This window comes from Corynebacterium sp. HMSC065D07, from assembly GCF_001810695.1.
Taxonomy (GTDB): domain Bacteria; phylum Actinomycetota; class Actinomycetes; order Mycobacteriales; family Mycobacteriaceae; genus Corynebacterium; species Corynebacterium hesseae.
In genome coordinates this window covers 1-57671 of record NZ_KV802448.1, presented here as the reverse complement: position 1 = coordinate 57671, position 57671 = coordinate 1, and the positions used below count along the sequence as shown (strand labels likewise).

54 protein-coding genes and 1 pseudogene (1 of these 55 running past the window's edge) are annotated in these 57671 nt (G+C 61.0%); 15 read left to right on the top strand and 40 right to left on the bottom strand.

What is annotated here, in order from left to right:
• Positions 1-959: the 3' portion of an HNH endonuclease signature motif containing protein gene (locus HMPREF2760_RS05965; RefSeq protein WP_070519880.1), read on the top strand. It extends 115 nt beyond the left edge of the window; only the last 959 of its 1074 coding nucleotides appear in the window; its start codon lies off the left edge, out of view; it ends in the stop codon at positions 957-959.
• A 62-nt stretch (positions 960-1021) separates the two neighbouring features.
• Here HMPREF2760_RS05965 and HMPREF2760_RS12860 read toward each other — a convergent pair whose 3' ends face one another.
• From HMPREF2760_RS12860 to mraZ, 19 genes are all read right to left on the bottom strand, one after another.
• Positions 1022-1192, bottom strand: a complete 171-nt coding sequence (locus HMPREF2760_RS12860) for a hypothetical protein (RefSeq protein ID WP_168162406.1) — start codon at positions 1190-1192, stop codon at positions 1022-1024.
• Positions 1193-1299: 107 nt separating this feature from the next.
• Positions 1300-2430, bottom strand: coding sequence for a DivIVA domain-containing protein (locus tag HMPREF2760_RS05960; protein ID WP_070519878.1), 1131 nt, complete (start codon positions 2428-2430; stop codon positions 1300-1302).
• A 168-nt stretch (positions 2431-2598) separates the two neighbouring features.
• Entirely contained in the window at positions 2599-2910 is a 312-nt protein-coding gene (locus HMPREF2760_RS05955; RefSeq protein ID WP_070596844.1) for a YggT family protein, read from the bottom strand.
• A gap of 212 nt (positions 2911-3122) precedes the next feature.
• On the bottom strand, positions 3123-3545 hold the full coding sequence (locus HMPREF2760_RS05950; protein WP_070519876.1) for a cell division protein SepF: 423 nt from the start codon (positions 3543-3545) through the stop codon (positions 3123-3125).
• A gap of 69 nt (positions 3546-3614) precedes the next feature.
• Positions 3615-4328: a YggS family pyridoxal phosphate-dependent enzyme gene (locus HMPREF2760_RS05945; protein ID WP_070596843.1), complete on the bottom strand. Its 714-nt coding sequence runs from the start codon at positions 4326-4328 to the stop codon at positions 3615-3617.
• Positions 4329-5069 carry a peptidoglycan editing factor PgeF gene (gene pgeF, locus HMPREF2760_RS05940; RefSeq protein ID WP_070519871.1) on the bottom strand — a complete coding sequence of 247 codons (741 nt, stop codon included), beginning with the start codon at positions 5067-5069 and terminating at the stop codon, positions 4329-4331. It abuts the gene before it with no gap.
• Positions 5070-5093: 24 nt separating this feature from the next.
• On the bottom strand, positions 5094-6458 hold the full coding sequence (gene ftsZ, locus HMPREF2760_RS05935; protein WP_070596842.1) for a cell division protein FtsZ: 1365 nt from the start codon (positions 6456-6458) through the stop codon (positions 5094-5096).
• 206 nt (positions 6459-6664) lie between these two features.
• Positions 6665-7324, bottom strand: a complete 660-nt coding sequence (locus HMPREF2760_RS05930; RefSeq protein ID WP_070533311.1) for a cell division protein FtsQ/DivIB — start codon at positions 7322-7324, stop codon at positions 6665-6667.
• On the bottom strand, positions 7317-8807 hold the full coding sequence (murC, locus tag HMPREF2760_RS05925) for a UDP-N-acetylmuramate--L-alanine ligase (RefSeq protein ID WP_070596841.1): 1491 nt from the start codon (positions 8805-8807) through the stop codon (positions 7317-7319). The genes HMPREF2760_RS05930 and murC overlap by 8 nt, the downstream gene beginning before the upstream one ends.
• Before the next feature lie 39 nt (positions 8808-8846).
• Positions 8847-9932 carry an undecaprenyldiphospho-muramoylpentapeptide beta-N-acetylglucosaminyltransferase gene (gene murG, locus HMPREF2760_RS05920; RefSeq protein ID WP_070596840.1) on the bottom strand — a complete coding sequence of 362 codons (1086 nt, stop codon included), beginning with the start codon at positions 9930-9932 and terminating at the stop codon, positions 8847-8849.
• Positions 9933-9961: 29 nt separating this feature from the next.
• Positions 9962-11443 carry an FtsW/RodA/SpoVE family cell cycle protein gene (locus tag HMPREF2760_RS05915; protein ID WP_070596839.1) on the bottom strand — a complete coding sequence of 494 codons (1482 nt, stop codon included), beginning with the start codon at positions 11441-11443 and terminating at the stop codon, positions 9962-9964.
• Between the two features lie 19 nt (positions 11444-11462).
• The gene (gene murD / locus HMPREF2760_RS05910) at positions 11463-12854 is read right to left on the bottom strand and encodes a UDP-N-acetylmuramoyl-L-alanine--D-glutamate ligase (RefSeq protein WP_070596838.1); all 1392 of its coding nucleotides are present in this window, start codon (positions 12852-12854) and stop codon (positions 11463-11465) included.
• A complete protein-coding gene (mraY, locus tag HMPREF2760_RS05905; protein ID WP_070519857.1) occupies positions 12851-13963 on the bottom strand; it encodes a phospho-N-acetylmuramoyl-pentapeptide-transferase in 1113 nt (370 codons plus the stop codon). Before mraY ends, murD begins: the two co-directional genes overlap by 4 nt.
• Positions 13964-13986: 23 nt before the next feature.
• Complete coding sequence (murF, locus tag HMPREF2760_RS05900) at positions 13987-15522, bottom strand: UDP-N-acetylmuramoyl-tripeptide--D-alanyl-D-alanine ligase (RefSeq protein ID WP_070596837.1); 1536 nt, start codon at positions 15520-15522, stop codon at positions 13987-13989.
• Positions 15519-17072, bottom strand: a complete 1554-nt coding sequence (locus tag HMPREF2760_RS05895) for a UDP-N-acetylmuramoyl-L-alanyl-D-glutamate--2,6-diaminopimelate ligase (protein WP_070596836.1) — start codon at positions 17070-17072, stop codon at positions 15519-15521. The genes murF and HMPREF2760_RS05895 overlap by 4 nt, the downstream gene beginning before the upstream one ends.
• 58 nt (positions 17073-17130) lie before the next feature.
• The gene (locus tag HMPREF2760_RS05890; protein WP_070561912.1) at positions 17131-18999 is read right to left on the bottom strand and encodes a peptidoglycan D,D-transpeptidase FtsI family protein; all 1869 of its coding nucleotides are present in this window, start codon (positions 18997-18999) and stop codon (positions 17131-17133) included.
• 325 nt (positions 19000-19324) lie between these two features.
• Positions 19325-20161: a cell division protein FtsL gene (locus HMPREF2760_RS05885; RefSeq protein WP_070596835.1), complete on the bottom strand. Its 837-nt coding sequence runs from the start codon at positions 20159-20161 to the stop codon at positions 19325-19327.
• On the bottom strand, positions 20158-21201 hold the full coding sequence (gene rsmH / locus HMPREF2760_RS05880; protein WP_070596834.1) for a 16S rRNA (cytosine(1402)-N(4))-methyltransferase RsmH: 1044 nt from the start codon (positions 21199-21201) through the stop codon (positions 20158-20160). Before rsmH ends, HMPREF2760_RS05885 begins: the two co-directional genes overlap by 4 nt.
• A 174-nt stretch (positions 21202-21375) precedes the next feature.
• A complete protein-coding gene (mraZ, locus tag HMPREF2760_RS05875; protein ID WP_010190539.1) occupies positions 21376-21810 on the bottom strand; it encodes a division/cell wall cluster transcriptional repressor MraZ in 435 nt (144 codons plus the stop codon).
• A gap of 523 nt (positions 21811-22333) precedes the next feature.
• Here mraZ and HMPREF2760_RS05870 point away from each other — a divergent pair.
• Genes HMPREF2760_RS05870 through HMPREF2760_RS05860 form a run of 3 tightly spaced genes read left to right on the top strand, consistent with a single transcriptional unit; the run spans position 22334 to position 24770 of the window.
• On the top strand, positions 22334-23482 hold the full coding sequence (locus HMPREF2760_RS05870; RefSeq protein WP_070596833.1) for an ABC transporter permease: 1149 nt from the start codon (positions 22334-22336) through the stop codon (positions 23480-23482).
• Positions 23479-24168 (top strand): ABC transporter ATP-binding protein, encoded by a 690-nt coding sequence (locus HMPREF2760_RS05865; protein ID WP_070565448.1) that lies wholly within the window; start codon positions 23479-23481, stop codon positions 24166-24168. The genes HMPREF2760_RS05870 and HMPREF2760_RS05865 overlap by 4 nt, the downstream gene beginning before the upstream one ends.
• A 35-nt stretch (positions 24169-24203) precedes the next feature.
• The gene (locus tag HMPREF2760_RS05860; protein WP_070596832.1) at positions 24204-24770 is read left to right on the top strand and encodes a TetR/AcrR family transcriptional regulator; all 567 of its coding nucleotides are present in this window, start codon (positions 24204-24206) and stop codon (positions 24768-24770) included.
• 78 nt (positions 24771-24848) lie between these two features.
• Here the strand turns inward: HMPREF2760_RS05860 and HMPREF2760_RS05855 are convergent, their stop codons facing one another.
• Positions 24849-25256: a DUF3040 domain-containing protein gene (locus tag HMPREF2760_RS05855; RefSeq protein ID WP_070596831.1), complete on the bottom strand. Its 408-nt coding sequence runs from the start codon at positions 25254-25256 to the stop codon at positions 24849-24851.
• A 152-nt stretch (positions 25257-25408) separates the two neighbouring features.
• Complete coding sequence (locus HMPREF2760_RS05850; protein WP_070565446.1) at positions 25409-25852, bottom strand: SAV_6107 family HEPN domain-containing protein; 444 nt, start codon at positions 25850-25852, stop codon at positions 25409-25411.
• A 253-nt stretch (positions 25853-26105) separates the two neighbouring features.
• Here HMPREF2760_RS05850 and HMPREF2760_RS05845 point away from each other — a divergent pair, with 253 nt between their 5' ends.
• From HMPREF2760_RS05845 to HMPREF2760_RS05835, 3 genes are read left to right on the top strand one after another with little or no spacing between them, the layout of a single operon-like run.
• Entirely contained in the window at positions 26106-26678 is a 573-nt protein-coding gene (locus HMPREF2760_RS05845; RefSeq protein ID WP_070533340.1) for a GNAT family N-acetyltransferase, read from the top strand.
• Between the two features lie 43 nt (positions 26679-26721).
• Positions 26722-27813, top strand: a complete 1092-nt coding sequence (locus HMPREF2760_RS05840) for a polyprenyl synthetase family protein (RefSeq protein WP_070533343.1) — start codon at positions 26722-26724, stop codon at positions 27811-27813.
• Between the two features lies 1 nt (position 27814).
• Positions 27815-29353, top strand: coding sequence for an alpha-(1->6)-mannopyranosyltransferase A (locus HMPREF2760_RS05835; RefSeq protein ID WP_070596830.1), 1539 nt, complete (start codon positions 27815-27817; stop codon positions 29351-29353).
• Here the strand turns inward: HMPREF2760_RS05835 and HMPREF2760_RS05830 are convergent.
• Positions 29322-29720: an Rv2175c family DNA-binding protein gene (locus HMPREF2760_RS05830; RefSeq protein WP_070519830.1), complete on the bottom strand. Its 399-nt coding sequence runs from the start codon at positions 29718-29720 to the stop codon at positions 29322-29324. The genes HMPREF2760_RS05835 and HMPREF2760_RS05830 overlap by 32 nt on opposite strands.
• A 50-nt stretch (positions 29721-29770) precedes the next feature.
• Between HMPREF2760_RS05830 and HMPREF2760_RS05825 the strand changes: the two genes are divergently transcribed.
• Positions 29771-31021: a protein kinase domain-containing protein gene (locus HMPREF2760_RS05825; protein WP_070533345.1), complete on the top strand. Its 1251-nt coding sequence runs from the start codon at positions 29771-29773 to the stop codon at positions 31019-31021.
• A gap of 12 nt (positions 31022-31033) precedes the next feature.
• Here HMPREF2760_RS05825 and HMPREF2760_RS05820 read toward each other — a convergent pair whose 3' ends face one another.
• Together HMPREF2760_RS05820 and HMPREF2760_RS05815 are read right to left on the bottom strand one after the other, a co-directional pair.
• A complete protein-coding gene (locus tag HMPREF2760_RS05820; protein WP_070565440.1) occupies positions 31034-32422 on the bottom strand; it encodes a class II 3-deoxy-7-phosphoheptulonate synthase in 1389 nt (462 codons plus the stop codon).
• 66 nt (positions 32423-32488) lie between these two features.
• Positions 32489-33001, bottom strand: coding sequence for a polyadenylate-specific 3'-exoribonuclease AS (locus tag HMPREF2760_RS05815; RefSeq protein WP_070519824.1), 513 nt, complete (start codon positions 32999-33001; stop codon positions 32489-32491).
• Positions 33002-33061: 60 nt separating this feature from the next.
• On the opposite strand from HMPREF2760_RS05815, the gene HMPREF2760_RS13215 reads away from it, so the two are divergent.
• Positions 33062-34324, top strand: coding sequence for a glycosyltransferase 87 family protein (locus tag HMPREF2760_RS13215; protein WP_371440622.1), 1263 nt, complete (start codon positions 33062-33064; stop codon positions 34322-34324).
• 35 nt (positions 34325-34359) lie between these two features.
• Here the strand turns inward: HMPREF2760_RS13215 and HMPREF2760_RS05810 are convergent.
• From HMPREF2760_RS05810 to HMPREF2760_RS05755, 12 genes and pseudogenes are all read right to left on the bottom strand, one after another.
• A pseudogene (locus HMPREF2760_RS05810) lies at positions 34360-35274 on the bottom strand (hypothetical protein); the annotation flags it as partial.
• A gap of 72 nt (positions 35275-35346) precedes the next feature.
• On the bottom strand, positions 35347-36093 hold the full coding sequence (locus HMPREF2760_RS05805; RefSeq protein WP_070561939.1) for a lysophospholipid acyltransferase family protein: 747 nt from the start codon (positions 36091-36093) through the stop codon (positions 35347-35349).
• Positions 36094-36159: 66 nt separating this feature from the next.
• Positions 36160-37116 carry an ROK family protein gene (locus HMPREF2760_RS05800; protein ID WP_070596828.1) on the bottom strand — a complete coding sequence of 319 codons (957 nt, stop codon included), beginning with the start codon at positions 37114-37116 and terminating at the stop codon, positions 36160-36162.
• Positions 37109-38272 carry a glycosyltransferase family 4 protein gene (locus HMPREF2760_RS05795; RefSeq protein ID WP_070596827.1) on the bottom strand — a complete coding sequence of 388 codons (1164 nt, stop codon included), beginning with the start codon at positions 38270-38272 and terminating at the stop codon, positions 37109-37111. Before HMPREF2760_RS05795 ends, HMPREF2760_RS05800 begins: the two co-directional genes overlap by 8 nt.
• A 3-nt stretch (positions 38273-38275) precedes the next feature.
• Complete coding sequence (locus tag HMPREF2760_RS05790) at positions 38276-39352, bottom strand: C40 family peptidase (RefSeq protein WP_070596826.1); 1077 nt, start codon at positions 39350-39352, stop codon at positions 38276-38278.
• A 158-nt stretch (positions 39353-39510) separates the two neighbouring features.
• Entirely contained in the window at positions 39511-40140 is a 630-nt protein-coding gene (locus HMPREF2760_RS05785) for a C40 family peptidase (RefSeq protein ID WP_070533388.1), read from the bottom strand.
• Positions 40141-41027: 887 nt separating this feature from the next.
• Complete coding sequence (locus tag HMPREF2760_RS05780; protein WP_070596825.1) at positions 41028-42650, bottom strand: cytochrome bc1 complex cytochrome b subunit; 1623 nt, start codon at positions 42648-42650, stop codon at positions 41028-41030.
• Positions 42650-43870, bottom strand: coding sequence for a cytochrome bc1 complex Rieske iron-sulfur subunit (locus tag HMPREF2760_RS05775; protein ID WP_070596824.1), 1221 nt, complete (start codon positions 43868-43870; stop codon positions 42650-42652). The genes HMPREF2760_RS05780 and HMPREF2760_RS05775 overlap by 1 nt, the downstream gene beginning before the upstream one ends.
• On the bottom strand, positions 43867-44754 hold the full coding sequence (locus tag HMPREF2760_RS05770; RefSeq protein ID WP_070519807.1) for a cytochrome bc1 complex diheme cytochrome c subunit: 888 nt from the start codon (positions 44752-44754) through the stop codon (positions 43867-43869). Before HMPREF2760_RS05770 ends, HMPREF2760_RS05775 begins: the two co-directional genes overlap by 4 nt.
• Before the next feature lie 67 nt (positions 44755-44821).
• Positions 44822-45433: an aa3-type cytochrome oxidase subunit III gene (locus tag HMPREF2760_RS05765; RefSeq protein WP_369815732.1), complete on the bottom strand. Its 612-nt coding sequence runs from the start codon at positions 45431-45433 to the stop codon at positions 44822-44824.
• Positions 45434-45989: 556 nt separating this feature from the next.
• Positions 45990-46421 (bottom strand): aa3-type cytochrome oxidase subunit IV, encoded by a 432-nt coding sequence (locus HMPREF2760_RS05760; RefSeq protein WP_070561953.1) that lies wholly within the window; start codon positions 46419-46421, stop codon positions 45990-45992.
• Between the two features lie 19 nt (positions 46422-46440).
• Positions 46441-47520: an aa3-type cytochrome oxidase subunit II gene (locus HMPREF2760_RS05755; protein WP_070596823.1), complete on the bottom strand. Its 1080-nt coding sequence runs from the start codon at positions 47518-47520 to the stop codon at positions 46441-46443.
• A gap of 354 nt (positions 47521-47874) precedes the next feature.
• On the opposite strand from HMPREF2760_RS05755, the gene asnB reads away from it, so the two are divergent.
• On the top strand, positions 47875-49797 hold the full coding sequence (gene asnB / locus HMPREF2760_RS05750; RefSeq protein ID WP_070596822.1) for an asparagine synthase (glutamine-hydrolyzing): 1923 nt from the start codon (positions 47875-47877) through the stop codon (positions 49795-49797).
• A 133-nt stretch (positions 49798-49930) separates the two neighbouring features.
• Here asnB and HMPREF2760_RS05745 read toward each other — a convergent pair whose 3' ends face one another.
• On the bottom strand, positions 49931-50275 hold the full coding sequence (locus HMPREF2760_RS05745; RefSeq protein WP_070512402.1) for a HesB/IscA family protein: 345 nt from the start codon (positions 50273-50275) through the stop codon (positions 49931-49933).
• Positions 50276-50442: 167 nt separating this feature from the next.
• On the opposite strand from HMPREF2760_RS05745, the gene HMPREF2760_RS05740 reads away from it, so the two are divergent.
• A complete protein-coding gene (locus HMPREF2760_RS05740) occupies positions 50443-51135 on the top strand; it encodes a DUF3043 domain-containing protein (RefSeq protein ID WP_070533389.1) in 693 nt (230 codons plus the stop codon).
• 12 nt (positions 51136-51147) lie between these two features.
• Positions 51148-52065 (top strand): nicotinate-nucleotide--dimethylbenzimidazole phosphoribosyltransferase, encoded by a 918-nt coding sequence (locus HMPREF2760_RS05735; protein ID WP_070596821.1) that lies wholly within the window; start codon positions 51148-51150, stop codon positions 52063-52065.
• Positions 52066-52077: 12 nt separating this feature from the next.
• Here HMPREF2760_RS05735 and HMPREF2760_RS05730 read toward each other — a convergent pair whose 3' ends face one another.
• The gene (locus tag HMPREF2760_RS05730) at positions 52078-53178 is read right to left on the bottom strand and encodes a branched-chain amino acid aminotransferase (protein ID WP_070596820.1); all 1101 of its coding nucleotides are present in this window, start codon (positions 53176-53178) and stop codon (positions 52078-52080) included.
• A 155-nt stretch (positions 53179-53333) separates the two neighbouring features.
• Here HMPREF2760_RS05730 and HMPREF2760_RS05725 point away from each other — a divergent pair, with 155 nt between their 5' ends.
• A complete protein-coding gene (locus HMPREF2760_RS05725; protein ID WP_070596819.1) occupies positions 53334-54833 on the top strand; it encodes a leucyl aminopeptidase in 1500 nt (499 codons plus the stop codon).
• Between the two features lie 52 nt (positions 54834-54885).
• On the opposite strand, the gene HMPREF2760_RS05720 is transcribed toward HMPREF2760_RS05725, so the two are convergent.
• On the bottom strand, positions 54886-56160 hold the full coding sequence (locus HMPREF2760_RS05720; protein WP_070596818.1) for a glutaminase: 1275 nt from the start codon (positions 56158-56160) through the stop codon (positions 54886-54888).
• Between the two features lie 28 nt (positions 56161-56188).
• On the opposite strand from HMPREF2760_RS05720, the gene HMPREF2760_RS05715 reads away from it, so the two are divergent.
• Positions 56189-56731 carry an isochorismatase family protein gene (locus HMPREF2760_RS05715; RefSeq protein WP_070596817.1) on the top strand — a complete coding sequence of 181 codons (543 nt, stop codon included), beginning with the start codon at positions 56189-56191 and terminating at the stop codon, positions 56729-56731.
• On the opposite strand, the gene HMPREF2760_RS05710 is transcribed toward HMPREF2760_RS05715, so the two are convergent.
• Positions 56728-57126, bottom strand: coding sequence for an oxidoreductase (locus tag HMPREF2760_RS05710; RefSeq protein ID WP_070596816.1), 399 nt, complete (start codon positions 57124-57126; stop codon positions 56728-56730). The genes HMPREF2760_RS05715 and HMPREF2760_RS05710 overlap by 4 nt on opposite strands.
• 148 nt (positions 57127-57274) lie before the next feature.
• Here HMPREF2760_RS05710 and HMPREF2760_RS05705 point away from each other — a divergent pair.
• On the top strand, positions 57275-57671 hold a 397-nt coding region (locus HMPREF2760_RS05705; protein ID WP_305764413.1), incomplete at its 3' end, for a biotin/lipoyl-containing protein.

Here is a 57671-nt window from a genome sequence, read left to right as displayed (position 1 = left end):
CCGCGCAGTTGGTGCGGCTGCACACGAGCTTCTTTGGCAAGACCGCCATGACCAAGATGCAACGTGATGCAGTGAAGGCTGCGCGCCAGCGCGGCCACTCATTGCCCACCCTGGAAGTCATTGACCGCTATGCCCGCAAAGCCAAGACGCAGGCATTGGGCTGGAAGTTACGCCTGGAGCTGTGCCGGACCAGCGCCGATACCCTCGCGATGGAAACACTGGCGAAGAAGAAGCTCAAGGAGCACTCGGCCCCGCCCGCACCGAAGGAGGGCGTGACCATCTACCGTCGCCGCAATGCACCGTGGACGATGGCAATCACAGGCCCCGCGCAAATGATTGCAAAGCTTGGCGACGCCGTCGACCGCGAACGTCCCCTCGAATCCATCCGCGAAGCTTTCTTCAAAGGCGCCGCCCCGCGCCGCGGTTTGCAAACCAATATCTTGGTCCCGCTGGATGCAATGACGAAGATTCTCAACGGCGACGGCGAGGAAATCACGCTGCAGATGACCAACGGCGCAACGATGACCGGCGCGGAATACCTCAACAAGGTCCTAGCCGAAGAGATCGACCTCGATGGCGCGCTCGCGACTCTCTTCCACCCCTATCACGGGCCGGTCAATCTCTACTATGAGGAGCGCTCCGCCAGCATCAAGCAACGCATCATGGCCATGGCCGAGTTCCCGGTCTGTGCTTGGGGCTCCTGCATGAAGCCCGCCGATGAATGCCAAGTTCACCATCTCATCGCGTGGAAGAACGGCGGGTATACCAACCAGGAAAACCTGGTGATGCTGTGCCCGTATCACAATGGCGTGAACCAGGACGATCCGAACGCGCCACCGGGACGCGGCCGCATGGCCCGGGTCAACGGAACGGCCATGAGGACGTACGGTCCCCTCCCGCCGCCCACGCCTCTGCAAGCGCCTCCCGGGCTATTCGACGCCCTGGAAAGAGACGACTAGGAGCGACACAACTAGGAGTCTTCGCAAAAGCCCTCCACCCAGAATTACTGCTGGGGCGAGGGCTACTCGTCGTGCTTGCGGCGCAGTTTAATCACGGTATCTGCGATAAACAGAACAATGCCTACCCCGGCAGAAGCAAAGAGCAGGTACAGAGACCACTCAGCGGCGGAGAGGATGTAATTCACGAACGCCAAGAAAGCCACAAAGGCCAAAAGCAATGCACCAATAAGCATGCGCGCTCTCCTTCCCCGTCACTGCCTGAAAAATCAATACCTACTGAGAATACATACCCACAGAAAAGAATAACGGCGCCCCCGCAGGGACGCCGCTGATTCAGTGATTAATTGTTGGACTTGCCGGCTTCACCGTTGGGAGCAGCGGTGCCGCGGGACTCCAGCTCCTCAAGCTGAGACTGCAGCAGCGTCTTGAGGCGAGTACGGTACTCGCGCTCGAAGGTGCGCAGCTCGGAGATGCGAGCCTCCAGAGCGGTCTGCTGCTGCTTGACCGTGTTCATGACCTCGGTGTGCTTCTTCTCGGCATCGGCCTGCAGCGCAGCTGCCTTCTCCTCTGCCTGGCGAATCTGCGCCTCGGCGCGGGACGTAGCGTCGGACTCAGTCTGCTTTGCCTTGTTCTCAGCGTCCGCCACCAGCTTCTTGGAGCGGGTATCGGCCTCCTGCAGCTGAGCTTCGTAGCGCTTCTGGGCGTCCGCGAGCTGGGCCTTGGAGTGGGAGTCAGCGTCGGCAAGCTGCTTCTCTGCCGCCGTGCGGGCCTCAGCCAGCATGGACTCGGAATCAGCCTTGGCCTCGCTGGTGAGACGGTCCGCCATCTCCTGAGCCAAGCCCAGCACGCGGGCTGCCTGCATGTGGGTATCCGGGGTAGCCAGGCCCTGTGCATTGGACTGGGCGGCGCCCGCACCAGCCACGGCAGCGGCGGAAGAGGCGGTGGTGGAGGCTGCGGAGTTCTTCTTTGCGGACTCCAGCTCCTTCTTCGTGTTCGCCAGTTCCTTCTTGGAAGCCTCGAGCTCGCGCTTGGCGGCGGCAGCTTCCTCGCGAGCTGCCTTGAGCTCGGCGGAGTTGTCCTTTACCTGAGCAGCCGGCGCCTGGGAAGACTGTGCCTGAGCAGCCTTTGCCTGCTCCTGCGCACGCTTCGTCTCTTCCTTGGCCTTGGCAATCTCATTCTTGGAGTCAGCCAGCTTTGCCTCGTACTCGGCGCGAAGCTTGGATTCAACTTCCTTGCGCACAGCGGCCTCGTCGACCTTAGCGGCAGTAGCGCCGCCAGCGGCGCCGGCCGAAGTCTGAGACTTCAGTTCCTCAACCTGGGCGTGGAGATCATCGTTCTCGTCCTGCAGCTGAGCAAGAGCATCCTCAACGAGATCGAGGAACTGATCTACCTCGTCCTCGTTGTAGCCACGCTTGCCAATTGGCGGCTTGCTGAAAGCGACGTTGTGTACATCAGCGGGTGACAGTGGCATTGACTTCTCTTCCCCTTACGAATCGGTCAAACCTCTAGAGGTTCCAGAGGCCGGGTACATATGCGGTTAATAATACGGATTTTGCTAACTCATTGTATCCGAATCAACACATTATCTAACGCTGGCACGAGTCTCAACGTTAACAGGAGGGTTTAATACACCCGTTAGTTACACAGCAAGTCCGGTGGGGCCGAAAAACAGCCACGAAATAAGTTGCGAAAGAATGGACAAAAGCAAGAACAAAACAATGATGGAAACGTCGAGCGCAACGCCGCCCAACTGCAGCGGAGGAATCACCTTTCGCAGCGCTTTGACCGGCGGGTCAGTGACCACGAAAAGCACCTCTGCAACCATCATGAACCAGCGGGGTGGATTGAATTGGCGCGAAAAAGATTGAATCATTTCGATGACGATTCGCGCTAACAAAATCCACGAGTAAAGACTCACGGCAACGAGGAGAATTGAACCTAAAGCATTCACAGTGCCCGAGCCTATCCGAACCACCCCCGCTAACGGTATTCCCCTGCCCTCCGGTTCGCGCTCGGCGAACATGAACGGCTAATCGTCGGCTGAACTATCCCCGTACTCACTACGCCGCCGGTTTCATCAATGCGAAACCGCCCCACCACTTTCCCCTCCCCTTAGCCAACACGGGAGAAAAGAAATCGATGGGGCGGTAGAACGCGACGTACTTAGCGCAGGTGAGCTGCGCGCTCCAGCTCAACAGTGGAGATATCGGCGCCCTTCGGCACGATGGCAAAAACCTTACGGCTGGTGTCCACGCCCTTGGTCAGGTTCTTCATGCGGCCTTCCAGCGCAAAGCAGAGGCCAGCGGCAAAGTCAACGAAGCGCTTTGCGGAGCCACGGTCAGCGTCAGTGAGCTCGAAGACCACTGCGTCACCGTCACGGAAAGGGCCACCGACCTTCGCTGCATCGTCAAAGGAGACGAGCGACAGCGCCACGATAGTCGGGACAAATTCCTCTTCCGGCTTCTCGTAGGAAGGTGCGTATGCCGGAGCGCTGTAGCTGCGCTCGTCAGCGTAGTAAGCATCGTCGGTGTCCATGTCCATCGGGCCCAGCCCGAAGAACTCTTTAGTCCTATCAATCAGTGACATTCTGGGTCTCCCTCTGACCTAGTGTGTGCTGTTCATTTGCTGTCTTGTAATGCACTTTTGCAATGTCAATTAACCTAGCGGGCGCGCTCCCATGATTCCGGTTCCGACACGCACGATATCCGTTCCAGATGCAATCGCCGCTTCCAAATCTGCGCTCATCCCGGCAGACATTTTTAAAGCCCGTCCGAGCTTGGCCGCGACCTCGTCGGTCAGCGCCCTTACCCGAGCGAATACCTCCGCAGGCTCGCTCTCCAGCGGAGGAACCACCATGAATCCCTGCAGCTGCACATTCTCCAGCTCTTCAACGACATCCACCAGAGCGGGGACGCCCTCCAACGGACATCCGCCGCGTGCGGTATCGCCATCGGCGGAAACCTGAATAAATGCCGGAAGGGTGTCCTCGCGTTGCCCGCGTTCTTGTGCAAGCGCCACTCCTCGGTCCAGCGCCCGGGCAAGCTTCTCTGAGTCAAGGGAGTGCACGCTGTGCGCCCAGCGGGCGACGTGGTTCGCCTTTTTGGTTTGAATCTGGCCGATCATGTGGAAGCGAATCTCGGGCAGCGCCTCTGCTTTGGCGCGCGCCTCCTGCTCACGGTTTTCTGCTACATCCGTAATACCCAGCTCCCCCAGCAGCGCTATGTCCTCTGTCGGGTGAAATTTCGTCACCGGCAGCAGCTGTGGCACGGGACGGTCATACGTGGCGGCGAAGCCTCGAATCTCAGCGCGGGTGCGCTCCAAACCGGCCCGTAGTTCTTCGCGACGCTCAGCGGGGTCCTTGCTAGTCATTTAATCCTCCAACCAAATCACACCGGATTGACGCCCGGTGACGCCCTCGCGGCGATAAGAAAAGAATTCAGTGTCTTCGATCGTGCAGCGCGGATCCGACTCAATGGCCGTAACTCCCATCCCCATCAGCTGGCGAATCAGGCCGGCGCGCACGTCAACTCCCCACGTACCAGACGAGGTGCGAGTCTTGGAGCCGGGCAGGTGCTTCTCGACGTCTTCCGCCATCTCCTCCGGCACCTCATAGTTGCGTCCAGAAGCAGCAGGCCCCATAAGTACCTGGATCGACGCGGGAGTCGCCCCCAGCTCAACCATTGCGTTCACGGTGTTCCGGACGATTCCGTTGCGCGCGCCTAGGCGTCCGGCGTGGGCGGCGGCGATGACGCCCGCGGAGACGTCGACAAGCAGCACCGGTGTGCAATCAGCAACGAGCACGCCTAGCCCCAAGCGCTTTTCGGTGGTTACTACGGCATCGGTGGCGGGGACGGGTTCGCGGACACCGCGGCGTTCGGCCCCCACCACCGTGACCGTGTTGGTGTGGAGCTGTTCCATCCACACGATGTCCTCTAGACCCGTGGCGCGGAGAAGCCGCTCACGGTTGGCGGTCACGGCCTCGGGCTCATCACCAACGTGATCGCCCAAGTTGAAAGAGTTATAAGGGGACGACGACGCCCCGCCGGCACGGCTGGTGAAAACCATGCGGACGGGGCGTTGTGCTACGTGTGCTTCCTCGTTTACTGGCATGCACTCCAGAGTAGCGGGCTGGGACTAACGCATGAAGGACGGCACGTCGAGATCGTCGTCGCCATCATCATCGAAGTCGCGGCCACGGCGCTCAGCGGGGCGCGAGAGGCGGTACTCGTCATCGGCGCCGCGGCGGTACTCCTCACCGCGGAAGCGATCCGAGGTAGTAAACAGTCCGCTGGACGGGGCCGGCTCGGCCGGCTGCTCGCGCTCGTAGGAGTGGCGCGGGGTGTACTCTTCGCGCTCGATACGCTGGGCGTCGACACGCTGCGGCTCGGCGCGGGTGTAGTCCTCACGCGGGGCCTCGGCGCGGGATGCGGCGGGGCTTTCCGCCTGTGCCTCGGCGCGGTTCTCAAAGAGGGAACCCGGGCGGGCAGCCGGGGTGGCCTGCTGGCTCTGCGGTGCAGCCTGACCGGGCTGCGCCGGCTGCGTAGTCATGTTGGCCTGTGCGTCGAAGCCGGTGGCGATGATAGTGACGCGAACCTCATCACCGAGGTTATCATCGATGATGGTGCCGAAGATGATGTTGGCGTCTTCGTCGGCGCGCTCCTCCACCATGGAGGCGGCTGCGTTGACCTCGTGGAGGCCCAGGTCGGAGCCACCAGCGATGGACAGTAGAACGCCCTTGGCGCCTTCCATGGTCGACTCCAACAGCGGGGAGTTGATGGCCTGCTCGGCGGCGTTGAGCGCGCGGTTGTCCCCACGAGCGAAGCCGATACCCATGAGGGCGGAGCCGGCATCGGACATAACGGAGCGAACGTCCGCAAAGTCGACGTTGATCATGCCAGGAATGGTGATGAGGTTGGTAATACCCTGAACACCATTGTGCAGAACTTCATCGGCGGCGCGGAAGGCCTCGACGATGGACAGCTCCTCGCCGCCCAGCTGCATGAGGCGGTCATTCGGAATAACGATGAGGGTATCGCAGACCTCGCGCAGCTCTTCGATGCCAGCCATGGCCTGACGGGTACGGCGCGCGCCCTCAAACTTGAATGGGCGGGTAACGACGCCAACGGTCAGCGCACCCATCTTCTTCGCGATGGACGCCACGACGGGGGCCGCGCCGGTGCCGGTTCCGCCGCCCTCGCCGGCCGTCACGAAGACCATATCGGAGCCTTGGAGGGCGTCTTCGATTTCGGTCTTGTGATCCTCCGCGGAGGTCTTGCCCACCTCCGGGTTGGCGCCGGCGCCGAGGCCGCGGGTGGCCTCGCGGCCGATGTCGAGCTTGGTGTCCGCATCGGAGAAAATCAGCGCCTGGGAATCGGTGTTGATGGCGACGAACTGGACTCCCTTGAGCCCTTCTTCGATCATGCGGTTGACAGCGTTGACACCGCCGCCGCCGACGCCGACGACCTTGATGTCCGCGAGGTTGTTGCTAGATGAGATCATACGAGGGTCTCTTGCCTTTCGAATAAGCTTTTAATGTAAACGAGGAGGCGCCTCTTTTCGCGAGAGGCGGTTACATCCATCTTTAACGACAACGGGGTAATTTCGGCGCACATTTTGCCGCGTGTCGGTACCCTCAACCTCTACTTTAGGGTTGCTGACATGCGGTTTTCTTAACAAGCGCCACACCCGTCCCACTCGCGACGGACCTAGCGGCGAGTCACCAGCGTCGGGTTGGAAATGTTCCAGGAATCACCCTCGAGTTTGAGCACATCCTCGAAAGCGATCGCCTTGTTCTTGTTGTCCTCCGAGGCACCCCAAAAGATGGTCTTGTTGTCCTTGGTTCGGAACGTCAGCGAGTACCTATCCTTGACCTCGAGGGCCGATACCTTTTCCCGGATTGGAGCGGGAAGGGCCGCTACGGCATCGACGGCCGCTTGCATTTCCGGGGAACCGGAGTCGGTGTGCCCGGTGACTTCCACGGCTTCGGGCGGCGCCTCGGCTTCCACGAATTCCTTGCCGTGGTTATCCACTAGAACGGTGCTGTCACCGTCGCGCACGAAAGCCACTGCCTCATGCTCGACGATTTCAATGTGCACCGTCGAGGGAAAAGCCCGCGACACCGTTGCGCTTTCCACCCAGGGGATCTCCGCCACGCCCTGCGCGGCCTCGCGAGCGTCCAGGCGCGCAAGGTTCGCGCCCTTAGGCACGCCACTGGCCTGTTCCACATCCTCAGCCGTGACATGGTCATTTCCCGCTACCTCGAAGGACTTCACCGTGAGGATCGGGAAAAGCCACACCGCTGCGGCAGCGATCACCGCTACGAGAAGGACCGCGCCCACCACGAGCGCCCCAGCCTTTTTAGACATTCGGTTCCTTCGGCTCCTCCGCCTCGTCCTTATTCCCCAGCTCGGACAGAATCTCGCCAGCCACGTAGGTAATCGTGCCCGCGCCGATGGTCAGGACGATATCGCCGGGCTGTGCCAAGGAGATGACGTCGCTGGCGGCTTCGGAGAAATCGGGCTCGAAGATAACCGGCATGTCTTCCGGCATCTTGTCGGTGATGATGCGGGAAGTAATGCCCTCAACCGGTTGCTCGCGAGCGCCGTAGATGTCGAGGACGACGGCGGCGTCGGCAAGCGCCAGCGCCTGGGCAAATTCGGCGTCGAACTTCATGGTCCGGGAGTACAGGTGTGGCTGGAAGCAGGCGATGACGCGCGCGCCCTCGCCCTCCGCATCCGCCTTTGCGCGGGCCGCACCGAGAACTGCGGAAACCTCCGTGGGGTGGTGCGCATAATCGTCGAAGACGCGGATGCCGCGCTCGCTTCCGCGGTACTCAAAGCGCCGACGCACGCCCGTAAAGTCGGTCAAGCCCGCGGCGAGCTCCGCTGGATCCCCGCCAGCGAGCGCACCGGCCAACAGGGCAGCAGCCGAATTGAGCACCATGTGGTGGCCGGGAACATGCAGGTCATAGCTCAGCTCCTGCGGTGCCTGGCCCGGCAGGGTCAGGCGAACGCGGACGTGCGCGCCGACGGCAGAGACTGTCTCCTCCAGAACCTCAGCCGCGAGGGGCAGAGAAGAAGCAGCGTCTACCTCACCCCGCGCGCCATAGCCCAGCACCTGAATACCGCGCTCAGCGGCACGCTCGCCGGTGGCGGCCGCCTGCGCATCCTCGAGGCAGACGACAAGGTAGCCGCCGTCGACGACGCGGTCGGCGAAGTCATCGAAGACCTGGTAGTAGCTCTCCGCGGTGCCGAAATAATCGAGGTGATCGGGCTCGATGTTCGTAATCACGGCCACGGATGGGCTGTAGCGCAAGAGCGAAGCATCGGACTCATCGGCCTCCGCCACGAAGGCATCGCCCGTACCGCCGTGTGCGTTCGTACCAGCACGGTTCAGCTGTCCACCGATAGCGAAGGAAGGATCCAGCCCCGCCTGTTGGAGCGCGGATACCGCCATGGACGTGGTCGAGGTCTTTCCATGGGTTCCGGCAAGCAGCACCTGGCGGTGGCCTTCCATCAACTCGGCCAATAGATCGGAACGGCGAATAACCGGAATACCGGCGGCGCGCGCGGCAGCGAGCTCAGGATTATCCTGCGGGATGGCGGCGAAGGAAGTCACGACAACCGTCGGCTTATCGCCGGCCATTTCAAGGTTCTCGGCCGCATGCCCAATGGCAATGTGCGCGCCCATTGTGCGGAGGACGTCAACAGCCGTCGATTTCTTAACGTCCGAGCCGGTGACGACCGCACCCCGGCTGACCAGGATGCGCGCGAGACCGGACATGCCGGAGCCTCCGATACCGACAAAGTGAACGCGGGACAGGTCCGTGGTGGAGGGGGTGTCAGTCATAGTGAAAAAATCCTTCTTTAATAAACCTGTACTGTGCGCCTAATCGCGGACGCCGGCGGCGACGCGTTGCGCGATGCGGTCAGCGATGACAGCCGCAACGTCGCCGGCCTCGCTGGCATCGGCAGCGGCACGCATGGCTGCCAGGGCCTCGGGGTGGTCAAGAATAGCGCGAACTTCTCTGATAAGGCGCTCCGAGGTCAACTCGGCGTCCGGAATCTGGACCGCGGCCCCCGCCTCCACCAATGCCCGCGAGTTCAGCGCTTGCTCGCCATTGCCGTGCGGCAGCGGCACGTAGAGCGCGGGTAGACCGGCGGCGGAAACCTCGGCCACGGTCATTGCACCGGAGCGGCACACCATGAGGTCAGCAACCGCGAGCGCGCCAGCCATGTCATCGATATAAGGCACCGCCGTGTAGTGTTCGCGCCCAGCCTGCGCCTCGTTCTTCTTGCCATAAGCATGCAGCACTTGAAAATCCCGGCACAGGTCTTCGAGTGCGCCGGCCACGGCAGTGTTGATGCTCACCGCGCCCTGCGAACCGCCGGTCACCACGATGGTCGGGCGATGTGCGTCCAGGTTCCAGTTCTGGCGAGCAGCTGCCGCCTTTGCGCCGTCGGGGTCCTCCCCCATGCCCGGCCGCACGGGGATGCCCAAGACATCCCCGGGCATCCCGGAACCTTGTTGCGCGTTAATGCCCGTGCCGCCCAAACGCACGCCCAACTTGTTTGCCATGCCGGCCAGGGCATTGGTTTCGAGAACGAAGAACGGGATGCCTAAGGACTTGGCCGCCAAATAGGCCGGGGCGGCGACATAGCCGCCGGTTCCAAACACAACGTTGGCCCCAACGTCTTTGAGTACCGCGCGGGTTTCGCGCACGGACGTGAGGATGCGCCAAGGCAGCTTCACAGCGTCAGCGTTGATCTTGCGCGGGACCGGGACGGGGGTAATCATGCGCAAATCGACTCCGCGCGCCGGCACAATATCGCGCTCCAATCCGCGTGGGGTTCCCAATGCGGTCACCCGCGCGCCGTGGCGTAAGCGCAGCTCCTCCCCCACCGCGAGCGCGGGTTCAATGTGACCGGCAGTGCCGCCACCTGCGATAACGACGGAAATCGGCGTGTCATTCATGCTCTACACGCTACCAGCGCGGCCCCGCCCTACCGACGCTCGCCGCGCCGACGCTCTCGGCGGTACTCCCGCCGCTGCTCCTCACGCGGTGCCTGCGCACGCGGCGGGCGCCCCGTCACAGCGCGTCCAAACCTTTCCTCGCGGCTGCGCTCCACCTGTCGTTGGGAGTGCTCGCGGCGCATGCGCTGAGGGTGCCTGCCCTCCGCGCGTTCGCGCGGGGCTCGGTGGGCTCCGCCGCGGCGCTCATTGGGCGGCGTCGGCTCGGGGATGAAGAAGATGCGGTCGAAGAGCGGGCGGCCGAAGTTCTGCATCGCGGACACTTGGAGCGGCTCATGGCGCGCCACGTTGCACAGCAGACCCATCGAACCGATCGTAATCACCGCAGCCGTACCGCCCGCGGAAATCATCGGCAGCTGAATACCCGTCACCGGCAGCACGCCGATGACGTAGCCAATGTTGATGAATGCCTGCACGACAACACCGACCGCCAACGTGGCGGCCAGCAGGGACTGGAACTGATCCTGCGCGCGGGTTGCGGTACGCAACCCAAAATAGCCCAGCACGGCAAAAAGCCCGATGACCATGGCACCGCCCCATAGACCTAGTTCCTCGCCAATGATGGCGAAGACGAAGTCATTCTTCGCTTCTGGGAGGTAGAACCACTTAGCGCGCGATTGGCCGAGGCCCACGCCCCAAAAGCCGCCGTCGGCAAGCGAAAGGAAGCCCTGGTAAGCCTGGAAACCTGTACCTTGCGTGTCCTCAATGTTTCCGCGCAAGGCATCGAAGTAGGTGTGGAAGCGGTGCGAGCGGAAGCCACCGGCTAGGAAAACGGTGATCATGCCGATAGCGCCGAAGACGCCGACGACGGTAGGAACGCGCCAATCCACGCCTGCGAAAACCAGGGTAAAGACAACGATGAGGGCAAAGGATACGCCCATGCCCAAGTCACCCTGAGCAACGATAAGCACGAACATGATGCCGGCGATGATGGAGTACATCATGAATGGATCCGTCAGGCGCATCGAGCGATGCGTCTTATCCGCCAGCGCCGAGGCACCGTACATGCCCACAGCCACACGTGCGAACTCTGAAGGCTGGAAGGCCACGCCCCCCGGCAGCATGATCCATGACTGCGAACCGACCTCCGCGCGGCCAGTACCGATCCCGGGAACGAGGACGAGGATGAGAAGCAGGATGGACAGCCCCAAGAACCAGGGCACGAGCGCCCGCAGCGTGCGTGGTGACATGCGCAGGCCAATCCAGAACACAATGAGGCCGGCGACGACGAGCACGCACTGGCGCAGGGCGGCTGACCACGGGCTATCGCTTTCTGAAAGGGACGTCGCCATCGACGAGGAAAAGGCCATGAGCACGCCAATGCCAATGAGTGAAAAGATGGCAATACGCAGCACCAAGTAATCGAGCCCGGGATAAGCGCGCAGGCGCTCACGGAGATCACGCAGGTGGTGTCCCAGCGTGCGTGGTGGCTTCTGGGTGCTGGTGGCAGTCACGGCTTCTGGGTGCTCCTAGCTAGCGGGCGAGACGGCGGGCAGCGGCGGCAAAGATGTCGCCGCGCTGGCTCATTCCGGTGTACATGTCCAACGATGCCGCAGCGGGCGCCAAAAGTACGGTATCGCCGGCCTCGGCGTGTTGCACGGCGGCGGCAACTGCCTGCTCCATTGCTGCTTCTGGGTCGTGGCTATCCACGATCACGACGGGGACGTGCGGCGCTTCCTTTGCTAGGGCTTGCGCAAGCACATGCTTGTCGACGCCCACCAGAACCGCCGCCTTCAACCGCGCCGCGTGGGTGCGCAGTAGGTCCGAAACGTCGGCGCCTTTGAGCTGACCGCCGGCGACCCACACCACGGAGTCGAGACCACGCATGGCTACCTCCGCGGCGTGCGGGTTCGTGGCCTTTGAATTATCGATATAGGTCACGCCAGAGTGGCGGTGAACGACCTCTCCGCGGTGCCCCGCCACCACATAGGAGGCGAGGCCTTCGGCGATGGACTCGGGGCGCGCGCCGGCGAGAGCGGCAACTGCAGACGCAGCGGCAGCGTCCAGCACCCCGGCTAAGCCGGCGGGCTGGATGGTGGTGACGTCCTCGACAACGGCGGCCTTCATCCCAGCGACCTCATTCACCACGAGGCCGCCGGCGCTAACTCCCACCTCACCCGCAGCGGGCTCGGCGTGGCTAAAGGCAGTCGCTGCCGGAATCGAGGAGGCGAGAGCTATAACGTGCTCGTCATCTTTGCCGTAAACGGCATGCTGGCCGCGCAGGATCTTGGCTTTGTCGGCGGCGTAGGCATCGAAGGAACCATGCCAATCCAGGTGATCATCGGCGAGGTTGAGCAGCGCTCCCACCTCCGGGCGCAGCTGGGAGGACCAGTGCAGTTGGAAAGAGGACAGCTCCGCCACGAGGATGTCCACGCGGGGATCGGCGGCCAGGGCATCAAAGGACGAGACGCCGATATTGCCTACCGCTTGTGCGCGCTGGCCGGAGCGTTGCTCGTCGGCAGCCATGATGGCGGCGAGCATGCCGGTCGTCGTGGTCTTGCCATTCGTACCGGTTATCGCGAGCCAGCGGCGAGGGGCGCCGAAGACTTCTGCGCGGTCGAGGCGGTAAGCCAGCTCAACATCACCGATGACCTCAAGTCCTTGGGAAGCGGCCGCGACGAGCAACGGCGAGTCGGGGCGCCATCCTGGTGAGGTCACGACAAGCGAGTACTCCGAAAGGTCGGCCGCAGCCGTGTCTACGGCAGCGACGCCCAGCTCGGAGGCGATGCGGTTGCGGGATTCCGCATTGCCGTCAGCCACCGTGAGGTCCACGCCTAAGCTGGCCAAGACCGCCGCGCAACCGCGACCAGATACGCCTGCGCCGGCGATAAGGACACGGCCGGAAAGGAATTCTGGACGCGTCATGCTCCAACTCCAATGCCCGCAGCAGTCAGCCAATCACCGTAGAAGATGGCGACGCCGGCCATCGCCGCCATGGCGGCCAGCAACCAGAAGCGGACGACGACGGCCGTTTCCGCCCAGCCACCGTTCTCGAAGTGGTGGTGGATCGGAGCCATACGGAAGAAACGCTTGCCGGTGGAGTGGAAGACCACGATTTGGATGACAACGGACACCGTCTCGATGACGAAGAGCGCGCCGATGATGATCATAAGCAGCTCGGTGCGGCTGGTGACGGAGATGCCGGCGACCAGACCACCCAGCGCCAGGGAGCCAGTGTCTCCCATGAAGATCTTTGCCGGAGCGGCGTTCCACCACAGGAACCCGAGGCAGCCGCCCAAGCCCGCAGCCGCGAGCACGGCCAGATCGAGGGGATCGCGCACTTGATAGCAGCCGGCGGCGAAGTTGGTGGCGCAGGAGTACCGGAATTGCCAGAAAGTCATCAGCGAGTAGGAGCCCATGACGATGGCCGTGACACCGGCCGCAAGCCCGTCGAGCCCATCGGTAAGGTTGACGGCATTCGACCACGCCGCGATAAGGATGTACATGAAGATCAAGAACACGATGGTTCCGATCACGGTGCCGCCGACGGCGAGGTCAAAAGTCTTCAGGTCACGGATAAAGGACAGCTTCGTGGAGCCGGGGGTCAGGCCATCATCATTGGGGAAGCGCAGAACAAAGAAGCCGAAGAGCAGCGCCAGCACGAGCTGGCTGACGAGCTTTGCGGTCTTGTTGAGGCCGAGATTGCGGTGCCGGAAGAGCTTGATGAAGTCATCCGCAAACCCCACTGCACCAAGTCCCAGCGTCAATCCGAGGACAAGCAGACCCGACGCCGTGAAGCCCTCATGCCCCGTCAGGAGCCCGTAGATGCTGGCAACGAGATAGGCCACAAGAATGCCGGCCAGGATGGCTAGTCCACCCATCGTCGGCGTACCACGCTTGCGCAGGTGGGACTTGGGACCGTCTTCGCGGATCTCCTGTCCGCGGCCAGTGTCGGAAAAGTACCGGATAAGAACCGGGGTGGTAAAGATCGCCACGAGGAAGCTAACCGCACCAGCGATGATGATCTGAGTCACGAGCTTGAAGTCCTTTCTAGCGGCTAGCTGTTGTTCAGCTGTTCCGCGACCAACCAAAGACGTTGGGCATTGGAGGCCTTAATCAAGACCACGTCCTTAACGCTACGGCTAGCCCAATCATCGACCCCTGCCGGGGCCACGCGCAGAATGCCGTCGACAGCCTTTGCAGCCGCCGCGGCATCGGCGCACACCACTGTATTTATACCCTGCTGCATGGCAGCCTTAGCCATTGCCCGGCAGTTGGGATTCTCCCCTACTGCTACTAAGTGCTCCACGTGGTACTTGGCCAAAATCTCACCGAGCTGGCGGTGCGATTTTTCCGCATCGCCGCCGAGTTCTCCCATCTCTCCCAGCACCGCGATGGCACGAGCATCGGGGCGCGCGGCGGCGGTATAGGCCAAGGCGGCGATCGCCGCGCGCATCGAATCCGGGTTAGCGTTATAGGAGTCATCGATGACAGTGACGCCGTCGCGGCGTGTGCGCACGTCCATGCGGTGCTCGGAGGCGAGACGATGCCCAGACAGGGCAGCAGCCACGGTGGCAGCCGATACCCCGAGCTCGATCGCTGCGGCCGCGGCAGCAAGCGCGTTGGATACCTGGTGGGAGCCAAAGACCTGCAGCTTCACGGCAACGGGCTCCGCATCCGGGCTATGCAAGGTAAAGGAGGGACGGGCGACGTCATCGAGTTCGATATCGGTGGCGTAATACTGCGCTGCCGGTGCGCCTCCGCGGCGGTTTTCCGTGGAGTAGTACACCACCTTGGCCGCCGTGCGGGGAGCCATCGCAGCGACGAAAGGATCATCAGCGTTGAGGACGGCCACGCCGCCGTCGACAGCCTTCGGCAGTGCTTCTACGAGTTCTCCTTTGGCCTTCGCGATGTTTTCACGCGACCCAAACTCACCAAGGTGTGCTGTGCCGACGTTGAGAACAACGCCGACGCGCGGCGCGGTGATGTTGGTCAGGTGCCGGATGTGTCCAATGCCGCGGGCCGACATCTCCGCCACAAGGTAGCGCGTGTGCTCATCGCAGCGCAGGGCCGTATAGGGCAACCCAATTTCATTGTTAAAGGAGCCTGGCGGGGCAACGGTCTCCCCCACCTCACGGAAGATAGTGGCTATGAGGTCTTTGGTGGACGTCTTTCCCGCCGAACCAGTAACGCCCACAATGGTGAGCTCCTGTTCGGCTGCAAGCCGCTGGGTTACTGCTCGGGCGAGCGCGGAGAGTGCTTCAACGACGGCCGCGGCGGAGCCATCGGCATCATTGGCATAGATGTCCGCATTGGCACCGTCGCCTTCGATGCGCCCGTGCGGCTCGACGACGATGGCCGGAACGCCCACCGGGCGCGCCGCCAAAACAGCCGCGGCCCCTTTGTCAATCGCGGTATTGGCAAAGTCGTGCCCATCTACCCGAGCGCCGGGCAGCGCCACAAAGAGACCGCCCGGGGTGACCTTACGAGAATCGAATTCGACGAACCCAGTCACTCGGGTATCTGGATCGTTGACATTATCCAGGCGGCCGCCCGTGATCTGAGCGATCTCAGCGAGGCTTAACGCAATCATGCTTGCTCCTTGGATTCTTCGTTACTCAGGGTAGTCGCAGTGGCCATGGCATCAAGGGCGCGAGCCATCTCCTCGCGGTCATCGAAGTGATGAACGGTATCGCCAATCAACTGTCCTACCTCATGGCCCTTGCCGACGACGATGACAGCATCACCCGGCTGCGCCCACGTCACGACCTCATCGATGGCCTCGGCGCGGGAGCCAACTTCTCGAATATCGGCCGACGGGTTCGCCTCGCGGGCTCCCGCCAGCACGGCAGCGCGGATGGCGGCCGGGTCTTCGGTTCGGGGATTGTCGTCGGTGACGACAACAAGGTCGGCGCCATTCGCGGCCGCCGCGCCCATAAGCGGGCGCTTGGAAGAGTCACGGTCGCCACCTGCGCCAACGACGATGCCGATGCGGCCCGCGCTGCCGTCCAACTGCGTACGCAGGGTGTCCAGCACAGCCGCGATTGCAGCCGGCTTGTGTGCGTAGTCAACCACGGCGACAAAGTCTTGGCCGCGGTCGATGCGCTCCATGCGGCCTGGGACCGCCACCTTTTCGACTCCTTCGAGGAAAACTCGTGGCTCGACTCCCACAGCGGCGGCCATTCCCGTCGCGAGTGCCGCATTGGCAATGTTGAAGGTGCCCGGCATGGGCAGGCGGAATTCATAAGTACCGGCCTGCTCACCAGAGGCGACCTTGAGTTCCACCTGCTGTGCACCGGTGACCTCGGTGCGCAGCTGGCGGCCAGTGATATCAGCCTCGCGAGCCTCCGAACCCGTCGACACCTGAATCACCGGGCGTGCAGCTGCCCGCTGCGCCATGCGACGCCCCCATTCGTCATCGATGCAAATCACTGAACGGTCGGCGGCTTGGGGGCCGTCGAAAAGCATGGCCTTGGCCTCGAAATAGTCCTCCATTGTCGGGTGGAAGTCCAGGTGGTCCTGGCTCAGGTTGGTAAATCCGCCCACGTTGAAGTGTGTGCCTTGAACTCGCCCCAAGGAAAGCGCGTGGGAGGACACCTCCATCACGACGTGCGTGACACCCTCGGAAACCATTCGCGCAAAAAGCTCTTGCAAGGTCGGCGCCTCCGGAGTGGTCAGGGAGGTCGGGACCGGCTCGCGGTTGATGCGAGTGCCCGTCGTGCCGATGAGGCCGACCGAATAGCCCGCATGCAACAGCCCCGCCTCAAGGAGGTAACTCGTCGTAGTTTTACCGGAGGTGCCTGTCACGCCGAGGATGGTGAGCTTCTGCGTGGGATGACCATAAATCTCGGCAGAGACGGTACCGAGGATGGCGCGGATATCCTCCACCACGAGAATCGGCCGCGACTCCCCTGCTTCGACGAGAATGCGCTGGCCTTCGGCATCCGTAAGAATGGCAGCCGCCGCGGTATCTGCGGCAAACTTCGCGCCATGGACGCGTGTTCCAGGAAGCGCCGCGAACAGGCCGCCGGGCGGCAGCGTCGCAGAATTCAATCCACAGGCCCCCACGGTGATCGAGGCATCCCCGATCACCGTGCCCCCAGAAAACTCTGCTAAACGCTCAAGGCTGGTGCTGCTTGTCACGATGCTTCCTCTTCTCTGTTCTTCTGTGCTCTAGGTGTATTTATCGGCGCTGTTGCTCTTACTCAGCGCGCAAGGTCAGTTTCGGTGCTGGCGGGGAGGGCGGGATATTGTCGCGGTCTAGCAACCAGGATGCAATATCGCTGAATACGGGGGCCGCAGATTGACCGCCGGAACCGTCGTCGTTAACGCCGGATTCTGGTTCATCAAGCATGACGGCGACGACGAAGCGGGGGTCGTCGGCAGGCGCAACGCCCGCGAACGTGATCCAGTACTTGGAGTTGGAATAAGCCCCAGTTTCCTCATCAACTTTCTGCGCGGTACCGGTCTTGCCGGAGAGCTGATAGCCCTCAATGTTTGCGTTACCGGCGGTACCGTTGTTAATGCCCTGCGGGTCATCCTGGAAAACGGCTCGGAACATATCCACGACTGTGCGCGCGGTTTCGGCGCTGACCACGCGGGTGGTCTCGGGCTCGTCCAGTTCTTCCTTCGTCCCGTCCGGCGCTGTAATCGAGTCAATGATGCGCGGCTCGATGCGCTCACCATCATTGGCCAGGGCCTGGTAAATAGATGCCAATTGCAGGGCGGTCCATGATTGGCCTTGGCCGATGGGCAGGTTAGCGAACGTTCCGCCCGACCACTGCGAGCGATCGGGAACAAGTCCCGGAGACTCGTTGGGCAGCTCGATGCCGGTCGTCTGGCCGAGGCCGAACTTCTTCAGGTAGTCGGCATACTTATCTTGGCCGAGTCGATCCGCCAACATCAGCGTTCCCACGTTCGATGACTTACCGAAGACGCCGGTCGTGGTGTAGGGCTCGACGCCGTGCGGCCAGGCATCGTTCACAGTCACGCCGGCCATGTCGATGGAACCGGGCACCTGCAGAACCTCATTAGGGTCAGTAAGCCCCTCTTCAATGGCTGCTGCGGCGGTGATGATCTTTGCCACCGAGCCCGGCTCGAAGGGGTGCGAGACAGCAAGGTTATCGAAGGTCTTATTCTTGTCCAGCTGCTTTTCGATGTCCTTGTTCGGATCAACCGTTCCAGTATTTGCCATCGCCAAAACCTGGCCGGTAGCTGCGTCCAAGACGACTGCCTCGGCGCTCTTCGCCTTCGAGTTGGCCTTCGCCTTCTCCAGCTTCTGCTGCACGTAAGTCTGCAAGTCGAGGTCCAGCGTCAGCGTCACGTTCTTGCCGTCGGTGGTGGGCACCTGATCGCGGAGAGTACCTGGGATGACCTGGCCGCTGGCGGAAACGTCCTCCGTCGAGCTGCCATCGATTCCCGTGAGGGTGGTGTCTCCGGAAGCTTCGAAACCGAATTGGCCTTGGCCATCCATGGATACCTTGCCAATGACGTTCTCAGCGATCGATCCGTTGGGGTACTGGCGGATTTGCTGTTCATCGGCAGCCAGGCCGTGGTATTCCTCAGCGATGGCTACCGCGACATCCGGGTCGACGTTTCGCACGAGAACCTCGTACTGGGTATCGGCGCGGAGCTTATCCATGATCTGCTCCGAATCCACGTCCCCGGCGTCGATGCCCGCTTCCTTCAGCTTGTCCGGGATTCCCTTCGACATGTCGGTGAGCCTCTCAGTCACCTTGTCGTCGAGGTAGGTCTTCTTTGCGTCGGGCGCTAGGGACGCAAACTCGGCCTCGTCGGAGGCCTTCTGCTCTTCCTGTTCACGAAGCTCATCACGCAGGCGGGTCGGTGACACAGTCAAAGACCGAGCGCGCATGGTGTAGGCCAAACGCTGGCCATCGCGAGCAAGAATCTCGCCACGCCCAGCGGTATCCACATAAACACGAGTTCGCTGTTCTGCGGCCTTCGCTGCCAAGTCTGGGCCCCACACGATCTGCACCCATGCGAGGCGCCCCATCCACGCCAGCATGACGACGAGCAGTACCGCTGCAATGACATGAACGCGATGGTGCATCGTCTTTTGCTGGCTCATAAACGGCTTGCCGGTACGCGGGTTTCGGGAACGGGTCGCGGGAACGACGCGGTCGGCGTCGTAACGCTGCCGTGGTTGGTGAGAGGTACCGCGCGGTTGGGCGGCACGGGCGGCGGAAACGCGCCTCGGGCGCCGGCCACCTGAGTGTGGTGGGGTCACACGTCACCTTTCTATCTGCAGCGAGGATGGGTATTTGAACAGCTAAGCATCGTGCCCCCACTGGTGCGGGGTGGAGATGAACTCATCCCGAATTGTGCCCTATGATCGCCCCCCGTCCACGCAGGCACGCGCGGAGCGGGAAGGGAATCTATCCCCGAGCGGCGTAAGGAGCCTGGGCCGGGATATCCGGCAGCTCTACGTTTCCTTCACCCGACTGACCTCCCTCGGAGTTGTCTCCCGAACGCGAATCATTCGGGGCAGAGCTCTCACGCTCGCCCTGCCTTCCGTTGAGATTCGGGCGGGCGTTCAGGTTGTCGGACATGTTGGCGGTCGCGTTCGGGTCACTGGAAGCCTGCCCCGGGCGGACCGGCTCGCCGTTGACATCGATGACCGATTCCATATCCGGAGTTGCCTCACGCTTTTGTTCCACGTTGCCGTCCGGACCGACTTCCACAACGCCTGGCTGGACCGGGATACCCATCTTGGCTTCGTGGGCACGGCGGGCAACATCGGAGGCGGAGCGAACATTCTCCAAGTCTCGGTTGAGAGTTTCTAGCTGGTTATCCAGCGTGGATTCCTGGGCGGTAAGCTCCTGAATCTTGAAAGTCTGGGACGTCGACAAGCCCGAAAGCCACATGGCCACAGCCACACCAGCGATAAGTAGGCCGATGGCAATGAAGGACAGGCGGGCGAAAAGACCAGTGACCCGAGTGGGCTGCACAACACGGCGCCCACGATTGCTCACTACCTGCTTCGACCCAAGGCGGTTTCCCCGCAGACTGGTTGCGCCCCGTCGTGAGGGCACTGTGCCGCGATGCGGAGTACGGCTGGGCAGCGGCGTGGTACGGCGACCTCGCTCAAGCAGTGCGGTCCCCTGCCCCGAGACGTCGGCTCCAGTAGTGAAATCGCGGCTAGCGCCCATGGTGTGGGTCCTCTCGTGGTCGCGGCGGTCGGTTGCCTGTGCAGTGCGGTCTCTCAACGTCATGGCCTACCTCCCGGTTCATGAAAAGACGGGGTCCCTTCAAGACGCTCGAGAGCGCGCACCCGGACGGATGCCGCCCGCGGGTTCTCCGCAATCTCTTCCTTGCTCGCCTTCTCGGCCCCACGCGTCACAATGGAGTAGTGCGCCGCGGTGCCCGGGAGATCCATGGGCAGGCCCGCCGGTGTGGTCGAGGTGCTGAGTTTGGTGAAGGCATGCTTGACGATGCGATCTTCGAGCGACTGGTAGCTCATAAACACCGCGCGCCCACCAACGGACAGGGCATCCGTGATCACGGGAATAACCTGCTCAATCGCTTCAAGCTCGCGGTTGACCTCGACGCGCAAAGCCTGGAAGGTTCGCTTCGCAGGGTGGCCGCCGGTGCGGCGAGTTGCCGCCGGGATAGCGGCGTACAACAGCTCAACTAATCGCGCGGAATTGCTGAAAGGTTCCTTTTCCCTTTCTTTGAGCACAGCGGACGCAATCTTGCCGGCGAAGCGCTCATCACCATAAGTCTTGAGGATGCGGGCAAGCTCGCCGTGACTATACGTATTCAGAATGTCGGCGGCCGTCATTTCCTGGCGTGGGTCCATGCGCATATCCAGCGGCGCGTCGGTCTTGTACGCAAATCCGCGTTCGATCTGATCGAGCTGCATGGATGACACACCAAGATCAAACAGCGCCCCGGCAATGCCGTGCTCCCGCGCGATAGAAAAAATTTCGTGCTCGCCCTGCGCAACGGCGCTGCCCACCTCGTCGAAGCGCGCGTTGACGGCGACGAAGCGGTCAGCGAAGGGACTGAGACGGCGAGAAGCATTGCTCAAGGAAGCGGAGTCACGATCCACACCAATGATGCGTGCGGCGGGAAAGCAGTTGAGGAAGTACTCACTGTGGCCGCCGGCGCCGAGGGTGCCGTCGACAATCACTACGTTCTCCCCTGCCGCTTCAACCGCTGGGGCAAGCAGCTGAGCCATGCGCGCACGCATGACGGGGACATGGCCATGGTTGTCATTCACGTCGTAGGTAATAGTGCCATTGCGGTCCACAGCTGCTATCCCCCTTTCCGTTCAGGCGCCTGAGGCTGCTGTCTGATGTGGTCGATAAAAAATCGAGTGCGTATAGGGCCCTGTCCGAGGAAGGGTTCTGATGTCGGGGAAGTACACCAGCTCATCCTCCTCGGGCAGAGTCCGTACACGCACTCTCGGTGCACCGGGCTAGCCCTAAAGCAGTCCGGCAAGTACGTCATCGGCGTCTGCCGCCGAGTAAGCGTCTTCAGTTTGCGCCTGGTATTCAGCCCATGCGGCTGCGTCCCAGATTTCGAGGAAGTCGACCGAGCCCACAACCACGCATTCCTTCGTCAGGTTTGCGTACTCACGGTGGCCTGCAGACAGCGTGATACGCCCGTGCCCATCGGGACGCTGTTCGTCCGCACTCGCTGCCAAGTTACGGATGAACGCACGTGCGTCCGGGTTGGTACGAGACACAGCCGCAGCCTTCCTGGCTCGTGCCGCGAACTCCTCGCGCGGGTACACCGCAAGCGAGTGATCCTGCCCCTTGGTGACCATGAGGCCACCGGCCAGTTCTTCGCGAAACTTCGCTGGAAGCGTAAGCCGCCCTTTGTCATCGAGCTTGGGAGTGTAGGTGCCGAGAAACATCCCCGGGTCCACCTTCCTGCCACTCGAAAACTCCGGATTCCTCTCGCGACAAGAGAACAACTCTCCTCCGCTGCGCCCCACTCTACCCCACTTTCCCCCACCACCAACACCTTTAGCACCCCACTCGCCCGCGTGTCACAATAAACCTCCAGATAAAAGGATGTTTTTACGGTGGGAAGTTTTCCCGGCACCCCCTTGACACACCACCGAAGCAGAGGCTTTTCCCACGCGATCACCCACGCAACTTCCGCCCCTTAGAAGCTAGATCTCCCCACCAGCCCCAGAATCCTGCAGCTTTACCCTCCCCACCCCTGACAAAACCGTCAGCGGCACCCAGGACTCCGACCTCTAGGCCACACACGGTGGGTGAAAGTGGGGAATTAAGGGAAAGCGTCAAAAAGCGCCGCCACCACCGCTTCTTTTTAGAAACGCATCGTTTCCATGATAGAAACAGTGTGTTGCCATCTTGAGAACCACGGGATGGCGCTCCATTAGTTTTCTTCACCCACTAGGAAGATCCCCTATGTATCTAGCTTGGCGCGAGATGCTCTTCGCGCGTACCCGATTCATCCTCATGGGCGTTGTCCTTGCCCTCATGTCCATGCTCGTCGTCATCATCTCCGGCCTCACAGCAGGTTTGGTCAACGACGGCGTCTCCGGACTAAAAGCAATGGATGCCGACGTCGTCGCTTTCGCCGACGGCACCCAGAAAGACTCAGCTTTCACCCGCTCGGTTGTCGATGCCTCTGATAGCGAGTCCTTCGCTCAGCACGACGGCGTGGAAGAAGCCGCTCCTCTTGGCCTGACCATCGCCAATGCCCATAACCAAAACGGCACGGCAGTGGACCTGACCCTGCTGGGAGTAGAACCGGACTCCTTCGTGGCACCGGCAGGCTTGCCCGCACTTGACACCAACCGGGTCGACGGCCAGCCCAGCAACACCAAGCACGACATCATCGTCTCCTCCACCCTGCAAGACGAGGGCATCGAGCTCGGCGACACCATCACGCTCGATCGCTTGGATATCCCGCTGAATGTCATTGGGTTTACCGATAATCAACGCACCTTCGGACACGTGGACGTGGCCTACCTTCCGCTCGACATCTGGCAAGAGATCCACGCTGGCGGTCGCCACGGCGAAGCCGTGAACCCAGACGCTTATGACGAAGCCTCCGTCATCGTCGCCCGCACGTCAGACAAGCCCGACACCGAGGCCCTCTCGGAACAGTCCGGCCTGGATGTTCGAACCCTCAAGGAAAGCTTCGACTCATCCCCCGGCTACACCGCCGAGATGATGACCTTGTCCATGATCACGTGGTTCCTGTACGTCATCGCCGCACTCGTGACCGGCGCCTTCTTCCTCGTGTGGACCATTCAGCGGGCCGGCAATATCGCCACCCTCCGCGCGATGGGCGCGACCAAGGGTTTCTTGTTGCGCGATAGCCTCGGCCAGGCAGTCGTCATCCTTGTCTTGTCCATCCTGGCGGGTGCGCTTGTCGCCGTCGGCTTGGGTAGCCTCCTGGAGCAGACCGCCATGCCTTATGCCACCGAATTCAGTTCCGTCATCAGTGGCGGCCTCATCCTCTTCGTCGCTGGTCTGCTCGGCGCTTTCATCGCCGTTGTCCGTGTCACCCGAACCAACCCCCTCGCAGCCCTAGGAGAAAACCGATGAGCCCTGCTTTAGAACTAAAAGACGTCACTGTCAGCTACACCGATGGCGATTCGCAGGTTAAGGCACTCGATTCCGTCAATCTCAGCATCGATCCCGGCGAATTCGTTGCCGTGGTCGGACCATCAGGTTCCGGCAAGTCCACGCTGCTCGCTGTTGCGGGCGCATTGACGACGCCCGATTCCGGCCAGGTCCTCGTCGCGGGCGAGGACATCGTGCAGCTTGGCGACGCCCAACTGGCACAGATCCGCCGCAACCACATCGGCTTCGTCTTCCAGTCCACCGGTAACCTTCCTTCCGCGTTGACTGCGGAGGAACAGCTCGAGCTGGCCAGCAAAGTCATTGGTAAGACTGGGCGCTATTCCAGCACTGAGCTCCTCGACAAGGTTGGCATGAAGCACCGCGCCAAGCACCGCCCAGGAAGCCTGTCTGGCGGTGAACGGCAGCGCGTTGGCATCGCGCGTGCACTCGTTGGCGACCCCCAGGTGCTGCTTGTCGACGAGCCCACCGCAGCCCTGGATCGTGCACGCTCCCAGGAGATCGTTGCGCTCTTGGCAAAAGAATGCCACGACTTTAACGTCGCGGGCATCATGGTCACTCACGACTACGAGGTTCTCGATCACTGCGACAAGGTCTATGAGATGGTCGACGGCCGCTTAACACCGGCCACCGCATCCGCCCAGCGATAAGCAAAGAATGCGCAGCTTAACGTAGACTCACACGCATGCCAAAGATCACTGAAACGACAGTAGCCGAGCACCGCGCCGTCCAGCACCGCGCGGTGCTCGAGGCTGCCGAAAAGCTGATCATCACTAGCCATGGTGCAGTCCCCACCTTGGCCGAAGTTGCCGCAGAAGTCGGGCTTGCCCGCCCCAGCGTCTATCGATACGTATCATCCCAGCACGATCTACTGGTGCAGCTACTTATTCAGTCCACCCAATCGTGGAATGAGCAGCTCGAGTCTGCCATGGCGGTAGCCTCCCCGGAGCCTAAGAAACGTATCCACGCCTATGTCGACGCCACGCTCGATCTCTTCATTCATAGTGCTCACGGCCATTTGATGACCGCCGCACAGCACTTCCCCCAAGCCTTTGCTGACGAGGCAGTACAGAAGTCACATGGCGGTTTCGCTTCCATCGTCGACGAGTTCTGTCCCGGAGTTTCCTCAGTAGATATCTCGTTGCTCAATGCGGCCATCGTCCGCGCCTCTGAACTGGCGGACGGCTCACCGGAAAAGCTCAGCAGCGCAACGCAAACCCTTTACGCAATGGCCGAAGCCATCCTGCCCTAGGTCACCGCATTAAAAGAGCCCTCCGCGGATTAAAGCGGAGGGCTATTCAGGACCAGTTTTGGGACCGGTTCTAGACGCTTAGCGGCCTTCAAAGCGACGACGGAAATTGTCTTCGAGGCGGTTCCCAACGTCGCTACCACCCTTCTTGGATTGCTTGCCGCGATCCCGAGTGGACGACTGCGCACCGACTGCAACCAGAGAATCCTCCGAGTTTCCGAGCAGCATCCAGACGCCGGATCCAAACATGACTAGGAAGCCGAGGACCGAGAGGCTCACAAACCACAGGGATTGCTGGGCCAACGCAATACCGCCCACCATCATGCAGAGACCGACAACAATCAAGGCAACTCCGCGGAGGGTGATAGCGCCCGAGTTTGCGCCGAAAGAAGTTTCACCGGACACCGACGCACCAAAATCAGGATCATTGGCCAGCAACGACTGCTCAATTTCACGCAGCGCTTGCTGTTCGTGCTCAGAAAGGGCCACAGCGTCCTCCGTAGTGGGTTGGGTTTAGGTAGTGGAACTGGGAAATAGGATTACTACCTCTATAACGTCAAGAATAGCGAGATAGTTCCCGCAAAGACAGTCCACACGTTTTAACCGCACTACACCACATCGCCAGGGCCCTGCGCTCCGCGTTAAGCCGCGAGACCACCGAAGCCCAGCTCAGACTCAGTCGCATCCACATAGCGGGCAGCAAGCGCCACATAGCGATAGACCGTATCAGGATCAGGGACCGGATCCAGTCCGGATGCCACTCGCGAACGCACACGCGAGTAGTCCTTAAACTCCGCTGCCCACTGCGCATCAGCCGGGCCGATGAGCGCCACTTGCTCCCAAGCGGAGGTAGGCAAGCGCCGGCGACGTGACACCGTGGACGCCGCTACCCGAGCCCCGGCAGCGCGCAGCGAGGCGCGATAGGCCATTTCCAAAGCGTCCGCGAATCGCCCCTCCGCTGCGCTCTGGCGCGCCTCCACCAACAAATCCAACGCTTGACCCACGAAACGATCGCGGCGTACGCACTGCAACGCCTCCCGGTTACGGCTCCGCGCCGCTGCTGTTGCTGAGATTACCTGTGCCATGACCTCTCCCCCTTGGGCTTCTTCCTGAGCTTGTCAATAGAGACTGTGTTGTTGATTTCCTGTCGTTGTTTGTTGACGCGATTCACCTTAAAGCCGCCTTCCTACATCCACCCCCAATGTTAGTCCACATGTTCGAATTTGACAATAGTTTTACCGAACTTCTCCACGTTTTTCGAACATGCACATCAAATTTGCCTGCGAAGGGTTCGTTGCCTGCTTTCACATACCGCAAGAATCTGTTGTTATTAGACATGTGAGTTACACGCTGCGCCGCCTAAGCCCCCAAGAGTTCGCCATTGCCCTCCCGCACTTGGTGGATATCTACATTGCAGCGATGAACTACGACCCCTCAGTACGCAACAGCTCCATCATGCGGTGGCGCGGGGATCTCATACGCCCGGGGTTTTCCTGCGTGGCGGCCACCTCCGAAGACGGCATCACCGGCTTTGCCTACGGCTTTCTAGGCTCTCCTGATACCTGGTGGGATAGGCAACTCCGCCGAGCGCTCTCCAACAACGGCGGCGCAACCCCAGAGCAAGAAGAGGTTCTCCACAACTATTTTGAGTTGGCGGAAATCCACGTAGTGCCCGAGGCACAGGGCCACGGTCTGGGCCGTGCGCTGCTTGAAGCACTGGCCTGGAACCTCCCCGCCCGCTACATCCTGCTCTCCACACCTGAGGTTCCCAATGAAGCCAACTCCGCCTTCGGCCTCTACCGCAAAATGGGCTTTAGTGACTTCCTTCGCCAGCTCCATTACCCCGCCGATTCACGCCCCTTCGCCATCCTGCAATCAGCTGTGCCGCTAGCACCAGCCGGTACCGCTTAACCTGGCGTCTAATCCGTGAGCCTGCCCAGGTAGAGTGGCAGGCGTGACTACTCCGCAAATACCTTCCCTGGACGATATCCCCGTAGCCGTACGCGAGGAGCTCGAGCTTTTCCTAGATAGTCAGCGCGACGCCATCGCGTCCATCGGTTCCCCGGTGACTAACGCGATCTCCTATTTGGAATCCTTCGTGCTGGACGGCGGAAAACGTATCCGCCCTCTCTACGCGTGGGCAGGTTTTATCGGCGCACATGGGCTCGAGGGCACGGAGTCCCCGCAGGCGATGCTCCGCGCAGCTTCTTCCCTAGAATTCATCCAGGCTTGTGCTCTCATCCACGATGACATCGTGGATGCTTCCGATACCCGGCGCGGCAATCCCACCGTCCACCGTGGCGTAGCCGCTCGCCATCGGGAGCTCGGGCTCAGCGGTGACGCTGACTTCTTCGGGCAGTCTCTCGCCATCCTTGTGGGCGACATGGCCTTGGTCTGGGCCGAGGACATGCTCCAGGATTCCGGCCTGAGCCCCGAGGCGCTCGCGCGCGCTCGGGCGCCGTGGCGGGCGATGCGCCGCGAGGTTATCGGCGGGCAAATGCTGGATATTTGCCTCGAAGCGGAAGGCTCCGAGGATGCAACGTTGGCGGACTCAGTAAACCGTTTCAAGACCGCCGCGTACACCATCGAGCGCCCGTTGCATTTGGGCGCAGCCGTAGCAGGAGCACCCGAAAAGCTTGTTGCCGCTTTCCGCGGCTATGGACAAGACATCGGGGTCGCATTCCAGCTCCGCGATGATTTGTTGGGGGTCTTTGGTGACCCAGCAATTACTGGCAAGCCCGCCGGTGATGATCTGCGCGAGGGCAAGCGCACGGTCCTCTTGTCATTGGCTCTGCAACGTGCGGATACCACTGATCCCGCTGCTGCCGCGGAGCTTCGCCGACTCATCGGCCAGACGGAGGATCCCGCAGATATTGCCCGCATGGCCCAGATCATTGCCGATTCCGGGGCACCGGATGTCGTCGAGCAGCGCATCAGCGATCTCACGCGCTCGGGCCTTGACCACCTTCATAATGCCCAGGTCGCCCCCGAAGTCACGGCAACGCTGGAAGAGCTTGCCCACAAATCCACCGCACGCCGGATGTAGCATGGCCCGCTCCGCATCCGCGCGCGTATCCCTGCGCATTCCCAACCCCCTTCCTTTGGGCATCGTCTCCGCGGCGATCCTTGCTCTCGCCTCCTTCTCTGGTGGCGCAACCCGGAACCGCGGCGGCTTTCTTGAGGCACTCAATATCGGTTTTCTCGCGTATGGCCACGGCCGCAACATCGGCATAGTCCTCTATTGGGTTGGCCTCTTTGGATTGGTCGCCGCGTGGGTCCTGGCTGGGCGTTATCTCATCGCCCCACAGCTCAAGAACCCGCAACCCGACGGCGCGCTGTCTGACATCCGCCGAATGCTGATGTGCTGGGTTGCCCCGCTGTTGTGCGCGGCCCCACTGGCTTCGCGGGACGTGTACTCCTATCTCATGCAGGGAGCCATGGTGCGCGATGGTTTCGATCCTTATGTCGAAGGCGCGGCTGTTAACCCCGGCCCCTTCCTGCTGGAAGTCTCACACGACTGGCGAAACACCACTACGCCTTATGGTCCGCTGCACTTGTGGATGGGCAACGGGGTAACCAACCTCGTGGGGGACAATGTCGCCGCGGGCATCATCGTCTATAAGGCGATATCGGTCCTCGGCTTTGCCGCCATCGCTTGGTCGATTCCACGCCTTGCACGCAGCATCGGGGGCGATCCGGCGCTAGCACTGTGGTTGGGTGTAGCGAATCCAGTGATTCTATTGCACCTCATCGGCGGCATGCACAATGAATCGGTCATGGTGGGCTTGGTATCGCTGGGATTGCTCGCCGCGGTTCACAACAAGTTTCATCTCAGCCTCCTTCTTGTCGGCGTAGCGGTGTCGCTCAAAGCCACAGCTGTATTCGCCGCACCGTTTATCGTGTGGCTCATGCTGCACCACTGGGCGCCGAAAGGCACCACGCCACTCAAGCGCTTCGGGGTCTTTCTCCTGTCCGGCATCGTTGCCGTGGCGGAGGTCGCGCTGGCGGTGGCGGTGATTACGTGGGCGTCGGGAAGCTCGTGGGGCTGGTTGTCACAAATCAGCGGCAATTCCAAGGTGATCAATCCCCTGGCCGGCCCTACCTTGCTCGCCGACATTCTGGTACCGCTCATCCAGGTCTTCTCCCCCGATACCACCTATAACGGGGTGCTCAGCGTGTTGCGTTCAATTGCGATGATCCTCATGCTCCTCGGCCTCGTCATCGTGTGGTGGTGGGGGCGAACGGGCGTGCGCCGCGCGATTGCCGCTACGGCTGCTGCCTACCAGGTGGCGTTCGTCTTCAACTCTGTGACGCTTCCCTGGTATTACGCCTCCGTGCTCACGCTCATGGGAACCTTCCGCCCACCGCTGCCCTTGATCAAACTAACCACCGGCGTGGCCCTCTTTATCGGAGTGGCCTTCGCTGGCGACGGAAACCACCAGCTCTATAACTGGTTCTGGGACATCGCCATGGTGGTCGTGGCATGGTCAGCAACGCAGTGGATTTTCGATGGTGTTCCACGCACCACCGCGGCCATGGATGAGGCTGCTACTGCTAAAACGCCGAAGCCTGCGCGCGCCGAATAACCTCGCGCGCAAGGTGCCCGTGGAGCGCGTCAATGGGGCGGCCTGGCAAAGACTCATCTTCGGTAAACAGGTGCGCCAGAATCTCATTGTCGCCCCACCCGTTGTCCGAAAGAACTGTAATGACACCGGACACGTGCTTGGAAATGACGCCCTTGGAATTGAAGAATGCCTCCGGGACGAGGCGCTCCCCCTCGGCGTTTCGCCACACGATGAATTTACGCGCGTTGAGCAGGTCGAAGACGCGAGTGATGGGAAGATCGAGCTTTTCAGCAACCTCAGCGAGCGTCAGCAGCTTTTCGCCGGCGAGGAGCTGCGGTAGTTCCGGGTGCGGATTCTCGAAGTTGTTCTCAGAATTAGTCACGGACACAACTGTAGCCGGATCACACTTTGGGGCGCTGATCGGCCATACTGGAATCCATGACAAGGCTGAACGTGGGCGACATTCTTGAAGGACGCTACCGCATCGATCAGCCGATCGCTCGCGGCGGCATGTCCACCGTGTATCGCTGTGTCGACATGAGATTGGGCCGCGCGGTCGCCGCCAAGGTCATGGATGAGCGCTATCACGATGACCCTGTCTTCGTCACCCGCTTCGAGCGCGAGGCCCGCGCCATGGCGCAGCTAAGCCACCCCAACCTCGTCGCCGTGCATGATTTCTCCGCGGATGGGTTGCCCATCTATCTCATCATGGAGCTCATCACCGGCGGCACCTTGCGCGAGCTCCTTGCTGAACGCGGACCCATGCCGCCACATGCCGCGGCCGGCGTCATGCACTCCGTGCTAGCCGGGCTCACCGAGGTCCACCACGCCGGACTGGTGCACCGAGATATCAAGCCGGACAACGTTCTCATCACGGACAACCACCGCGTTAAGGTCGGCGATTTCGGCTTGGTGCGCTCCGCCAAGGCGGAGCACGATAGCTCGGGTCAAATCGTCGGCACCGTCAGCTATCTCTCCCCCGAGCAGGTTACGGGTGCGGATATCACCCCGGCTTCCGATGTCTATTCGGCCGGAATTGTCCTGTTTGAGCTCCTTACCGGCACGGTCCCCTTCCACGGCGAGACCCCACTAGCCCACGCCACAGCGCGCGTGCACGCGGATGTGGTGGCGCCGTCCTCACGCATCGAGGGGGTGCCTATGCTTTTCGACGCCCTCGTAGCCACCGCCACCGCGCGCCAGCCGGCCGAAAGGTTTGCGGATGCCGGCGAATTCCTCGATGCGCTGGATGATGTATCCCGTGAACTGCAGCTCCCGCAATTCACCGTCCCCGTCCCGCGGAACTCGGCTGCTGCACGAACAGCCGCTGTGCCCACGGATTTTTCGGGGGCAGGCAATACCCGGGTCTTCGAAGCCACGTCCACGATCCCGGCGCCTCAACCGCCCACGCGGGAAACCCGTGTAGAGCCTCGAAACGATGCTTTTCTCCCGCCGGCCGCACCGGTAAATCCCCCGGCACCGTCCCCTGCGGTAGCAGAACCTTCTGCGCCGCTTCCCCCGGCCGGTGCCGAGGAGGAGCCAGAAGAGCGCCCTTTGAGCAACCGCAGCGCCATCGCGCTTATAGGTTTCCTCATACTCGTCGGGCTTGCCACCTTGGCCGTCGCCGTGGCGGCCTGGTGGTTTGGCTCCGGAGAATACGGCACGTGGCCGATTCTCTGGAGGCCATATTAGCCTGCGCAACTTCTAGTTGCGCAGCATCTCCGCGATAAGGAAGGACAGCTCCAGCGATTGCTGGGTGTTCAGGCGCGGATCCACGGCGGACTCGTAGCGGCCCGGCAGATCCACGTCCGTGATGTCCTCAGCGCCGCCGAGGCACTCGGTGACGTCCTCGCCGGTGAACTCGAGGTGGACACCACCCGGGTGAGTACCCAGTTCACGGTGCACCTCGAAGAAACCCTGGACCTCGTCGACGATCTTGTCGAAGTGGCGGGTCTTGTAACCGTTCGATGCCGTGAAGGTATTCCCGTGCATCGGATCGGACTGCCACACAACCTTGTGGCCGGAGTCCTCCACGGCCTTGATGATCGGCGGCAAGACGGAACGCACCTTGTCGTGGCCCATGCGGGCGATCATGGTGAGGCGGCCAGGCTCACGGTTCGGGTCCAAACGCTCTGCGTACTGCACAGCCTGCTCCGGGGTTACTCCTGGGCCAAGCTTGATGCCCACGGGGTTGCCGATGATGGAGGCGAAAGCGACGTGGAAATCGTCGAGGCCGCGGGTGCGCTCGCCGATCCACAGCTGGTGAGCGGACAGGTCGTAGAGCTTGGTCTCGCCGTTAGAGTCCGTACCCAAGCGCAACATGGAACGCTCGTAATCCTTCAGCAAGGCCTCGTGGGAGCAGTAGATCTGTGCCGAACGCAGGGTCTCGTCTGAGACTCCGCAGGCGTTCATGAAGGCCAGGCCGTTCTCAATTTCATTTGCCAGGGCCTGGTAGCGAGCGCCTGCCGGAGAGTTGGCCACAAACTCGCGATTCCACTCGTGGAGTCGGTAAAGGTCAGCAGTACCGGATTGGGTCAGTGCGCGGACCAGGTTCATGGCCGCCGAGGAGTTCGCGTAGGCACGGATCATGCGGGCGGGATCGTGGCGGCGGGATTCCTCGTTGGCTTCTACGCCGTTGACGATGTCACCGCGGTAGTTGTACAAGCCGTTTGCGTCCAGATCAGAGGAGCGCGGCTTCGCGTACTGGCCGGCGATGCGACCGAGCTTAACCACCGGGGTGGACGCGCCATACGTCAAAACTACGGCCATTTGAAGCAGCGTCTTGATGTTGCCGCGGATGTGCGGCTCCGTATTGGACTCGAAGGTTTCCGCGCAGTCGCCTCCCTGGAGGAGGAAGGCGTTGCCCAGGGCGACGTCGGCAAGCTTGCGCTTGAGGTCCTCAATCTCTGGAGCCACGACGATAGGTGGGACGGATTCCAGGATCTTGCGCACGTTATCGGCTTGCAGCTGATCCCAGCTGGGTTGCTGCTTTGCCTCGCGGGCAATCGCATCTTGAAACTTCTCGTTGATCCCCTCCGGCAGCGGTGGCAGATCAGGGAGCACTTCTTTGGGAATATCTACTGTCCAACTCACACCCAGTATTTAACCATCTTGGGTCTATCGCGCGTTAGTTAATGGCATTTCGGCCACGGTATTAATTCACGCTTTATTAACGCGGTTGCCCCTAGTCAACGGCAAGTGCTGTTCACAAACCCGAAATTTGGCCAGATTATGGCGGGCGTCGACCAACGCGTCATGGTTGCCGTTCGGGACTGGAGGCAGCTTGGGGCGGCCGGCGAATTCCCAATACTGCTTAAGCTCCCGGGTATAGCGCGGCAGGCCCTTGGGCAGACTCGCCATATCGCCCCAGAGTTGCGCAACAACCACGTGGTCATAAGCGCCCACCCAGGCCCACAACTCGATGGGAGTGGAGTGCCGGCCGAGGAATTTCAGGAGATCTTCGCGGATGGTTTCGCGCGATTTCCAGACCGGATCTGCTGGACTCGGCAGCTTATCCAAAACATTCTCACGCACCCATGCGTTTGCCTTGGCCGGATCGAAGTCTGTGGATACCGCGTAGTATTCGCTACCGTCTTCCCCGACAATTCCGATGGAGACCAATTCAATGGTCGATCCGTCCTCGATAAATTCGGTGTCGTAGAAGTAGCGCACGCCCCGTATCCTAGTCTCCCGCCCACATAGGCCTGCCCACTGGGGTCTATACTCAACTGCGTGAAGAAAGCTCTCTCCTCCCCTCTTCTCCCCTTGTTCATAGCAGGGCTGGCCTCCCTAGCGTGGATTATCCAGCTTCCGGCATTATTCAGCAGCGGCAGCATTGCACCTTATTACCACATTGACCTCGATGTCTATCGCGAGGGAGGACGCGCGCTTCTACGCGGAGAGAATCTTTACGCACAGAGCTATGTGCTCGACAACGGTTTTTCGCTGCCTTTTACCTACCCGCCTTTTGCTGCAGCGCTTTTCGCCATGGTGTCATGGCTCCCGTTGTGGCCGCTGTCCGTTCTTCTTACCGCAGCATCGCTCGGGGCGCTGTGGGTTTGCCTGTATGCCGTGATTTCTCGGAGCTGTGCTACTGAGCGACCTGGTTGGTGGTCCTCGTGGGCATTGTGCGCCTGCATGCTGATGGAACCGGTTACTGAGACGCTCAGCTTCGGCCAAGTGAACCTTTTGTTGACCGCGGCGGTCGTTGTAGATTGCTTACTGCTGAGCCTACGAAGCTCGTGGCGTGGTGTGCTTACGGGCATTGCAATAGCCATCAAGCTCACCCCAGCGGTGTTCCTCGCCGTGTTTTTCGTTCGCCGCGACTGGCGCGCTCTTGCCACTGCGGTGGGGTCCTTCGTCACATGTGGCGTGGTGGGGCACCTCGCCTCCCCGGCAAGCTCCGCGGTGTATTGGACCGATACCCTTCGTGATTCCTCGCGCATCGGCGGGCTGGCCTACTCCGGCAACCAATCACTCCGCGGCCTGCTAAGCCGCATTGTCCCCGAGCAAGCATCAGCTCTTTGGATTCTCGGATGCATCGCCATCGTCGCGCTTCTGTGGTGGCTTATGGAGCATACATCATCGCAGGTCGAGCTCGTGCTGCTCGCTTCCTCGGCGGCGCTGCTGTGCTCCCCGGTCTCGTGGTCTCACCATTTCACGTGGCTCTGCTTAGCAGCGGTATATCTGACCGCCCGCCGACACTGGTTCCTAGCTGCCCTCACATGGCTGACGTTGCTGGCCCGCGGCCACTGGCTCGTCCCGCACAATGAGCAGCTGGAGCTGACGTGGTCGTGGTGGCAGCAGATTCCGGGCAACGACTATTTCTTGCTCGTCGTGTTTCTTGTCGCGGTGAGCTGCTGGCTCAGGCTTGAGCCTACAGACGACGGTTCCGTTTTTCGCCGACTCGCACCGATCGGCGGCGGTTTAAGCGTCCAGCCCACGACGGGCACCTTGCCCAAAGCCCACAGTGCTAGCGACGCGACAGCGCAATAAAGAACGCACATGCTAAGCCAGAACCACGTGTTTTCCAGCGGCCACTGGCCCGCCAGGCTAACCTCCCGAGGATGGAGCGCCATGGGGTAGCCATAAAGAATGGTGAGGCCGATGGGATGCCCAAGATAGATAGGCAGCGTGTGAGCACCGATGAAACGCAGTCCGGTGGACAGGGCCGGAATATAGGACACCACAACCGCCACCGCGATTCCCACTGGGACCTCGAAGAACTGCTCTACCATGCGAACAAGGATATGAACGTCATCCCTCACCAGCGCCTCCGCGCCCGGGAGCAACCACGTAACGTCAACTTCTCCGGAGAAGTTATCCCACGCGCGGCGAGTAAAAAAGCCGATGGCGTAGGCCACTGTCATCCCGGAATACGCCCAAAAACTGCGGTGATCCCATATGCCCTTAAACGGTGCCTCGATGGCTGCAGCGAAGGCGGAAATGGCATCACGGAAATAGGCGGCGCCGACAAAGACCGGGAGAAACATGATGGCCTTCGCAATCGAGGTGTATTGCGCCTGCCAAGCGGTGAACAGAATCGGGCTAAAGCTCAGCGCCATCGCTGCCCACCCGGGGAGCTTGCGTACGCACCACAAGAAGATGTTGAACAGAATCAGCGAATGCAAAAACCATGCCATGGAATGGCCCACGAGCAGGCTGGCTGTCATTTGGCCAACATCGAAGATGGGATCTCCAAAGACCCAGTGGTACTCCACGCGTTTGGTTTGTTGCTCAACGAGCATCCAGACCACATAGGGAACGAGGAAGTACCACAGGCGGCGTGTGAAAAGCTCCGCGAAGCTAAAGCGAAAAACCTTCTGGGCAAAAAAGCCGCTCACCAAGAAGAACAGAGGTAAGCGAAGCGGATCCAGCCAGACGTTAAAGGCCGCCAGCCACGTCTTCCCTGATTCAGGAACGGTGAGCGTGATGTGCAGAAGCACGACGCCCAGGATGGAGATGCCTTTCGCTACATCGGGCCACGCCAGGCGTTTGGTTAGAGAAGAAGACACTGACTACCGTGCCTCCGAACCGGGCTCGGCCCCTTCCGGGTAGCCGTGTCCAGCTTGCAGAGAGGCCTTCACATCGGAGGCGTACACGTCGACATAGGGTTTACCCGCCAACTCAGCCAGCTGCTTCATCACGTAGTCCGTGAAGGCGCGCGCAGTAGCGTGGTCCTGAGGATCAAGGTTGCGTTCAGCGGCCCACGCCTGGGGGTCGATGGGCTCACCCACGCGCATGCCGACGCGAACCGGGCGCGGGATCCATGAACCGATCGGGTTTGCCTTCCGGGTATTAATCATGGCGATGGGAATTACCTGCTCACCAGTGGTCAACGCGATGCGCGCCATGCCGGTGCGCCCCTTGTAAATGCGTCCATCGGGCGAACGAGTTCCCTCCGGGTAGATTCCAAAGAGATCCCCACGGCCGATAATGCGTTGCGCGCTCGCTAGCATGGCGTCGCTCGCGTCTTTATTGACGCGGTCAATCGGTACCTGCCCCACGGAGCTAAAGAACCACTTTTGCAGGCCGCCAACGAAACCGGGGGTGGTGAAATACTCGCTCTTAGCCAGAAAAGTAATCTGCCGCGGGCACAACAGGGGGAAGTAGAAAGAATCCATGACGGCTTGGTGAGAGGATGCCAAGATAGCCGAACCGGATTCCGGGATGCGATCCATTCCTTCGGACCATGGGCGGTTCCATACTCGAAGGGCCGGGCCAAAAAAGATGTGCTTAAAGGCCCAGTACCACTTGTTTCGCATCGCTTATAGTCCTATCTGTTTATGCCGAACAGGCCACACTGTCCGTTGAAAGAAAAATGTGCGGTGTTAACCTCGGTGCTCCTGGCGGGCGAGATCAGCGACACCAATCATACCCGCCGCGGAACCCAGTTTCGCGGTTGCGACTCGGGCCAGAGGCCTGTGACCGGCCCCGACAATCTGGCTAGCCATAGCTTCCCGTGCCCGATCTAGGAACAGATCCGCGTCCTTGGATACCCCACCGCCGATGACGATCAGCTCGGGATCAAGGACATCCGCCACCATGGATAGTCCCTGCCCCAACCACTGTCCGAAGTTATCCATGACAGCCAGACCTAGCGGATCTCCCCGGCGAGCGGCCGCGGTGATCTCCTCGCCGGAGGGATTCTCCGGGAGGGTGGTTTCAAAGTCACCGCGCAGATCCGCGCAGGTGTCCGGCAGAGCGGTTCCGGACGCGTAGCGTTCGAGGCAGCCGCGCTTTCCGCACGAGCATTGGCGTCCGCCCGGTGAAACAACGAGGTGCCCAAACTCAGGGGCAGTGCCGAAAGCTCCGCGGTAGATCGTGCCGTCATTAAATAGCGTGGCTCCAATGCCGGTACCGACAGCGAAGAAAACCCATTCCTTCGCCCCGCGTCCTGCACCAAAGCGCCACTCCCCCCACGCGGCCGAGTTGGCGTCGTGCTCAAGCCGGACAGGAACGTCCAAGCGCTTGCTCAAGATTTCACGCACTGGGGCGTCCCGCCACGGCAAATGCGGAGCAAAACGCACAATCTCGCATTCGGGATCCAAGAACCCTGCGAGGGCAAGCCCAACGGCATCAATGTCATGAGAAGCTGCGAGGCTGTCGACGCAACGCACGATGTCATCTTCGAGCTCTCGCGCTTCCATGGCCGTAGGCACGCTCATCGAATCCACAATCTCTCCGGCGGGATCAATCACCGCAGCGCGCAGGTTTGTTCCACCAATATCGAACCCGATGGTGAGGCCACTGCGGCCGTCTTCAGCGGAGGGAGTGTGTTCAAGCATGACTAGTAGGATATACCCCGGCTTGCCCTCGATCACATTCAAGAATCTCGCGCAATCGTGCGCCCATGATTTCCCACGTCCAGCGCTCCTCTACGTGGCGGCGCCCGGCTGCCCCCATACGGTGGGCCCGGGGGGCATCGCCAAGCAGCGTGCACAGTGCCTCCTCGAGCTCCGGTACCGAAGACCCGCGCACAACGAGCCCTGTTTCCGGAGTCACCGTTTCCGGTGCTCCGCCGGAATCTCCAGCAACCACTGGCAGCCCCGCCGCCTGCGCCTCGAGGTAAACAATGCCGAGTCCCTCGACGTCGAGTCCGCCACCTCGTGTGCGCGCAGGCATGGCGAATACATCGGCCGCATGGAGGGCCAAACGCAATTCCGCCGTATCCCGCGCCTCCTGAATCACGGCGTCTGGGCAGTACAGATGCGCAAGTTCACGCAAGGTCGGCTCGTAGCGGCCGCGTCCGATAATGAGTAATTGCGCATCTGGAATTCGCCCACGCACCGCTGGCATAGCGCGCAAGAGTTGATCCTGACCTTTACGCGGGACCAGACGGGAGATGCAGACAATTACTGGGCCGGGGCCCAACCCGAAATGCGCACGGGCCGCCTGCTTCTCTGCTGCGGTAGCTGGCGTGAAATCCTCCAGGTTGACCGCCGAGGGCAAATGAACCCACCGCGCACCCGAGCCGAACGCGGGCTCCAACCTGTTGCGCGTGTAGTCCGAGATATACGTGAGGACATCCGAAGACTTGCCGATCCTGCGCAAGGCTTGCCTTGCCCCAGGAAGCATGGACCACCCCACCTCATGCCCGTGCGTTGTGGCTACGATGCGGCGCGCTCCCGCAGCACGCGCTGCTGGCGCCATGAGCGCGAGTGGGGCCGCAGCACCAAACCACACGGCCTCGATATCGTGTTCTCGGATGAGGCGCTGCATCTGGCGGGCCGTAGCAGGCGTTGGCAGCATGATGGAGCGCGGCCAGCGGACCACGGTATAGGGCAGCGTCGAGTCATACTCCGCAGCGGCGTCCCCGTCTTGAGTCGAGGCGAAAACCACGACATCCTGCGGGTTGAGGGTCGCCAGAAAATCTCGAAGATAGGACTGGATCCCGCCGATGGTGGGCGGGAAGTCATTGGTGACGAGGAGTGTGCGCGCCATGTCCTAATAGCGTACGGCACCTTCCACCGGCATGGAATTCAGCGGCACCACGGCCACGGGGACGCCATAGGTGGAGGCATGAACAATCTGGCCATCACCGATATACATTCCCACGTGGGTAACGCCGGGGTAATAGCCCACAATATCGCCGGGCTGGAGTTGGTCCAGCGGCACCGGCGTACCACCGGCGAGCTGCGCCTGCGAGGTGCGCGGAATGCTCTTGCCCATCTGCTGATAGCTCCACACCATCAGGCCAGAACAGTCAAAAACATCAGGACCCGTTGCGCCCCAGCCATACGGGGCGCCAATACGGCTGAGAGCGGCTTCCACAGCGGCAGACCCGGAGCCATCGGCCAGCGCAGCCAAGTCAAGGTCGGAGGATCCACCGAAGCGCTGGACCCATGCCTCACGCGCTTCTGGGCTTAAGCCATCAACGGTGGCCTCAAGTGCCTTCTGTTGTTCTTCCAGCTCGGCCTTTTCTTTCAGCACCGAGTCACGCTTTACCTGCAGCTCGTCACGCTTATGGCGTGCCTCCTCGGCGGCATCAACTGCCTCTTGATGCGCGTCATCGGCCGCTGCGGAAGCCGCGACCATTGCGCCTTCCTCACGCTTCGCGGCCTTGGATAGGGCACCTAGATAGCCCATCCGTTCTACCGCACTGGCCACGTCATTTGCATTGAGGGCGGCGGAGACCGACGTTGCAGCGACATTCCTACGGTAGCGCTTATGCGCTAGAGCATCGATGCGTTCCTGTTGTTCGGCCACGGCAGCTGAGGCGTCTTCGGAAGTACGCTGTGCCTCCTCGGCCTTTAATTCCAGCTCGCCGATCTCTTTCTCCGACTCAGCGAGCTCATCCTCGAGTCCCTTGACTTCCTCACCCTTGGCAGACACGCGCTGGGCAACGTCCGCCATGCGCTCAATGAGGCCGGGCAGGTCTTCAGGATCCTCCGCTTGCGGAGCGCCTTCCTGCTGCTGCTCCGGAGAAACCTCCTGGGACACAGCCGACGGTGAAAGGACGGCAACTGGAACCGTGCTCAAGGCAAGTGCAGCGACCGCACACGCAAGGCCACGACGCGACATGGATACCCCCGAAACTTAGAGAAGGTTAATAGATAACTGAATTATACCCTCAGTCGAGCAAAAACATAACGGCTACAAGAATAGCCGAACCCCTTCCCCACCCTCACTATCAACATGGCAAGAGCGGCGGAAGGGGTTAGGACGATTACCGAGTGCGCTTAGAAGCGAACTGCGGAGTGAATCGGCATGTAGTTCAGGGAACGCTCACCCACCGGGGTACCGGAGTTCAGAGCGTCAATGATGGTGCCATGGCCGGTGTAGATGCCAACGTGAGATGCACCGGAGTAGTACACGATGATGTCACCCGGCTGCAGCGCATCGAGGGACACCGGGGTGCCGGCAGATGCCTGCGCCTGGGACGTACGCGGGATGGACACGCCAGCCTGCTGGTAAGCCCAGGAGGTCAGGCCAGAGCAATCGAAGGCGCTCGGGCCGTTAGCGCCGTAGACATACGGGGAACCGATGGCGGAACGAGCGGCTTCAAGAACCTTCTCGCCCACGGACTGGGTCGGCGCCGGGGCCGGTGCCGCCGGGGACTCAACAGCAGCGGCGTAGCCGCCACCCTGGTTTGCCTTGAAGGCAGGGATGTAGCGATCAACGTTGGGCAGCTGCTGAATGTTAGGAACATTCTCCAGGCCGGCAACCTCAAAGCGGATGTCGGTGTCCGGAACAACGACCTCGGCTGCGTTGGCGGCAGCCGGTACGGTAACAGCTGCGGTTGCTGCGATAGCAGCGGTAGATGCGATGCGACGGGTGTTCACATTGCCCTGACGACGGTGCTTAGCCACGAATTTAAACTCCAAATCTTCCTATGCGCCTACTTCGCCCGCCAAGACGGCGAATCATTCATTCACCTTCTTGATGACGCGGGCAAAAGCTCTGACCCAAGGTGCGGGCCTAGCGTTCGACGATGACCCATTCCTGTAGAGCCATCTCCGCTCGGCCCCCGGTTTTAGGAGGGGCCAGACGCGGCGCGTAAATCTTCAGTTCGTATTGAGCACCGGTGATGTGTACACCGTGTCGGTAACTCAATGTCTCGAATAGGTTACGAAATCATCACAAGCAATGTCGAGTCGGAAACGCAAAACCGGCTTCGTTACCGTCCTGTTATCAAACGGAAACCTAAAAGACATCCCCCGCGCAGCCTCGACTCCAATACACACTACCCACCAGAAGATACGGGCAACAACCTGCCACAACAGGGTCGCCAGCCAACGCGAGACCGCTAGACCATTAGCGCATGACCGGAATCAGAATTCGCCATAAAAATAATGATGTAACCTTCGTCACGCACCGGTAATGCCGGGCATCAAATGCCCCAACCTACCCACAGTGCACTCCTAAAACACCACCAAAGAATCAAGAAATGCTATGGACTTTTAGCAGATTCCTCCACCGACCCCCAGTACTATTCCTCACCCCACCAGAGATCAGCCACCTTGCGTGACATTAGGGGGCAAAGTTGATTCACAGTTAACGGAGAGTCAACCGCAGCCGCTCTACCCAACTCTGGCAAGGCTTTAGGCCGCTTTGCCGGTACAGGACCCACCGCTGCGTCCTACCCGCCCGTCACAGCGCTACAAAGCGGATACAGAAACGCTGAGAGCCCGTGTTCCTTTCCTCGTATTGGAAAGGAGCACGGGCTCTTGTGAGCGTGTTTCAGCGAGTGAAGGCGCTAGATGCGGCCGTTCTCCTCGTCTTCGCGGCGATTAGCCTCGTTGAGCTGACGGAACATCTCCGCTTCCTCAGCGTGGTTCTCGTGGCGAATCTCATTGACGCGGGAGACGATGGACGGGTCATCGGAAGAGAAGATGCCCTGCGTCTCGGAGTCAGCCAGACCAAGCTGGTTGAGCTGCTTCGGAACCGCGGCACCGGAGTACTCGAGCGGAATCGGGTGGCCATGGTCATCCACCGGGCCAAGCGGCTGGTGGACCTCAATGAAGGCACCATTCGGCAGCTGCTTGATAACGCCAGTCTCAATACCGTGCTCCAGGACCTCACGGTCGGAGCGCTGCAGACCAACGCAGATGCGGTAGGTCATGAAGTAAGCGATCGGCGGCAGGACGATGAGGCCGATACGGCCAACCCAGGTCATCGCGTTCAGGGAGATCTGGAAGAAGTGAGCCACGTGGTCGTTACCACCGGACAGCGTCACCAGAAGGAAGAACGTGATGGCAGCCGCGCCGATAGCGGAGCGAACCGGGACATCGCGCGGGCGCTGCAAGAGATTGTGGTGGGCGTCGTCACCAGTCAGCTTCTTTTCGATGAACGGGTAAGCAAACAGCAACACAACCATCAAGCCACAGAGCAGTGCAACCCAGAAGGCGGACGGAATCGTGTAGTTGCCGATGTAAAGCTCCCATGCCGGCATGACACGAGCAACACCGTCAGTCCACAGCATGTAAATATCCGGCTGGGAACCAGCGGAAACCTGAGACGGGTTGTACGGGCCAAGGTTCCAGATGGAGTTAATCGTCATCAGACCGGAGATGAGTGCCAGCACGCCGGCAACCATCATGCCCATGCCAATGGCCTTGGTGGCGAAGACCGGCATAATGCGGACGCCAACAACATTGTTCTCAGCGCGGCCCGGTCCAGGGAACTGGGTGTGCTTCTGGAACCAGACCATGATGAGGTGAGCTGCAATCAGGCCCAGAATGATGCCCGGGATAACCAGCACGTGCAGGATGTAGAAGCGGTCCAGCATCAGGTCGGACGGAAAGTCGCCACCGAAGATAGCCCAGTGCAGCCAGGTACCGATGATCGGCAGGCCCAGGATGATGGCGGACATGATTCGCAGACCAACACCGGAGAGCAGATCATCCGGAAGGGAGTAGCCGAGGAAGCCCTCGACCATGCCCAGCAGGATAAGCGCACAACCGATAATCCAGTTTGCCTCACGCGGGCGACGGAACGCACCGGTGAAGAAGATGCGCAGCATGTGGGCAATCATGGACATCATGAACATGAGTGCTGCCCAGTGGTGCATCTGGCGGACGAAGAGGCCGCCGCGGACCTCAAAGGAAATATCCAGCGCCGTTGCATAAGCGCGGGACATCTCGACGCCGTTCAGCGGAGTGTAGCCGCCGTCGTAGATGACCTTCGTGATGGAAGGATCGAAGAACAGCGCCAAGTAGATGCCGGTCAGCACCAAGATGATGAAGCTGTACAGTGCCATCTCACCGAGCATGAAGGACCAGTGAGTGGGAAAGACTTTGTTGAGCTGGGTACGCAGGACGCCGGCAGCGGAGTACCGCTCGTCCATGTTGTTACCCATCTGTGCAAGTTTGTTACTCATTATGACTTACGCTCCCAGAATGCAGGTCCGACGGGCTCGATGAAGTTGCCCTTTGCAATGAGGTAGCCCTCTTCGTCCACGTCAATCGGCAGCTGCGGCAGCGCACGGGCGGCCGGGCCGAAGACCGGCTTGCCGTAGTGCAGTGCATCGAACTGCGACTGGTGGCACGGGCAAAGAATGCGGTTGGTCTGAGCCTCGTACAACGAGGTCGGGCAACCAATGTGGGTACAAATCTTGGAGTAGGCGTAGTAATCGCCGTAGTGGAAGTCTTCCTGACCCTTGCGCTCGATGGCCTTCTTGGCATCATCGTTGCGCAGGCGGATGAGCATCACGGCGTTACGGTTGCCATGGATGGAGTGCATGTGGTTGGTGTAGACATCCTTATCCTCGGAGTACTCAGCACCATCGTTGACGTCCTCAGCAGCCAACGGGAAAACAGTCTCCATACCACCGGCAGCGAGGTCCTCCGGACGCACACGCACCAGGCGGGTGACACCGCGGGTGGTGTAGTGAGAGCCGGACTCACCCTCGTGCTTCTCGGCGATGGTACCGGTGTCGCGAGCGAGGTAGAGCTTGACGCCCTTCTCGTGCATGGTCCAACCGGAGGTCCACAGGGTGCCGTCACCGGTGTAGTCCAGGTCGTGGCGCTTCTTCCACGGGTTGTTGATAGCGCCGCCGAGCGGAGCGATGACGGTAAGGCCGAAGAGAACGCCAGCACCACCGAGCAGACCCATGATGGTCTTACGACGACCCAAGGTCGAGGTGGTCCAGGAGTCATTCAGCAGCGCGGTCAGCGTGCGACGGTCAACCTCTTCGGAAGGACCATCGTGGCGACGCTGAACGGAGATCTCCTCCGGGAGAATCTTCTTGACGTACTGAACAATGGCGAAGCCCAGGCCCAGAATGCACAGGCCGGAAGTCAGGCCCAGCAGCGGGGTGTAGAGCGTGTGCCACCATAGGCCGTCCTCCCCCAGCATCTTGTACTGCCACGGCCAGAAGAGATAAACGCCAAGGAAGGCGATGCCCATCAGTACAGAAATGAACAGCCAGAAGGTGACATTGCCGGCGGCGCGCTTCTCAGCGGGGTCACCCTCGACCGGGAAGCGTTCCTTGCGGAATGCGACGGTGACGTCGTCAAGCTCGGTGCCGAGCGCTGCGAGCTCGTCGTTGCTCATAGCATCGAGCTCTTTGCGAGAGTAATTCTTCTTTACGTTGCTCATGAGCGAGATCCAATCCACATAGCGGCAACGCACAGAAGGCTGATGCCGATGATCCACATTGCCAGGCCCTCAGCCACTGGGCCGAGACCGCCGAGCGACCAGCCGGCCGGGGACGGGGTTTCCTTTGCAGACTTGAGGTAGGCGATGATGTCCTTCTTCTCGTCTGCGGTCAGCTGACGGTCAGAGAACTTCGGCATGTTCTGCGGACCGGTCAGCATTGCCTGGTAGATCTCCTGCTCGTTGGCCGGAGCCAGCGGCGGGGCAAACTTACCGGAGGACAGCGCGCCGCCCTTGCCGGTGAAGTTGTGGCAGGACGCGCAGTTCATGCGGAAGAGCTCAGAACCCTTAGCTACGTCCTCTGCCTGAATCTGCCCGTTGTAGTTAGCGCCGCGCAGGGATTCCTGCGCAACGGAGCCGTCCTCGTTGTAGACGATATCGGCACCGCCACCGTTGGCAGCAACATAAGCGGCAAGCGCCAGGGTTTGCTGCTCGGTGTAGCGCGGAGTCTTGCGCTCAGCCTGAGCGTCGTTAGACATCATCGGCATGCGGCCGGAGTGAACCTGGAAGTACACGGAGCCGGCGCCAATGCCAACGAGGGACGGGCCGCGGTCCTGGATGCCCTGCAGGTTAGCGCCGTGGCAGGTAATACAAGCGACTTCGTAGATGTCCTTGCCCTCTTGAACGAGTGCCTGGTCATCCTTTGCGGCTGTAGCCACCTGCGCGTCAGGGGTCAAGGCAGAAGCCAAGACGCCAGCGCCGGTAAGGCCGATGCTCAGCGCAAAGACGCCAGCCAGCGTGCGCTTCGCCTTGCGGCGACGGCGGGTCTTCTTAGCCGCGGCAGTGGTGTCTTCCACTGCGGCGGGCTGCTGGATGTTATCCATCATTTTCCTTTAGATAACTCGTACATGGAAATGAATGGCTGTAGGCCGGTTGCTCCCCGGCGACTACGGCCTACTGAACTAGGTAGATGACTACGAACACGCCGATCCACACAACGTCAACGAAGTGCCAGTAGTAGGACACTGCCATTGCCGCGGTGGCCTGTGCAGGCGTGAACTTGGAGCGGGCGATGCGCGCCAAGATGATTCCGAAGGAAATCAGACCCGCAGTCACGTGAGCCGCGTGGAAGCCGGTCAGAATGTAGAAGACCGAACCGAACACGCTGGACTGAACAGTGACACCAGCCATGATCAACTCTGTCCACTCGAACGCCATGATGCCTAGGAAGACAACACCCAACGCGATGGTCACCGAGTACCAGAGTCGGAGCTTGTATACGTCACCCCTTTCTGCTGCAAACACGCCGAACTGAGAGGTCACGGAGGAAAGAACCAGGACTGTCGTAATGATGAAGCCCATCGGCACGTTGATGTGCGCGGTGTGCTCAGCCCAGTCACCCTCCTGGCCGTTCGCACGCGAGGTGAACCACATCGCGAACAGTCCAGCAAAGAACATCAATTCCTGAGACAGGAACACGATGGTGCCAACGCTGACCATGTTGGGTCGGTTCAGCGCGGCAACACGTGGTGCTGCCATACCTTGGTTAGAAACTACGCTCGTCACGCATAACAGTATGGCTGGTCTAGCCGCATAAGTCATCTCATTTCCCCCCGATTTTTTTGAGGCCAGAGCATAGACCTTCACTATCTTCAGCTCGTCCTGAGTCCCCAAATCATTCAGGAAATAGTTGGGAACTTTTCACCGCGCTTTACGACGCCCCATCCCTGCAGGTAGTGCAACGTACTAACGAAGACGGCAAGCATTCAAAGCACGTCAACTACCCGGAGCCCGTCCGCCAGAGCTACTTCCCCATGACGTGCCCTAATGAGATAAATCACACCCCCGCTCGGCCGCGTAAGTGCAGGACTGCAACTTTCGGATGACCCCCGTAAAAACGCACGTTAACGTGCTGGAATTCCTACGGCCGACCTGCTCCCAGCCATCCTGGTACCCCAAGCCCTTCCCCAGTCTGCCGGGCTACACAAATTTTTTTTGGGGCCTCCGGGAACTTTTTGCAACGCTTCGCGACGCCTTGAAGATCGACAAGGCCCCCGCCACGTTGTGTGGCAGGGGCGTGAGAAGTCGTGGCGCTAAATCGCGCGGCAGGAGTGGCTAAGCCTTAGTGCTTTTCCTTCGGAAGACCGTACTGCAGGGACAGGCCGGTAACGGACGTCACGAGCAAGACAGCACCCAGAATAATCATCCAGAAGTAAAGGAAGATGATGCCAAGACCCAGCACCGCGATGGAGCCGGTCATGCACAGCGGCCAAATGGAGCTCGGAGAGAAGAAGCCGAGAATACCAGCTCCGTCTTCAGTCTCCGCTTCCTCCCAATCTTCCGGAGTGACGTCAACGCGGTTATCGGTGAAGTGGAGGTAGCCGCCCAGCATGATGCAGAGCAGCATGGCAAGGACCATGCCGACGATGCCGACCCACTCGGTGCCGTATAGGTAGCCATCATCCTTGACGTAGTTAACACCAATGATGTAGACGATGAGCGACACGAAGAGGTAGGTCGCAATTGCGTAAAAGACCTTAGATGTTGCACGCATTGTGTATCAGTTCCTTTTCTTATGCCGCAGACGAGGTGTCAACGAAGTTGTCGGCATCGCGGGTATCGCGCAGCGAGTTGAACGGAGTAGTGGTAACTGCGTAAGGCTCTTCACCAATGTACTCAAGGGCCTCGGCGTTGGTTGCCTGCGGATTCTCCTCACGGAACTTGAGGTACTCGTTAAAGTCCGCGCGGTCAACGGTGCGGATCTCGAAGTTCATCATGGAGTGGTAGGTACCGCACATCTCAGCACAGCGGCCGACGAAGGCACCCTTTTCCTCAATCTTCTCAACCTGGAAGCGACGCTCCTGGGAGTTCTTCTCCGGGTGTGCGTAGGCATCGCGCTTAAACAGGAACTCCGGAACCCAGAATGCGTGGGAAACGTCACCGGAGGCAAGACGGAACTCAATCGGAGTGTCTACCGGGAGAACCAGAACCGGAACCTCTTCGGTGGTACCGACGGTCTCAATCTTGTTGAAGTTGAGGTAGGAAATGTCGCCCATGGACTTACCGTGAATCGGGTTGGGGTTCGCAGTACCCTCTGGATCCACAGCAGATTCCTCAGCGAGCTTCTGGCGCTCAGTATCGGCGCCATTGTAATTCTCGCCATCAACCTTGTTCTCGGCGTAACCAAACTTCCAGTTCCACTGGAAGGCAGTCACGTCAACGGTGACCTCAGGGTTCTTATCCAAGGCCGTAACCTTCTGCTGTGCCTGAACGGTGAAGAAGAACAGGCCCATAATGATAAGGATCGGAATGATGGTCAAAGCCATCTCCAGCGGCACGTTGTACTGCAGCTGCTTCGGGAACTCGCCCTTGCCAGCCTTCTCAGCCTTCTTCGCGCTCCAACGGAAAATGGCGGTGAGGAAGAGACCCCACATAATAAAGCCGATGATCCATGCAGCAACCCAGACCCAGATCCAGAAGTTGTACATCGAGTGAGCCTCAGGGGTAACACCCTTCGGCCAACCCATACCTAGGAGATTTTCAACGGCCGTCGGCGCTGCGACGTCACAACCTGCCAGAGCTAGACCGCCCAGAGCGATAACGCCCGCCAAGCCTGCCTTACGGCCGAGGTTGCGTTGCTTACGCTGTCCCACGTGTGTTCTGCCTTTCTGTGCACACAAACTTCTCGAATACTCACAGAGCATTCCTACCCAATCAGGATAGAGGATCGTGCCTGAATTTCAGACCCTTTCGCTGGACTGATCAGGTGTTAGTTCCGCTCTATAAATAGTGAACGTACGGGATGTTACCGGCCCACCTGCGCAAGGTCACACCAGCTACCCCACCCTCCCCCTTCCACCTATGACTCAATTCACAAGGCGTACTGCTGTACATCATCCGAAAGTTCGCACCCTAACGGGGAACGCGGCGCGGGGTTCGCAAATCGCCGAACTCCAGCCGTAAAGTGTGTCGAGGATAGACCTTGATATATAAGGAGAAGCAAGTTTATGTGCGGACTCTGCGCGCTGCTCAGCGCCGATCGCAACGCCGCTCAACACGTGGAGGCACTCGAGCAGTCCCTCCAGTGCATGCGCCATCGCGGCCCCGACGCTGCTGGTACTTGGCATGACGATGAGGCGGCTTTTGGCTTTAACCGCCTGTCCATCATCGACCTCGAGCACTCCCACCAGCCGCTGCGTTGGGGCCCCGAAGACAACCCACAGCGCTACGCCCTCACCTTCAACGGCGAGATTTATAACTACGTCGAGCTGCGCGAAGAGCTCATCGCCGCCGGCTACACCTTTAACACCGAGGGCGATGGTGAGCCCATCGTCGTCGGCTACCATCACTGGGGCAAGGACGTAGTAGAGCACCTACGTGGCATGTTTGGCTTCGTCATTTGGGACACCGAAACGCGCACGATGTTCGCCGCCCGAGACCAGTTCGGCATCAAGCCCCTCTATTACGCCACCACGGATGCCGGCACGGTGTTCGCCTCCGAGATGAAGTGCATCCTCTCGATGGCCAATTCGCTAGGTCTAGATCTCAGCCTTGATAAGCGCGCCATCGAGCACTACACCGACCTGCAGTACGTGCCGGAACCGGAATCCCTCCACGCCAATATTCGCCGCGTCGAGTCAGGTTGCACCGTTACTCTTCGTCCCGGCGAAAAGGTCGTGTCTGAGCGCTACTTCAAGCCTCGCTTCCCTATTCAGCCCGTTAAGCAGGGCGAAGAGCAAAAGCTCTTCGACAAGATTGCACGGGCGTTGGAGGATAGCGTCGAGAAGCACATGCGTGCCGATGTAACCGTAGGTTCCTTCCTGTCCGGCGGCATTGACTCCACTGCCATTGCGGCCTTGGCCAAGCGCCACAATCCGAACCTGCTCACCTTCACTACTGGCTTCGAGCGGGAAGGCTATTCCGAGGTGGATGTCGCCGCCGAGTCTGCCGAGGCAATCGGTGTGGAGCACATCGTCAAAATTGTCTCCCCCGAGGAGTACGCCGACGCCGTCCCGAAGATCATGTGGTACCTGGACAATCCCGTTGCGGATCCTTCCCTCGTTCCGCTGTACTTCGTCGCCCAAGAGGCCCGCAAACACGTCAAGGTGGTACTTTCCGGCGAAGGCGCAGACGAGCTCTTTGGTGGCTACACCATTTACAAGGAACCGCTCTCACTGGCTCCGTTTGAGAAGATTCCTTCCCCACTGCGCCGCGGCTTGGGCAAGCTCTCGCAGGTGCTCCCCGAAGGAATGAAGGGCAAGTCCCTACTCAACCGCGGTTCCATGACCATGGAGGAGCGCTACTACGGAAATGCTCGTTCCTTCAACTTCGAGCAGCTCCAGCGCGTCCTGCCCTGGGCTAAACAGGAATGGGACCACCGCGAGGTGACCGCGCCGATTTATGCGCAGTCTCAGGACTTCGACCCCGTAGCCCGCATGCAGCACCTCGACCTGTTTACGTGGATGCGCGGCGATATCTTGGTCAAGGCCGACAAGATGAACATGGCCAACTCGCTCGAGCTGCGCGTGCCCTTCCTTGACAAGGAAGTGTTTAAGGTCGCGGAGACCATCCCCTATGACCTCAAGATTTCGCACGGCACCACCAAGTACGCGCTGCGCAAGGCCATGGAGCAGATCGTCCCGCCGCACGTGCTACACCGCAAGAAGCTGGGCTTCCCAGTTCCCATGCGCCACTGGCTGGCAGGCGATGAACTCTACGGTTGGGCCCAGGACCAGATCACGGAATCTCAGACCGAGGACATCTTCGACAAGAAGGAAGTCCTGGAGATGCTCAAGGAGCATCGCGACGGAGTATCCGATCACTCGCGCCGCCTGTGGACGGTTCTGTCCTTCATGATCTGGCACGGTGTCTTCGTGGAAGAGCGCATCGACCCCAAGATTGAGCAGCGCGATTATCCCGTAAAGCTCTAGGGGCGCCCACCCTCTTCTGTCCAACTTCCAGAAGTAGGAAACGGTACCGGGAAACCGGTACCGAAATGATTGAAGAATAAAAAGCGAAGCCCTCGCCACATGGCGAGGGCTTCGGCATATCGTCTATGTGACTTTAATTGAAGGAGTCACCGCAAGCGCAGGAACCGCCAGCGTTGGGGTTATCGATGGTAAAGCCCTGTGCCTCAATGGTGTCGGAGAAGTCAATCTTGGCACCGGTGAGGTACGGGATGGACATCTTGTCTACGACGAGGTTAACGCCGCCGATGGTGTCCACCTTGTCACCATCCAGAGTGCGGTCATCAAAGTAGAGCTGGTAGCGCAGGCCAGCGCAGCCACCCGGCTGGACGGCGATGCGCAGCGAGAGATCATCGCGGCCTTCCTGCTCAAGCAAAGACTTTGCCTTGGCAGCAGCGGCCTCGGTCAGGATAACTCCGGTTGCAGACGCGGGAGCGGTCATGGTTTCTCCTCTTATATATACGGAATTTTCTGGAGCCCACCCTACCCCCTCGCAAGAGAGGAATAAAGGATGCCTCGCAGTCGAACACTGTCGTACTCTCTTGCCACAACGCCGGCTCCCGCGGGCCTATTCCCAGTATGTCCGTGCGACCTTGTACGCTAAACAGCGTGAAACTTCCGTGGCAAAAAGATGACAAGACCTCTTCACCCGCCGAACAAACCCCGGCGCCGGAAGAGCAACCCGCCGCCGAGAAACCGCACCGCAAGGGCTACACGCCGCCGAAGGGCCGCCCTACGCCCAAGCGCGATGCGCAGGAAATCGCCCGCGGCGTCAAGCGCGATCCCCGAGGAATGTCGGAGGCGCAGCGCTACCAGCACCGCAAGGAGCTCAAGGCTTCCATGTCCAAGCAGGAGTGGAAGGAATACAAGCGCAAAGAGCGCCAAGAGTCCCGCGAGCGCAACAAGGTGGCACAGGAGCGCATGGCCGCTGGCGACGAGCGCTACCTACTCGCCCGCGATAAGGGCGAGGTCCGCCGCTACGTGCGTGATTGGGTAGATTCCCGCCGCTTCATCAACGAGTGGGTCATGCCTTTTGCCATCGTGCTGCTGGTGCTCATGTTCGTCAGCACCCGGGACCCGCGCCTGTCCCAGATCATTTCTATCGGCGCCATGGCGGTCATCGTGGTCTTCGCGGTCGAGGGCTTCTGGCTCGCGCGCAAGTGCAATAACGCCGTACGTCTCAAGTTCCCCGGCACCACCGAGGCCGGTTTTGGCCTAGGCTTCTACGCGTACTCCCGTGCCTCCCAGCCGCGTAAGTGGCGCACCCCGCGCCCGCAGGTGGAGCGCGGAGCCACCGTCTAGACCGGAGGACACATGCCTGAATTCACCGCCGTTCCCCAGCTGCGCCCTTCAACCGCAGCACAACCAAACCGCGTGGCAGAGATTGCCGCGTGGTTGACGGCAGCCCAGGATTCTCAGCAGGCTAAGCCACTTCAGCGCCCTCGCGCCATTGTTTTTCTCAGCAATCCCGCTATCGCGGTGGACACGACCGATGCCGGCGCGCTCACGCAACACTCCCCTGCTGATGAGGAACGGTGGCGCGAGAACCTCTTCAGCGCTGCGCAGCGCGCAGGGGCAGGCATAGACTTCGTCGAGTGCACCAGCGCAGAGTCCGCCAGCGCTAAGCCTGGCGCCACTTCCGCCGCCATGACCCCTGTGGAGTTCGAATCCTTCATCGATGTGGGCATGGCCACCGCAGATCGCGAGATCGATTCCGGTTCGGATCTACTCATAGCGTCGGCTCGTGGCATCGATGACGCGACCGTCGCCGCAAGCCTTATGGGCCGGATTACCCACACCGAACCGGTGGCCATCGTGGGGACGAATACGCTCGCAAGCGGTATTACGGATGCACAGTGGAAGACCCGCGTGAGCATTGTCCGTGATTGCATGTTCCGCGCCCGCAACCTGGAGGGCTGGGAAGTTGTGCAGACCATCGGCACCCCGAGTGTGGCAGCACTAGTGGGTTTCATCGCCCAAGCCACAGCGCGGAGGACGCCGGTGCTTATCGACGGCCCCCTGGCCGCCACCGCCGCCGTCCTCGCCGAGCGCACCGCCCCCGGCGTGAAAGGCTGGCTGCGCGCGGGAAGCACGACCCCCGAACCGGCGTATGCCCTCGCCCTCAAGGAGCTCGGGATTGAACCGCTACTCGATTTGAATCTAAGTGAAGGTTTCCCCCTCGGCGCGCTCGCGGCCCTGCCGCTGGTGCAGCTGGCCGCCGAGCTTGCCTAAGCGAATTGCGCTCTAAGCCTCCACCAGCGTGTGCAGCCAGCCGTGGGTATCCTCAACGGACCCGCGCTGGATACCGGTGAGGCGCTCACGCAAAGCCATCGTCGTGGCCCCTGCCTCATCGTTGTTGATGTGGAAGTCAGTATCGGTGCCCATGACGTGGCCCACCGGGGTAATGACGGCAGCGGTACCGCAGGCAAAGGCCTCCACCATCGCGCCGGAAGCAACGTCTTGCTCCCACTCCTTGTAGGTGATGCGACGCTCTTCGACCTTCAAACCCATATCTTCGGCCACCTGCAGCAGGGACTTGCGGGTAATGCCCGGCAGCAGCGAACCCGACAACGCCGGGGTTACCAGAGTCTGGTTGCCCTCTTCGCCGTAGACAAAGGCCAGGTTCATGCCACCCATCTCCTCGATGTAGGTGCGGTCGAGGGCGTCCAACCACACCACCTGGTCGCAGCCCTTCTCCGCTGCCTGCGCCTGGGCGAGCAGGGAGGCCGCGTAGTTGCCGGCAAACTTGGCCGCACCCGTGCCGCCGGGAGCGGCGCGAACATAGTCGGTGGATAGCCAGACGGACACCGGCTTGATGCCGCCGGAGAAGTACGCGCCGGCCGGGGAGGCGATGACGACATAGCGGTAGGAGTGTGCCGGGTGCACGCCCAGGGACACATCGGTAGCGATCATGAAGGGGCGGAAGTACAGAGCTGCTTCGCCACCGGCTTCGGGGACCCAGGCCTGGTCGACGTCGACAAGCTGGCGCAGGGACTCAATGAACTCTTCTTCCGGGAGCTGCGGCATAGCCATACGCTCCGCGGAAGCCTGCAGACGCTGTGCGTTCTGCTCCGGGCGGAAGGTGGCGATGCTGCCATCGGGCTGGCGGTAGGCCTTGATGCCCTCGAAGATAGCCTGGCCGTAATGGAAGACGGTCGACGCTGGATCCATGCTGAACGGCGCGTAGGGGCGCACCTGCGCGTCATGCCATCCCTTGTCCTCGGTCCAGTCAATCGTCACCATATGGTCGGTGAAGTATTTGCCAAAGCCCGGGTTAGCCAAAATCTCCTGCAGGCGCTCCGGGGAGGTGGGGTTTTCAGTTCGCGTCACGGTGTAATTCAACATGTTTCATAGCGTACTCCCCCAACACCTATAGATATGCAGAAATGCCTTAGCGGCGTAGTCACCCCTTGAGCGCATCGCCCCTGACGCGTTCCACATCATGGACACGGGTAGGGTGTGAGGAGTATCCCATTGTCACTTTTCTCAAGGAGGACATCGTGGCTTCTACCACGTTCGAATTGCCCGCACGCGGCTCTTTCCCCACCGTTGAGCTGGCCAAGAAGGCCCCCAAGCAGGCGGACGCCCTGTTGATCGCAACCTTTGCTGGCGAGGATGGGCTCGAGGTGCCGGGTACCTCCCTACTCGGCTCTTCGGCGCTGCACTCAACGTATGAGGCGCTCACCGCAGTGGGGGCGACGGGCAAGGCTGGGGAAATCGTGAAGGTCCCCGCCCCGCAAAAGGCGGGCGCCGCACAGGTCATCGCGCTGGGTTTGGGCGGCGTCGAGGAACTCGACGATGAAGCACTGCGCCGCGCCGCAGGCAGCGCCGCCCGTGCCACGACTGGCGTGGGCACCATCGTGACCACCCTCGCGGACTTCGGTGTGAGCGCCGCCGTCGAAGGCCTCATCCTTGGCGGCTACGCCTACCGCGGCATCCGCTCCACCGAGCTCACTAAGAAGGAACAGCCAGCAACCTTCGTCGTCGTGGCTGATAAGTCCGCCTCCGAGGAGTTCGAGGCCGCTCGCACCGTGGCAGAGTCTGTCTTGTTCACCCGTGACTTGGTGAATACCCCGGCGAACGAGCTCTACCCGGAGTCCTACGCCGCCATCATTTCCAGCCAGGCCAAGGAAGCCGGGCTTGACGTCGAGGTGCTCGATGAAAAGCAGCTGGCAAAGCAGGGCTTCGGTGGCATCGTGGCTGTGGGTAAGGGCTCGGCCCGCCCGCCGCGCCTGGTGCGCCTGAGCTGGAAGCCCAAGAAGGCCAAGAAGCACGTGGCTCTTGTGGGCAAGGGCATCACCTTCGATACCGGCGGTATTTCCTTGAAGCCGGGCAACGGTATGTGGGACATGATCTCGGACATGGGTGGCTCGGCTGCCATGGCTGCCACCATTATCGCGGCTGCCAGGTTAAAGCTGCCGGTCCAGATCACCGCTACCCTGCCGCTGGCTGAGAACATGCCGGGCTCTGGCGCCACCCGCCCGGGCGATGTCATTACCCACTACGGTGGCCTGACCTCAGAGGTGCTCAACACCGACGCCGAGGGCCGCCTCGTGCTTTCCGACGCCATTGCGCGCGCCAGCGAGGACAAGCCCGACTACCTCATCGAGACCGCTACTCTTACCGGCGCGCAGATCGTGGCGCTGGGCTCTCGCACAGCGGGCGTTATGGGCTCCGAGGTCTTCCGCGATCGCATCGCCGAAATCGGCCGCGAGGTGGGCGAAAACGCGTGGGCCATGCCGCTGCTGGAGGAGCACGACGAGGAGATTAAGTCCCAGGCCGCGGACATCCGCAACATCAACGCCAAGCGCGAGGGCGGCATGGAGTTCGCCGGCACCTACCTAAAGCAGTTCGTAGGCGAAGGCATCGAGTGGGCACACATCGATATCGCCGGCCCCTCCTGGAACGGTTCCGCTCCGCGCGGCTACACCCCGAAGCGCGCCACCGGCGTACCGGTGCGCACCGTGGTGGCAACGCTGCGCGAGATCTCCGAGTCCTAATCTCGTGTGGGCGGCTTCAATTCGGCCCCTCGTGTGTGCGGCTTCAGGCCGCTCACACCTCTTCGCCGGCGATGACGTAGTCCTCCTTGTCCGCCAGCGGGAGGACGGTGCCGTCGGACATGGCGCGGTCGGTGACGACCCCGTTATCGTCGACAAGCGCCACCTCGTTGCCGCCCTCGCGCAGCCGGCGCAGGCCTTCCTTGAGCATGCGCCGGCCCACCGTGTGCAGGCCGGAAACCTGCGAGAAGTCCAGCGCTAGGCGCTTGCCGGAGAATTGGCGTTCCTCCAGCTCGTGGAGGATGGCCTCCGTGGCGGTGAAGTTGATGTGACCCTGCAGGCGGATAATCGCGGTCTCTTCATCCTCGTCGACGCTGCGCACCGGGTGCACGCCGAAGCGGTTCTCCGTGGACATCAGGTGCAGGCCCATGTCCGAGGAGAGCTCACGGAAAATCGCGGTGCCACGCACGCTATTTCCCTGCTCGTCGAGGCGCGGCGAGAACGTCGCCACACCAATCTGCCCCGGCAGCGTACCAATGAGCCCGCCGGCCACACCCGACTTAGCGGGGATTCCCACTTCCGCCATCCACCGCCCCGCGCCGTCATACATGCCACACGAACTCATCACTGCCAAGGTCATGCGGCACACATCGGCGTCCAGAATCTTCTCCCCCGTCACCGGCTGGCGCCCGCCATTGGCCAAGGTCGCGGTCATGACGGCGAGGTCGCGCACGTCGACCGACAGCGCGCACTGCGAGGTATAGGACAGTACCGCGTCGTGAGCATCGTCCTGAATGATCTCATAAGAACGCAGCATGTGCGCGAGCGAAAGGTTTCGTTCGGCGTGCTCGAGCTCGGAGTCACACAGGCGCTTATCGACGTCTACCTCGCGCCCCGCCAGCTGCGAGACGAAGCTACGTATCTTTTCCACGCGGTCCTCCACGGAGGAATCCACACCGTTGATGAGCTGGTTGACCACAATGGCGCCGGCGTTAATCATCGGGTTTACCGGACGGTGGTCTTTGGCTAGGGAAAGCTCGTTGAAAGCCTGCCCAGAGGGCTCGAGGCCGACGACATCACGCACCGCATCTAAGCCCAACTCACTCAAAGCGAGCGCGTAGACGAAGGGTTTTGAGATGGACTGGATGGTAAAGCGGTTCTCCGCATCGCCAGCGCTGTACAGGTGCCCCGTCACAGAGCACAGGGCTACGCCGAGTTGCTCAGGGTTTGCGCTGGCCAGCTCCGGGATATAGTCCGCGACCTCGCCGGAATCGTGGTCGTGAACGCGGTCGAGGATTTTTTGTAGATAAAAAGGAATCGGTGATTTCATCGGCATCCAGCCTATAGAATTACCGCGTATGAAGCCTGCACTCATCATCGTTGACGTCCAACATGACTTCTGCCCTGGCGGCGCACTTGCCACCGAAAAAGGCAACGAGGTGGCCGACCGCATCGGTGCCCTTCAGCCTAGCTATGACACCGTCGTAGCTACCCAGGACTGGCACATCGATCCAGGCAGCCACTTCTCCGAATCGCCCGACTTCGTCGATTCCTGGCCAGTGCACTGCGTTGCCGATTCCTTTGGCGCCGCCATGCACGAATCCATCGGCGCCGCCCAAGCCTACTTCCGCAAAGGCGAATACACCGCTGCGTATTCCGGGTTCGAAGGCGCGGCCGATGGTGTGTCATTGGCAGACTGGTTGCGCGAGCACAACATCACCGCCGTGGACATCGTTGGCATCGCCACCGATCACTGCGTGCGGGCCACGGCGCTCGACGCAGTTAAGGAAGGCTTCGCCGTCCGCGTTCTGGCACGCTACTGCGCACCTGTCGATGAGTCCCGTGGCGCCGCCGCGCTTGCCGAGCTCGCGGATGCGGGCGCAACCATCGTGAAGGACTAGTCCTTATTCTGCTGCTGGCGCTTCTCAAAGCGCTCGCGGCGTTCACGCTGCTCTTCCCTCTTGCGCAGGATGCGCTCGCGTTCAATGCGCTCACGCATGCGCTGCGGATAGCCGGTCTCCTCGACGTCATAGACATCGCATCGAAGCAGCTTGGCTACCGCATCGATCCCTTTCGGCCCGCCGATACGGCGGCGGATGAAGGCGCCGTTCTCATCAACTACGACCACGGACATCTCGTTGACCACGGTTTCCGGCTCAACGAAGGCCTCGATATATGCGCGTCCCTGTGCCCAGGTTTGAAGCTCCCGGGCGTCTTCTGCGCGAATCGTCTCCCCCGGTGCGCGGGGCGGGCGCAGCTGGGACTTAGAGCTGTTGCGGCGGAAGGGGTTGAACATGGCTCTTTAGCCTACCGGAGGCATCCTTGAGCCCCTTCGTGCGGAGGATGCCCTAATTCACCCCACCCGTGCGCGCCTTTTATAAACACGCTGTAGAATCGAACACTAGCGTTTCAATAATTCCAACTTTCGAGGAGTCTTAATACTTATGGCACACTCTGTTGTGATGCCCGAACTGGGCGAATCTGTAACCGAAGGCACGATTACCCAGTGGCTGAAGTCCGTCGGCGACACCGTTGAGGTCGACGAGCCTTTGCTCGAGGTCTCCACCGACAAGGTCGACACCGAAATCCCGTCCCCGGTCGCCGGCACCATCCTCGAAATCAAGGCAGAGGAAGATGACACCGTAGACGTGGGCGAGGTCATCGCCATCATCGGTGACGAGGGCGAGTCCGCACCGGCTGCTGAGGAGTCGGAGGATTCCTCCGAGAAGGCCGAGGAGACTCCGGACAAGCCTGCTGAGGACGCTGAGTCCGAGGCCCCTGCTGCTTCTGGTGACGCCACCGACGTAGAGATGCCGGAGCTCGGTGAGTCCGTCACCGAGG

Bases quoted from the DNA above. Each gene is read 5' to 3' on its own strand.
- ftsZ (WP_070596842.1), bottom strand. From the start codon at position 6,458: ATGATCTCATCTAGCAACAACCTCGCGGACATCAAGGTCGTCGGCGTC.
- HMPREF2760_RS05780 (WP_070596825.1), bottom strand. From the start codon at position 42,650: ATGAGTAACAAACTTGCACAGATGGGTAACAACATGGACGAGCGGTAC.
- HMPREF2760_RS05945 (WP_070596843.1), bottom strand. From the start codon at position 4,328: ATGACTAGCAAGGACCCCGCTGAGCGTCGCGAAGAACTACGGGCCGGT.
- HMPREF2760_RS05710 (WP_070596816.1), bottom strand. From the start codon at position 57,126: ATGTTCAACCCCTTCCGCCGCAACAGCTCTAAGTCCCAGCTGCGCCCG.
- HMPREF2760_RS05805 (WP_070561939.1), bottom strand. From the start codon at position 36,093: ATGCGAAACAAGTGGTACTGGGCCTTTAAGCACATCTTTTTTGGCCCG.
- HMPREF2760_RS05770 (WP_070519807.1), bottom strand. From the start codon at position 44,754: ATGATGGATAACATCCAGCAGCCCGCCGCAGTGGAAGACACCACTGCC.
- murC (WP_070596841.1), bottom strand. From the start codon at position 8,807: ATGACTGACACCCCCTCCACCACGGACCTGTCCCGCGTTCACTTTGTC.
- HMPREF2760_RS05835 (WP_070596830.1), top strand. From the start codon at position 27,815: ATGGCCCGCTCCGCATCCGCGCGCGTATCCCTGCGCATTCCCAACCCC.
- murG (WP_070596840.1), bottom strand. From the start codon at position 9,932: ATGAATGACACGCCGATTTCCGTCGTTATCGCAGGTGGCGGCACTGCC.
- mraZ (WP_010190539.1), bottom strand. From the start codon at position 21,810: ATGTTTCTCGGCACCTACACTCCCAAGCTCGATGACAAAGGGCGGCTT.
- HMPREF2760_RS05790 (WP_070596826.1), bottom strand. From the start codon at position 39,352: ATGTCGCGTCGTGGCCTTGCGTGTGCGGTCGCTGCACTTGCCTTGAGC.
- HMPREF2760_RS05885 (WP_070596835.1), bottom strand. From the start codon at position 20,161: ATGACGTTGAGAGACCGCACTGCACAGGCAACCGACCGCCGCGACCAC.
- HMPREF2760_RS05760 (WP_070561953.1), bottom strand. From the start codon at position 46,421: ATGCGTGCAACATCTAAGGTCTTTTACGCAATTGCGACCTACCTCTTC.
- pgeF (WP_070519871.1), bottom strand. From the start codon at position 5,069: ATGCCAGTAAACGAGGAAGCACACGTAGCACAACGCCCCGTCCGCATG.
- murF (WP_070596837.1), bottom strand. From the start codon at position 15,522: ATGATTGCGTTAAGCCTCGCTGAGATCGCTCAGATCACGGGCGGCCGC.
- HMPREF2760_RS12860 (WP_168162406.1), bottom strand. From the start codon at position 1,192: ATGCTTATTGGTGCATTGCTTTTGGCCTTTGTGGCTTTCTTGGCGTTC.
- HMPREF2760_RS05795 (WP_070596827.1), bottom strand. From the start codon at position 38,272: ATGGCGCGCACACTCCTCGTCACCAATGACTTCCCGCCCACCATCGGC.
- asnB (WP_070596822.1), top strand. From the start codon at position 47,875: ATGTGCGGACTCTGCGCGCTGCTCAGCGCCGATCGCAACGCCGCTCAA.
- HMPREF2760_RS05715 (WP_070596817.1), top strand. From the start codon at position 56,189: ATGAAGCCTGCACTCATCATCGTTGACGTCCAACATGACTTCTGCCCT.
- HMPREF2760_RS05930 (WP_070533311.1), bottom strand. From the start codon at position 7,324: ATGTCTAAAAAGGCTGGGGCGCTCGTGGTGGGCGCGGTCCTTCTCGTA.
- HMPREF2760_RS05960 (WP_070519878.1), bottom strand. From the start codon at position 2,430: ATGCCACTGTCACCCGCTGATGTACACAACGTCGCTTTCAGCAAGCCG.
- HMPREF2760_RS05890 (WP_070561912.1), bottom strand. From the start codon at position 18,999: ATGCACCATCGCGTTCATGTCATTGCAGCGGTACTGCTCGTCGTCATG.
- HMPREF2760_RS05850 (WP_070565446.1), bottom strand. From the start codon at position 25,852: ATGGCACAGGTAATCTCAGCAACAGCAGCGGCGCGGAGCCGTAACCGG.
- HMPREF2760_RS05870 (WP_070596833.1), top strand. From the start codon at position 22,334: ATGTATCTAGCTTGGCGCGAGATGCTCTTCGCGCGTACCCGATTCATC.
- HMPREF2760_RS05720 (WP_070596818.1), bottom strand. From the start codon at position 56,160: ATGAAATCACCGATTCCTTTTTATCTACAAAAAATCCTCGACCGCGTT.
- HMPREF2760_RS05860 (WP_070596832.1), top strand. From the start codon at position 24,204: ATGCCAAAGATCACTGAAACGACAGTAGCCGAGCACCGCGCCGTCCAG.
- HMPREF2760_RS05825 (WP_070533345.1), top strand. From the start codon at position 29,771: ATGACAAGGCTGAACGTGGGCGACATTCTTGAAGGACGCTACCGCATC.
- HMPREF2760_RS05775 (WP_070596824.1), bottom strand. From the start codon at position 43,870: ATGAGCAACGTAAAGAAGAATTACTCTCGCAAAGAGCTCGATGCTATG.
- HMPREF2760_RS05735 (WP_070596821.1), top strand. From the start codon at position 51,148: ATGCCTGAATTCACCGCCGTTCCCCAGCTGCGCCCTTCAACCGCAGCA.
- murD (WP_070596838.1), bottom strand. From the start codon at position 12,854: ATGACGCGTCCAGAATTCCTTTCCGGCCGTGTCCTTATCGCCGGCGCA.
- HMPREF2760_RS05730 (WP_070596820.1), bottom strand. From the start codon at position 53,178: ATGTTGAATTACACCGTGACGCGAACTGAAAACCCCACCTCCCCGGAG.
- HMPREF2760_RS05950 (WP_070519876.1), bottom strand. From the start codon at position 3,545: ATGTCACTGATTGATAGGACTAAAGAGTTCTTCGGGCTGGGCCCGATG.
- HMPREF2760_RS05865 (WP_070565448.1), top strand. From the start codon at position 23,479: ATGAGCCCTGCTTTAGAACTAAAAGACGTCACTGTCAGCTACACCGAT.
- HMPREF2760_RS05745 (WP_070512402.1), bottom strand. From the start codon at position 50,275: ATGACCGCTCCCGCGTCTGCAACCGGAGTTATCCTGACCGAGGCCGCT.
- HMPREF2760_RS05800 (WP_070596828.1), bottom strand. From the start codon at position 37,116: ATGCTTGAACACACTCCCTCCGCTGAAGACGGCCGCAGTGGCCTCACC.